General features: G+C 60.0%; 62 protein-coding genes and 1 pseudogene (2 of these 63 cut by a window edge). 46 read left to right on the top strand and 17 right to left on the bottom strand.

Annotated features, from left to right (window positions below):
• The 23 genes from rpsC to bfr all read left to right on the top strand — a co-directional run.
• Window positions 1–215: the 3' portion of a 30S ribosomal protein S3 gene (gene rpsC / locus ACXX83_RS21830; RefSeq protein WP_007970424.1), read on the top strand. Its footprint begins 472 nt before the window's first position; 215 of the gene's 687 nt are visible here — the last part of the coding sequence; its start codon lies beyond the left edge, outside the window; it ends in the stop codon at window positions 213–215.
• A 12-nt stretch (window positions 216–227) separates the two neighbouring features.
• Window positions 228–641, top strand: a complete 414-nt coding sequence (gene rplP, locus ACXX83_RS21825; RefSeq protein ID WP_003228729.1) for a 50S ribosomal protein L16 — start codon at window positions 228–230, stop codon at window positions 639–641.
• A complete protein-coding gene (gene rpmC / locus ACXX83_RS21820; protein WP_002555481.1) occupies window positions 641–832 on the top strand; it encodes a 50S ribosomal protein L29 in 192 nt (63 codons plus the stop codon). The genes rplP and rpmC overlap by 1 nt, the downstream gene beginning before the upstream one ends.
• Window positions 833–834: 2 nt before the next feature.
• Entirely contained in the window at window positions 835–1,101 is a 267-nt protein-coding gene (rpsQ, locus tag ACXX83_RS21815; protein WP_003176419.1) for a 30S ribosomal protein S17, read from the top strand.
• A 23-nt stretch (window positions 1,102–1,124) separates the two neighbouring features.
• The gene (gene rplN / locus ACXX83_RS21810) at window positions 1,125–1,493 is read left to right on the top strand and encodes a 50S ribosomal protein L14 (protein ID WP_002555479.1); all 369 of its coding nucleotides are present in this window, start codon (window positions 1,125–1,127) and stop codon (window positions 1,491–1,493) included.
• A gap of 11 nt (window positions 1,494–1,504) precedes the next feature.
• A complete protein-coding gene (gene rplX, locus ACXX83_RS21805) occupies window positions 1,505–1,819 on the top strand; it encodes a 50S ribosomal protein L24 (RefSeq protein ID WP_003186046.1) in 315 nt (104 codons plus the stop codon).
• Window positions 1,820–1,839: 20 nt separating this feature from the next.
• Entirely contained in the window at window positions 1,840–2,379 is a 540-nt protein-coding gene (rplE, locus tag ACXX83_RS21800; RefSeq protein WP_003210069.1) for a 50S ribosomal protein L5, read from the top strand.
• 13 nt (window positions 2,380–2,392) lie between these two features.
• Window positions 2,393–2,698 carry a 30S ribosomal protein S14 gene (gene rpsN, locus ACXX83_RS21795; protein ID WP_003176414.1) on the top strand — a complete coding sequence of 102 codons (306 nt, stop codon included), beginning with the start codon at window positions 2,393–2,395 and terminating at the stop codon, window positions 2,696–2,698.
• 209 nt (window positions 2,699–2,907) lie between these two features.
• On the top strand, window positions 2,908–3,300 hold the full coding sequence (gene rpsH / locus ACXX83_RS21790) for a 30S ribosomal protein S8 (RefSeq protein WP_003186040.1): 393 nt from the start codon (window positions 2,908–2,910) through the stop codon (window positions 3,298–3,300).
• Between the two features lie 12 nt (window positions 3,301–3,312).
• Window positions 3,313–3,846, top strand: a complete 534-nt coding sequence (rplF, locus tag ACXX83_RS21785) for a 50S ribosomal protein L6 (protein ID WP_003176412.1) — start codon at window positions 3,313–3,315, stop codon at window positions 3,844–3,846.
• Window positions 3,847–3,856: 10 nt separating this feature from the next.
• On the top strand, window positions 3,857–4,207 hold the full coding sequence (gene rplR, locus ACXX83_RS21780) for a 50S ribosomal protein L18 (RefSeq protein ID WP_003186037.1): 351 nt from the start codon (window positions 3,857–3,859) through the stop codon (window positions 4,205–4,207).
• Window positions 4,208–4,210: 3 nt separating this feature from the next.
• Window positions 4,211–4,711: a 30S ribosomal protein S5 gene (gene rpsE, locus ACXX83_RS21775; RefSeq protein WP_003186035.1), complete on the top strand. Its 501-nt coding sequence runs from the start codon at window positions 4,211–4,213 to the stop codon at window positions 4,709–4,711.
• A gap of 2 nt (window positions 4,712–4,713) precedes the next feature.
• Entirely contained in the window at window positions 4,714–4,890 is a 177-nt protein-coding gene (gene rpmD, locus ACXX83_RS21770; RefSeq protein ID WP_003176408.1) for a 50S ribosomal protein L30, read from the top strand.
• Between the two features lie 3 nt (window positions 4,891–4,893).
• Window positions 4,894–5,331: a 50S ribosomal protein L15 gene (gene rplO, locus ACXX83_RS21765; RefSeq protein WP_003228720.1), complete on the top strand. Its 438-nt coding sequence runs from the start codon at window positions 4,894–4,896 to the stop codon at window positions 5,329–5,331.
• Entirely contained in the window at window positions 5,332–6,660 is a 1,329-nt protein-coding gene (gene secY / locus ACXX83_RS21760) for a preprotein translocase subunit SecY (RefSeq protein WP_015097035.1), read from the top strand.
• A gap of 24 nt (window positions 6,661–6,684) precedes the next feature.
• Window positions 6,685–6,801 carry a 50S ribosomal protein L36 gene (gene rpmJ / locus ACXX83_RS21755; protein WP_002555468.1) on the top strand — a complete coding sequence of 39 codons (117 nt, stop codon included), beginning with the start codon at window positions 6,685–6,687 and terminating at the stop codon, window positions 6,799–6,801.
• Window positions 6,802–6,931: 130 nt separating this feature from the next.
• Window positions 6,932–7,288: a 30S ribosomal protein S13 gene (gene rpsM / locus ACXX83_RS21750; RefSeq protein WP_009045849.1), complete on the top strand. Its 357-nt coding sequence runs from the start codon at window positions 6,932–6,934 to the stop codon at window positions 7,286–7,288.
• Window positions 7,289–7,318: 30 nt separating this feature from the next.
• Complete coding sequence (gene rpsK, locus ACXX83_RS21745; RefSeq protein WP_002555466.1) at window positions 7,319–7,708, top strand: 30S ribosomal protein S11; 390 nt, start codon at window positions 7,319–7,321, stop codon at window positions 7,706–7,708.
• 18 nt (window positions 7,709–7,726) lie between these two features.
• On the top strand, window positions 7,727–8,347 hold the full coding sequence (gene rpsD / locus ACXX83_RS21740) for a 30S ribosomal protein S4 (RefSeq protein ID WP_003176404.1): 621 nt from the start codon (window positions 7,727–7,729) through the stop codon (window positions 8,345–8,347).
• Between the two features lie 22 nt (window positions 8,348–8,369).
• Complete coding sequence (locus tag ACXX83_RS21735) at window positions 8,370–9,371, top strand: DNA-directed RNA polymerase subunit alpha (RefSeq protein WP_007970428.1); 1,002 nt, start codon at window positions 8,370–8,372, stop codon at window positions 9,369–9,371.
• A gap of 42 nt (window positions 9,372–9,413) precedes the next feature.
• Window positions 9,414–9,800: a 50S ribosomal protein L17 gene (gene rplQ / locus ACXX83_RS21730; protein WP_007970429.1), complete on the top strand. Its 387-nt coding sequence runs from the start codon at window positions 9,414–9,416 to the stop codon at window positions 9,798–9,800.
• 239 nt (window positions 9,801–10,039) lie between these two features.
• Window positions 10,040–11,494: a catalase gene (locus tag ACXX83_RS21725; RefSeq protein ID WP_458549543.1), complete on the top strand. Its 1,455-nt coding sequence runs from the start codon at window positions 10,040–10,042 to the stop codon at window positions 11,492–11,494.
• Between the two features lie 148 nt (window positions 11,495–11,642).
• Complete coding sequence (bfr, locus tag ACXX83_RS21720) at window positions 11,643–12,107, top strand: bacterioferritin (protein WP_007970123.1); 465 nt, start codon at window positions 11,643–11,645, stop codon at window positions 12,105–12,107.
• Between the two features lie 64 nt (window positions 12,108–12,171).
• On the opposite strand, the gene uvrA is transcribed toward bfr, so the two are convergent.
• Complete coding sequence (uvrA, locus tag ACXX83_RS21715) at window positions 12,172–15,006, bottom strand: excinuclease ABC subunit UvrA (RefSeq protein WP_217836496.1); 2,835 nt, start codon at window positions 15,004–15,006, stop codon at window positions 12,172–12,174.
• Window positions 15,007–15,197: 191 nt separating this feature from the next.
• Between uvrA and ACXX83_RS21710 the strand changes: the two genes are divergently transcribed.
• From ACXX83_RS21710 to ACXX83_RS21695, 4 genes are all read left to right on the top strand, one after another.
• Window positions 15,198–16,595, top strand: a complete 1,398-nt coding sequence (locus ACXX83_RS21710) for an MFS transporter (RefSeq protein ID WP_217836495.1) — start codon at window positions 15,198–15,200, stop codon at window positions 16,593–16,595.
• Between the two features lie 9 nt (window positions 16,596–16,604).
• Window positions 16,605–17,117: a single-stranded DNA-binding protein gene (locus ACXX83_RS21705; RefSeq protein WP_095965774.1), complete on the top strand. Its 513-nt coding sequence runs from the start codon at window positions 16,605–16,607 to the stop codon at window positions 17,115–17,117.
• A 119-nt stretch (window positions 17,118–17,236) separates the two neighbouring features.
• Window positions 17,237–18,154, top strand: coding sequence for a zeta toxin family protein (locus ACXX83_RS21700; RefSeq protein WP_458549542.1), 918 nt, complete (start codon window positions 17,237–17,239; stop codon window positions 18,152–18,154).
• Window positions 18,155–18,158: 4 nt separating this feature from the next.
• Window positions 18,159–18,422, top strand: a complete 264-nt coding sequence (locus ACXX83_RS21695; protein ID WP_458549541.1) for a hypothetical protein — start codon at window positions 18,159–18,161, stop codon at window positions 18,420–18,422.
• 78 nt (window positions 18,423–18,500) lie between these two features.
• Here ACXX83_RS21695 and ACXX83_RS21690 read toward each other — a convergent pair whose 3' ends face one another.
• Both ACXX83_RS21690 and ACXX83_RS21685 read right to left on the bottom strand, forming a co-directional pair.
• The gene (locus tag ACXX83_RS21690; protein WP_458549540.1) at window positions 18,501–18,683 is read right to left on the bottom strand and encodes an alpha/beta fold hydrolase; all 183 of its coding nucleotides are present in this window, start codon (window positions 18,681–18,683) and stop codon (window positions 18,501–18,503) included.
• 305 nt (window positions 18,684–18,988) lie between these two features.
• Window positions 18,989–19,537 carry a cysteine hydrolase family protein gene (locus tag ACXX83_RS21685; RefSeq protein WP_458549539.1) on the bottom strand — a complete coding sequence of 183 codons (549 nt, stop codon included), beginning with the start codon at window positions 19,535–19,537 and terminating at the stop codon, window positions 18,989–18,991.
• 101 nt (window positions 19,538–19,638) lie between these two features.
• Between ACXX83_RS21685 and ACXX83_RS21680 the strand changes: the two genes are divergently transcribed.
• The 3 genes from ACXX83_RS21680 to ACXX83_RS21670 all read left to right on the top strand — a co-directional run bounded on the left by ACXX83_RS21680 (window position 19,639) and on the right by ACXX83_RS21670 (window position 22,790).
• The gene (locus tag ACXX83_RS21680) at window positions 19,639–20,631 is read left to right on the top strand and encodes a GlxA family transcriptional regulator (protein ID WP_458549538.1); all 993 of its coding nucleotides are present in this window, start codon (window positions 19,639–19,641) and stop codon (window positions 20,629–20,631) included.
• Between the two features lie 301 nt (window positions 20,632–20,932).
• On the top strand, window positions 20,933–22,042 hold the full coding sequence (locus ACXX83_RS21675; RefSeq protein ID WP_458549537.1) for a DUF3182 family protein: 1,110 nt from the start codon (window positions 20,933–20,935) through the stop codon (window positions 22,040–22,042).
• Window positions 22,032–22,790 (top strand): alpha/beta hydrolase family protein, encoded by a 759-nt coding sequence (locus ACXX83_RS21670; protein ID WP_007970134.1) that lies wholly within the window; start codon window positions 22,032–22,034, stop codon window positions 22,788–22,790. Before ACXX83_RS21675 ends, ACXX83_RS21670 begins: the two co-directional genes overlap by 11 nt.
• Before the next feature lie 138 nt (window positions 22,791–22,928).
• Here ACXX83_RS21670 and ACXX83_RS21665 read toward each other — a convergent pair whose 3' ends face one another.
• The 4 genes from ACXX83_RS21665 to ACXX83_RS21650 all read right to left on the bottom strand — a co-directional run bounded on the left by ACXX83_RS21665 (window position 22,929) and on the right by ACXX83_RS21650 (window position 27,431).
• A complete protein-coding gene (locus tag ACXX83_RS21665) occupies window positions 22,929–23,915 on the bottom strand; it encodes a lysylphosphatidylglycerol synthase domain-containing protein (protein WP_458549536.1) in 987 nt (328 codons plus the stop codon).
• Window positions 23,902–25,194: a cardiolipin synthase ClsB gene (clsB, locus tag ACXX83_RS21660; protein ID WP_217836491.1), complete on the bottom strand. Its 1,293-nt coding sequence runs from the start codon at window positions 25,192–25,194 to the stop codon at window positions 23,902–23,904. The genes ACXX83_RS21665 and clsB overlap by 14 nt, the downstream gene beginning before the upstream one ends.
• Window positions 25,191–25,955: an endonuclease/exonuclease/phosphatase family protein gene (locus ACXX83_RS21655; RefSeq protein WP_225923777.1), complete on the bottom strand. Its 765-nt coding sequence runs from the start codon at window positions 25,953–25,955 to the stop codon at window positions 25,191–25,193. Before ACXX83_RS21655 ends, clsB begins: the two co-directional genes overlap by 4 nt.
• Window positions 25,956–26,219: 264 nt before the next feature.
• Complete coding sequence (locus ACXX83_RS21650; protein WP_458549535.1) at window positions 26,220–27,431, bottom strand: MFS transporter; 1,212 nt, start codon at window positions 27,429–27,431, stop codon at window positions 26,220–26,222.
• 230 nt (window positions 27,432–27,661) lie between these two features.
• On the opposite strand from ACXX83_RS21650, the gene ACXX83_RS21645 reads away from it, so the two are divergent.
• Complete coding sequence (locus tag ACXX83_RS21645; protein WP_458549534.1) at window positions 27,662–29,785, top strand: mechanosensitive ion channel family protein; 2,124 nt, start codon at window positions 27,662–27,664, stop codon at window positions 29,783–29,785.
• Window positions 29,786–29,965: 180 nt separating this feature from the next.
• Here ACXX83_RS21645 and ACXX83_RS21640 read toward each other — a convergent pair whose 3' ends face one another.
• Window positions 29,966–34,282: an Lhr family helicase gene (locus tag ACXX83_RS21640; protein ID WP_458549533.1), complete on the bottom strand. Its 4,317-nt coding sequence runs from the start codon at window positions 34,280–34,282 to the stop codon at window positions 29,966–29,968.
• A gap of 325 nt (window positions 34,283–34,607) precedes the next feature.
• Here ACXX83_RS21640 and ACXX83_RS21635 point away from each other — a divergent pair, with 325 nt between their 5' ends.
• Window positions 34,608–35,492, top strand: coding sequence for a sugar nucleotide-binding protein (locus tag ACXX83_RS21635; protein ID WP_015097021.1), 885 nt, complete (start codon window positions 34,608–34,610; stop codon window positions 35,490–35,492).
• Window positions 35,485–36,414 carry a UDP-N-acetylglucosamine epimerase PgnE gene (pgnE, locus tag ACXX83_RS21630; RefSeq protein ID WP_458549532.1) on the top strand — a complete coding sequence of 310 codons (930 nt, stop codon included), beginning with the start codon at window positions 35,485–35,487 and terminating at the stop codon, window positions 36,412–36,414. Before ACXX83_RS21635 ends, pgnE begins: the two co-directional genes overlap by 8 nt.
• Window positions 36,415–36,628: 214 nt before the next feature.
• Here pgnE and ACXX83_RS21625 read toward each other — a convergent pair whose 3' ends face one another.
• The 5 genes from ACXX83_RS21625 to ACXX83_RS21605 form a co-directional block, all read right to left on the bottom strand.
• The gene (locus ACXX83_RS21625) at window positions 36,629–37,327 is read right to left on the bottom strand and encodes an OmpW/AlkL family protein (protein WP_217836486.1); all 699 of its coding nucleotides are present in this window, start codon (window positions 37,325–37,327) and stop codon (window positions 36,629–36,631) included.
• Window positions 37,328–37,575: 248 nt separating this feature from the next.
• Window positions 37,576–38,094 carry a DUF3299 domain-containing protein gene (locus ACXX83_RS21620; protein WP_015097018.1) on the bottom strand — a complete coding sequence of 173 codons (519 nt, stop codon included), beginning with the start codon at window positions 38,092–38,094 and terminating at the stop codon, window positions 37,576–37,578.
• A gap of 11 nt (window positions 38,095–38,105) precedes the next feature.
• A complete protein-coding gene (locus ACXX83_RS21615) occupies window positions 38,106–39,371 on the bottom strand; it encodes an ABC transporter permease (protein ID WP_015097017.1) in 1,266 nt (421 codons plus the stop codon).
• A gap of 1 nt (window position 39,372) precedes the next feature.
• Window positions 39,373–40,083: an ABC transporter ATP-binding protein gene (locus ACXX83_RS21610; RefSeq protein ID WP_217836485.1), complete on the bottom strand. Its 711-nt coding sequence runs from the start codon at window positions 40,081–40,083 to the stop codon at window positions 39,373–39,375.
• A 135-nt stretch (window positions 40,084–40,218) separates the two neighbouring features.
• Complete coding sequence (locus tag ACXX83_RS21605; protein ID WP_458549531.1) at window positions 40,219–40,797, bottom strand: DUF2796 domain-containing protein; 579 nt, start codon at window positions 40,795–40,797, stop codon at window positions 40,219–40,221.
• A 135-nt stretch (window positions 40,798–40,932) separates the two neighbouring features.
• Here ACXX83_RS21605 and ACXX83_RS21600 point away from each other — a divergent pair, with 135 nt between their 5' ends.
• Window positions 40,933–41,271: a hypothetical protein gene (locus tag ACXX83_RS21600; protein ID WP_217836483.1), complete on the top strand. Its 339-nt coding sequence runs from the start codon at window positions 40,933–40,935 to the stop codon at window positions 41,269–41,271.
• A gap of 103 nt (window positions 41,272–41,374) precedes the next feature.
• Here the strand turns inward: ACXX83_RS21600 and trxA are convergent, their stop codons facing one another.
• The 3 genes from trxA to ACXX83_RS21585 all read right to left on the bottom strand — a co-directional run bounded on the left by trxA (window position 41,375) and on the right by ACXX83_RS21585 (window position 43,559).
• Entirely contained in the window at window positions 41,375–42,247 is an 873-nt protein-coding gene (trxA, locus tag ACXX83_RS21595) for a thioredoxin (RefSeq protein WP_007970158.1), read from the bottom strand.
• Between the two features lie 197 nt (window positions 42,248–42,444).
• The gene (locus tag ACXX83_RS21590) at window positions 42,445–43,098 is read right to left on the bottom strand and encodes a class I SAM-dependent methyltransferase (RefSeq protein WP_458549530.1); all 654 of its coding nucleotides are present in this window, start codon (window positions 43,096–43,098) and stop codon (window positions 42,445–42,447) included.
• Window positions 43,095–43,559: a YbaY family lipoprotein gene (locus ACXX83_RS21585; protein ID WP_126047787.1), complete on the bottom strand. Its 465-nt coding sequence runs from the start codon at window positions 43,557–43,559 to the stop codon at window positions 43,095–43,097. The genes ACXX83_RS21590 and ACXX83_RS21585 overlap by 4 nt, the downstream gene beginning before the upstream one ends.
• A gap of 127 nt (window positions 43,560–43,686) precedes the next feature.
• Here ACXX83_RS21585 and nrdR point away from each other — a divergent pair, with 127 nt between their 5' ends.
• The 12 genes and pseudogenes from nrdR (at window position 43,687) to ACXX83_RS21525 (ending at window position 52,112) form a co-directional block, all read left to right on the top strand.
• The gene (nrdR, locus tag ACXX83_RS21580) at window positions 43,687–44,151 is read left to right on the top strand and encodes a transcriptional regulator NrdR (protein WP_003228656.1); all 465 of its coding nucleotides are present in this window, start codon (window positions 43,687–43,689) and stop codon (window positions 44,149–44,151) included.
• Window positions 44,148–45,281: a bifunctional diaminohydroxyphosphoribosylaminopyrimidine deaminase/5-amino-6-(5-phosphoribosylamino)uracil reductase RibD gene (gene ribD / locus ACXX83_RS21575; RefSeq protein ID WP_102673681.1), complete on the top strand. Its 1,134-nt coding sequence runs from the start codon at window positions 44,148–44,150 to the stop codon at window positions 45,279–45,281. The genes nrdR and ribD overlap by 4 nt, the downstream gene beginning before the upstream one ends.
• Window positions 45,282–45,328: 47 nt before the next feature.
• The gene (locus ACXX83_RS21570) at window positions 45,329–45,994 is read left to right on the top strand and encodes a riboflavin synthase (RefSeq protein WP_458549529.1); all 666 of its coding nucleotides are present in this window, start codon (window positions 45,329–45,331) and stop codon (window positions 45,992–45,994) included.
• Between the two features lie 16 nt (window positions 45,995–46,010).
• Window positions 46,011–47,102, top strand: a complete 1,092-nt coding sequence (gene ribBA / locus ACXX83_RS21565; protein ID WP_007970163.1) for a bifunctional 3,4-dihydroxy-2-butanone-4-phosphate synthase/GTP cyclohydrolase II — start codon at window positions 46,011–46,013, stop codon at window positions 47,100–47,102.
• 91 nt (window positions 47,103–47,193) lie between these two features.
• Window positions 47,194–47,670 carry a 6,7-dimethyl-8-ribityllumazine synthase gene (gene ribH, locus ACXX83_RS21560; RefSeq protein WP_003228649.1) on the top strand — a complete coding sequence of 159 codons (477 nt, stop codon included), beginning with the start codon at window positions 47,194–47,196 and terminating at the stop codon, window positions 47,668–47,670.
• Complete coding sequence (gene nusB / locus ACXX83_RS21555) at window positions 47,667–48,167, top strand: transcription antitermination factor NusB (RefSeq protein ID WP_007970164.1); 501 nt, start codon at window positions 47,667–47,669, stop codon at window positions 48,165–48,167. The genes ribH and nusB overlap by 4 nt, the downstream gene beginning before the upstream one ends.
• Before the next feature lie 28 nt (window positions 48,168–48,195).
• Entirely contained in the window at window positions 48,196–49,161 is a 966-nt protein-coding gene (thiL, locus tag ACXX83_RS21550; protein WP_458549528.1) for a thiamine-phosphate kinase, read from the top strand.
• Window positions 49,158–49,661 (top strand): phosphatidylglycerophosphatase A family protein, encoded by a 504-nt coding sequence (locus ACXX83_RS21545; protein WP_007970166.1) that lies wholly within the window; start codon window positions 49,158–49,160, stop codon window positions 49,659–49,661. The genes thiL and ACXX83_RS21545 overlap by 4 nt, the downstream gene beginning before the upstream one ends.
• Before the next feature lie 66 nt (window positions 49,662–49,727).
• Window positions 49,728–50,136, top strand: a pseudogene (locus tag ACXX83_RS21540) (hypothetical protein).
• Between the two features lie 142 nt (window positions 50,137–50,278).
• The gene (gene ribA, locus ACXX83_RS21535) at window positions 50,279–50,896 is read left to right on the top strand and encodes a GTP cyclohydrolase II (protein WP_007970170.1); all 618 of its coding nucleotides are present in this window, start codon (window positions 50,279–50,281) and stop codon (window positions 50,894–50,896) included.
• Complete coding sequence (locus ACXX83_RS21530; RefSeq protein ID WP_015097009.1) at window positions 50,893–51,312, top strand: hypothetical protein; 420 nt, start codon at window positions 50,893–50,895, stop codon at window positions 51,310–51,312. Before ribA ends, ACXX83_RS21530 begins: the two co-directional genes overlap by 4 nt.
• Entirely contained in the window at window positions 51,312–52,112 is an 801-nt protein-coding gene (locus ACXX83_RS21525) for a cobalamin-binding protein (RefSeq protein ID WP_458549527.1), read from the top strand. Before ACXX83_RS21530 ends, ACXX83_RS21525 begins: the two co-directional genes overlap by 1 nt.
• Before the next feature lie 152 nt (window positions 52,113–52,264).
• Here the strand turns inward: ACXX83_RS21525 and ACXX83_RS21520 are convergent, their stop codons facing one another.
• A protein-coding gene (locus ACXX83_RS21520; RefSeq protein WP_458549526.1) for a TonB-dependent receptor domain-containing protein crosses the window boundary here: on the bottom strand, window positions 52,265–53,490 show its 3' portion. 658 nt of this gene lie beyond the right edge of the window; 1,226 of the gene's 1,884 nt are visible here — the last part of the coding sequence; its start codon lies beyond the right edge, outside the window — the gene reads right to left on this strand; it ends in the stop codon at window positions 52,265–52,267.

The following is a 53,490-nucleotide window of genomic DNA, read 5'->3' as shown; positions in this document are numbered from 1 at the left end:
GCGGTGCTGAAATCGCACGTACTGAATGGTATCGCGAAGGTCGTGTGCCACTGCACACCCTGCGTGCCGACATCGACTATGCCAACTACGAAGCTCACACCACTTACGGTGTGATCGGTGTAAAGGTTTGGATCTTCAAAGGCGAAGTAATTGGTGGTCGCCAAGAAGAACTGAAACCACAAGCACCAGCGCCTCGTAAAAAAGCTGCTAAGTAAGGGGTACGCCAAATGTTGCAACCAAAGCGTACGAAGTTCCGCAAGCAAATGACTGGTCACAACCGTGGCTTGGCATTGCGCGGTAGCAAAGTCAGCTTCGGCGAGTTCGCGCTGAAGTCTGTTGCTCGTGGTCGTCTCACCGCTCGTCAGATCGAGTCAGCGCGTCGTGCTCTGACCCGTCACGTAAAACGTGGCGGCAAGATCTGGATCCGTGTATTCCCGGACAAGCCGATCTCCAAAAAACCTCTCGAGGTTCGGATGGGTAAAGGTAAGGGTAACGTGGAATACTGGGTTGCCCAGATTCAGCCAGGCAAAGTCCTGTATGAAATCGAGGGTGTTTCTGAAGAGCTGGCGCGTGAGGCTTTCGCCCTGGCTGCTGCAAAGCTGCCGCTCGCCACCTCCTTTGTTAAACGGACGGTGATGTGATGAAAGCGAATGAACTTCGTGAAAAATCCGCACAGCAGCTGAACGAGCAACTGCTCGGCCTGCTGCGCGACCAGTTCAATCTGCGTATGCAGAAAGCAACTGGCCAGTTGGGGCAGTCTCATCTGCTCTCGCAAGTTAAGCGTGACATCGCTCGCGTGAAGACTGTGCTCAACCAGCAGGCAGGTAAGTAATCATGGCTGAAGCCGAAAAAACTGTCCGTACGCTGACTGGCCGTGTTGTCAGCGACAAGATGGACAAAACCATCACCGTTCTGATCGAGCGTCGCGTTAAGCACCCGATCTACGGTAAATACGTTAAGCGTTCGACTAAGCTGCACGCGCACGACGAAACCAATCAGTGCCACATCGGCGACAAAGTCACTATTCGTGAAACTCGTCCTTTGGCCAAGACCAAGTCTTGGGCGCTGGTTGATGTTCTCGAACGCGCTGTGGAAGTCTAAGGACTAGGGGTCGGAGAAATTATATGATTCAGACTCAATCCATGCTCGATGTGGCCGATAACAGCGGCGCTCGCCGCGTTATGTGCATCAAGGTGCTGGGTGGCTCCCATCGTCGTTACGCTGGTATCGGTGACATCATCAAAGTTACCGTCAAGGAAGCAATTCCTCGCGGTAAAGTGAAAAAAGGCCAAGTGATGACTGCTGTTGTAGTCCGCACTCGTCACGGCGTACGTCGTGCTGATGGCTCCATTATCCGCTTTGATGGCAACGCTGCTGTTCTGTTGAACAACAAGCAAGAGCCGATCGGCACCCGTATCTTTGGGCCAGTGACCCGTGAACTTCGTACTGAGAAGTTCATGAAGATCGTCTCGCTCGCCCCAGAAGTGCTGTAAGGAGATCCGACATGCAAAAGATTCGTCGTGACGACGAGATCATCGTGATCGCCGGCAAAGACAAAGGTAAGCGCGGTAAGGTGCTGAAGGTTCTTGCTGACAACCGTCTGGTTGTTGGTGGTCTGAACCTGGTCAAGCGTCATACCAAGCCTAACCCGATGTCGGGCGTACAGGGCGGTATCGTCGAGAAAGAAGCGCCACTGCACGCTTCCAACGTCGCCATCTTCAACGGCGAAACCAACAAGGCTGACCGCGTTGGTTTCAAAGTAGAAGACGGTAAGAAAATTCGTGTCTTCAAGTCGACCCAAAAAGCGGTTGATGCTTGAACACTGCTAGGTAGAAGACCATGGCACGACTAAAAGAGATTTACCGGAAGGAAATCGCTCCGAAACTTAAGGAAGAACTTAAGCTTTCGAACGTGATGGAAGTTCCGCGCGTTACCAAAATCACCCTGAACATGGGTCTGGGCGAAGCGATCGGCGACAAAAAAGTCATCGAACACGCTGTTGCTGACCTGGAAAAGATCACCGGCCAGAAAGTCGTTGTGACCTACGCTCGCAAATCCATCGCTGGCTTTAAAGTCCGTGAAGGTTGGCCGATCGGCGTCAAAGTGACCCTGCGCCGTGAGCGTATGTACGAGTTCCTGGATCGTCTGCTGTCGATCTCCCTGCCTCGGGTTCGCGACTTCCGCGGCCTGAATGCCAAGTCCTTCGATGGTCGTGGCAACTACAGCATGGGCGTGAAAGAGCAGATCATCTTCCCGGAAATCGACTACGACAAGATCGATGCTCTCCGCGGTCTGGACATCACCCTGACCACCACTGCCAAGAACGATGATGAAGGCCGCGCTCTGCTGCGTGCGTTCAAATTCCCGTTCCGCAACTGATTGGAGTAGGACCATGGCCAAGATGAGCATGAAAAACCGCGAGCTGAAGCGTCAGCTCACGGTTGCCAAGTACGCCAAGAAGCGTGCAGCACTGAAAGCTATCATCGTTGATCTGAACGCAAGTCCAGAAGCGCGTTGGGAAGCTACAGTAGCCCTGCAGAAGCAGCCACGTGACGCAAGCGCTTCGCGCATGCGTAACCGCTGCCGCCTGACCGGTCGTCCACACGGCGTTTACCGCAAGTTCGGCCTCGGCCGTAACAAGCTGCGTGAAGCTGCCATGCGTGGTGACGTACCGGGTCTGGTTAAAGCCAGCTGGTAAGTACTGTCAAAGTCTCGGTGTCCAGGATCGCAAGATCCTGACCACCGGTGGCCTTGAATCTGGATCAAGCCCCTTTTGGGGCTTGATTCATTTCTGGGGTGTGTCTAGAATACCCGGCTCGCCTGAGCCCGTGTTTTTCATGCCCGGAGATTCTCGGCGACACGTAATAGCCGCAAGGCTAATTTTTTTGTATTAGGAGCGTCTAGCCCATGAGTATGCAGGACCCGTTAGCGGACATGCTAACTCGTATCCGTAATGCCCAGATGGCTGAAAAGTCCGTCGTAAGCATGCCATCTTCCACGTTGAAGGTAGCTGTTGCCAAAGTCCTGAAGGACGAAGGTTACATTGCGGGTTATCAGATCAGCAGCGAAATCAAACCACTGCTGTCCATCGAGCTGAAGTACTTCGAAGGCCGTCCGGTTATCGAAGAAGTGAAGCGCGTTAGCCGTCCAGGCCTGCGTCAGTACAAGTCCGTCGATGATCTGCCAAAAGTTCGTGGCGGTCTCGGTGTGTCTATCGTCTCCACCAACAAGGGTGTGATGACTGATCGTGCTGCGCGCGCTGCCGGTGTCGGCGGCGAAGTTCTTTGCACTGTGTTCTAAGGGGGGATAAGCATGTCTCGCGTCGCTAAGAACCCCGTTAAGCTGCCAGCCGGTGTCGAAGTAAAATTCGCAGGCCAACAGCTTTCGGTGAAGGGTGCCAAGGGCACTCTCGAACTGAACATCCATTCGTCCGTTGAGATCGTTGAAGAAGCTGGTGAGCTGCGTTTCGCTGCTCGCAATGGCGATCAACAGACTCGCGCAATGGCTGGTACCACTCGTGCGTTGGTAAACAACATGGTCCAAGGCGTAAGCCAAGGCTTCGAGCGCAAGCTCCAGCTGGTCGGTGTTGGTTACAAAGCGCAAGCAAAAGGCACAGTGCTGAACCTGGCTCTTGGCTTCTCGCACCCAGTGGATTACGAACTGCCGGAAGGCATCACCGCTGAGACTCCTAGCCAGACCGATATCCTGATCAAGGGCATCGACAAGCAGCTGGTAGGTCAAGTGGCCGCCGAGATCCGCGACTTCCGTCCACCAGAGCCGTACAAAGGCAAAGGTGTGCGCTACGCGGACGAAGTCGTCCGTCGTAAAGAAGCCAAGAAGAAGTAGGGCATAGCAAATGACCGACAAAAAAGTTACTCGACTGCGTCGCGCTCGCAAAGCACGCCTGAAAATGCACGAACTCGAAGTCGTGCGTCTCTGCGTGTTCCGCTCTTCGCAGCACATCTACGCCCAGGTCATTTCGGCCGACGGCAACAAAGTCCTGGCAAGCGCCTCGACTTTGGATAAAGAACTGCGTGATGGTGCCACCGGCAACATCGACGCGGCCACTAAGGTTGGCCAGCTGGTCGCTACGCGTGCTAAGGCCGCTGGCGTCTCGCAGGTGGCTTTCGACCGCTCTGGCTTCAAGTACCACGGCCGCGTTAAAGCGCTGGCTGATGCTGCTCGTGAAGCTGGGCTGGAGTTCTAAGTTATGTCAAATAACGACCAAAAGCGCGACGAAGGCTACATCGAGAAGCTGGTTCAAGTTAACCGCGTAGCCAAAACCGTTAAAGGCGGCCGTATCTTCACTTTCACCGCGTTGACCGTGGTTGGTGATGGTAAGGGCCGTGTTGGCTTCGGCCGTGGCAAGTCGCGTGAAGTGCCTGCTGCGATCCAGAAGGCAATGGAAGCTGCTCGCCGCAACATGATCCAGGTTGATCTGAACGGCACCACCCTGCAGTACGCAATGAAGTCCGCTCACGGCGCTTCGAAGGTGTACATGCAGCCTGCTTCTGAAGGTACCGGTATCATCGCTGGCGGCGCTATGCGTGCTGTCCTCGAAGTTGCTGGCGTTCAGAACGTTCTGGCCAAGTGCTACGGCTCGACTAACCCGGTAAACGTGGTTCACGCCACTTTCAAGGGTTTGAAAGCAATGCAGTCTCCTGAATCCATTGCCGCCAAGCGTGGCAAAAGCGTCAAGGAGATCTTCTGATCATGGCTACCGTTAAAGTTACGCTGATCAAAAGCATGACCGGCCGCATCCCTAACCACAAACTGTGCGTTAAGGGTCTGGGTCTGCGTCGCATCGGTCACACTGTAGAAGTCCAGGATACTCCCGAGAATCGCGGGATGATCAACAAGGCTTACTACATGCTGCGTGTCGAGGGTTAATCGATGAAACTCAATGATCTGAGTCCAGCGCCGGGTTCCCGTCGCGAAAAGCATCGTCCGGGCCGTGGTATCGGTAGCGGTTTGGGTAAGACTGGTGGCCGTGGTCACAAAGGTCAGACCTCTCGCTCCGGTGGCACCATTGCTCCAGGCTTTGAAGGCGGTCAACAGCCGCTGCATCGTCGCCTGCCGAAGTTCGGTTTCGTTTCCCTGAAGGCCATGGATCGCGCAGAAGTGCGTCTGTCCGAACTGGCTAAAGTGGAAGGCGACATCGTCACCGTGCAGTCCCTGAAAGATGCCAACGTGATCAACGTCAACGTACAGCGTGTGAAAATCATGCTGTCCGGTGAAGTGACTCGCGCTGTCACTATCGGCAAGGGAATCGGCGCCACCAAAGGTGCGCGTGCGGCTATCGAAGCAGCTGGCGGCAAGTTCGAGGAATAAATGGCTAAGCAAGGTGCTCTCTCTGCGCTCGGCAAAGGCGGTATGTCTGAACTCTGGGCTCGTCTGCGTTTTCTGTTCCTGGCGATTATCGTCTACCGAATAGGCGCACACATCCCGGTTCCAGGTATCAACCCGGACCGACTCGCGGACCTGTTTCGACAGAATGAGGGGACCATTCTTAGCTTGTTCAACATGTTTTCCGGCGGCGCGCTGGAGCGGATGAGCATCTTTGCACTGGGGATCATGCCGTACATCTCGGCATCGATCATCATGCAACTGATGACCGCCGTCAGCCCGCAGCTGGAGCAGTTGAAGAAGGAAGGTGAAGCTGGCCGTCGAAAGATAAGCCAGTACACCCGCTACGGCACTGTCGTCCTCGCTCTCGTCCAGGCCATTGGCATGTCCATTGGTCTGGCGGGGCAGGGCGTTTCGTTCACTGCTGACTTCAGCTTTCATTTCGTTGCGGTAACCACATTTGTGGCAGGCGCGATGTTCATGATGTGGCTGGGTGAGCAGATCACTGAGCGTGGTGTAGGCAACGGTATCTCGATGTTGATCTTCGCAGGTATCGTCGCCGGTCTTCCGAGAGCGATCGGGCAGTCTTTCGAGTCTGCACGTCAGGGTGATATCAACATCTTCGCCCTGGTTGCCATCGGTTTGCTGGCAGTAGCGATTATCGGTTTCGTGGTGTTCATTGAGCGTGGTCAGCGTCGTATTGCTGTTCACTACGCCAAGCGTCAGCAGGGCCGCAAGGTCTTCGCTGCGCAGACCAGCCACTTGCCGCTGAAGGTGAACATGGCCGGTGTTATTCCGGCTATTTTCGCGAGCAGCATTTTGCTGTTCCCGGCTTCGTTGGGTGCCTGGTTCGGTCAGTCTGAAGGTATGGGCTGGTTGCAGGACATCTCGCAGTCGATCGCTCCTGGTCAGCCGTTGAATATTCTGCTGTTTAGTGCAGGGATTATTTTCTTCTGCTTCTTCTATACGGCGTTGATGTTCAATCCGAAAGACGTAGCGGAAAACCTGAAGAAGTCCGGTGCCTTTATTCCGGGTATCCGTCCAGGTGAGCAGTCTGCGCGCTACATTGATGGCGTTCTGACTCGCTTGACCATGTTCGGTGCTCTTTACATGACGGCCGTCTGCCTGTTGCCCCAGTTCCTGGTGGTTGCAGCGAACGTACCGTTCTACCTTGGCGGGACCTCGTTGCTGATCGTCGTCGTGGTTGTGATGGACTTCATGTCCCAAGTACAATCGCACCTCGTTTCGCACCAGTACGAATCCCTGATGAAGAAAGCCAACCTGAAGGGTTACGGCAGCGGCATGCTGCGCTGACCCATAAGGTTCGAGGAGTTGGTGATGAAAGTTCGTGCATCGGTGAAAAAGCTGTGCCGTAACTGCAAGATTATTCGCCGCGAAGGTGTTGTTCGAGTAATTTGCAGCGCGGAACCGCGTCACAAACAGCGCCAAGGCTGAGTGTGATTGTGCTTCAAGCCCGGCAGCTAGTGCGCTGCCGGGTTGATTATTTGTTATTACAGCGATATTATCTCGCGCCCTATTTCTTGGCTTCCGGGGCGTAGGTAGCTGTCAATTGGAGTCCCACTGAATGGCCCGTATTGCAGGCGTTAACATTCCAGATAACAAGCATACTGTTATCTCGCTGACCTACATCTATGGTGTTGGTCGCACTACTGCACAGAAAATTTGTGCAGAGACTGGGGTAAACCCAGCAGCAAAGATCAAAGATCTGAGCGACGAGCAGATTGAACAGCTGCGTGGCGAAGTGGCGAAGTTCACCACTGAAGGTGACCTGCGTCGCGAAATCAACATGAAAATCAAGCGCTTGATGGACCTCGGTTGCTATCGCGGTCTGCGTCATCGTCGCGGTCTTCCAGTGCGCGGTCAGCGTACCAAGACCAACGCGCGTACCCGTAAAGGTCCGCGTAAGCCGATCCGCAAGTAATCGCCCCAGCGAATCGACAGGAATTTAATCATGGCAAAACCTGCTGCTCGTCCTCGTAAAAAAGTTAAAAAGACAGTGGTTGATGGCATCGCCCACATCCATGCATCTTTTAACAACACCATCGTGACCATCACCGACCGTCAAGGTAACGCTCTTTCCTGGGCTACCTCCGGTGGTTCGGGTTTCCGCGGTTCCCGCAAGTCCACCCCGTTTGCTGCTCAGGTAGCTGCTGAACGTGCTGGTCAAGCTGCGCTGGAATACGGCCTGAAAAACCTCGACGTCAACGTCAAAGGTCCAGGTCCGGGTCGTGAATCCGCAGTCCGCGCTTTGAACGGCTGTGGCTACAAGATCGCCAGCATCACCGACGTGACGCCAATCCCGCACAACGGGTGCCGTCCGCCGAAGAAGCGCCGCGTGTAATCCAGGAGATTGTAAAGAATGGCTCGTTACATTGGTCCAAAATGCAAACTCGCTCGTCGCGAAGGCACCGATCTCTTCCTGAAGAGCGGCGTGCGCGCGATCGAATCGAAGTGCAACATTGAAGCAGCACCTGGTATCCACGGCCAACGCCGCGGTCGCCAGTCCGACTACGGCACCCAACTGCGTGAAAAGCAGAAGGTCCGTCGTATCTACGGCGTTCTCGAGCGTCAATTCAGCGGCTACTACAAAGAAGCTGCTGGCAAAAAAGGTGCAACCGGTGAGAACCTGCTGCAACTGCTCGAATGCCGTCTGGACAACGTTGTATACCGTATGGGCTTTGGTTCGACTCGTGCCGAATCCCGTCAGCTGGTATCGCACAAGTCGATCAGCGTAAACGGTCAGACCGTTAACGTACCGTCCTACCAGGTTCGTGCTGGTGACGTGGTTGCTGTTCGCGAGAAAGCAAAAAATCAACTTCGCATTGTCCAAGCTCTCGATCTGTGTGCCCAACGTGGCCGCGTAGAATGGGTAGAAGTAGACACTGAGAAGAAGTCGGGCGTTTTCAAGAACGTTCCAGCTCGCAGTGATCTGTCCGCCGACATCAACGAAAGCCTGATTGTCGAGCTCTACTCCAAGTAAGGGCTAGAAAATAGGTGCATCCATGCAGATTTCGGTAAATGAGTTCCTGACACCCCGCCACATTGATGTGCAGGTTGTCAGTCCAACCCGCGCCAAGATCACTCTCGAGCCTCTCGAGCGTGGTTTCGGCCATACCCTGGGCAACGCGCTGCGCCGCATCCTGTTGTCCTCAATGCCCGGCTGTGCAGTAGTCGAGGCCGAGATTGACGGTGTGCTCCACGAGTACAGCGCCATCGAAGGTGTACAGGAAGACGTCATTGAAATCCTGTTGAACCTTAAAGGTCTGGCTATCAAGCTGCACGGTCGTGACGAAGTTACGCTGACCTTGTCGAAGAAGGGTTCGGGGGTGGTTACCGCTGCCGATATTCAGCTGGATCATGATGTCGAGATCGTTAATCCCGATCACGTAATCGCTAACCTGGCGTCTAACGGCGCCCTGAACATGAAGCTCGTAGTAGCTCGTGGTCGTGGTTATGAACCGGCAGACTCGCGTCAGAGCGATGAAGACGAAAGCCGCAGCATCGGTCGCTTGCAGCTTGACTCTTCGTTCAGCCCGGTTCGCCGTATCGCATACGTGGTGGAAAACGCCCGTGTCGAGCAGCGTACTAACCTGGACAAGCTGGTTATTGATCTGGAAACCAACGGTACTCTGGATCCTGAAGAGGCTATTCGCCGCGCTGCAACCATCCTGCAACAGCAGTTGGCTGCGTTCGTCGACCTCAAAGGTGACAGTGAGCCAGTGGTTGTCGAGCAGGAAGACGAGATCGATCCGATCCTGCTTCGCCCGGTTGACGATCTGGAACTGACTGTACGTTCGGCTAACTGCCTTAAGGCGGAAAACATTTACTACATCGGTGACCTGATTCAGCGTACCGAAGTGGAACTGTTGAAGACTCCGAACCTGGGCAAGAAATCCTTGACTGAAATCAAGGACGTTCTGGCCTCCCGCGGTCTGTCCCTCGGCATGCGCCTCGACAACTGGCCGCCTGCAAGTCTTAAGAAGGACGACAAGGCGACTGCCTGATCGTCGTAATCACCGAACGTAGTGTTTGGTAAGGAATGAACCATGCGTCATCGTAAAAGTGGTCGTCACCTGAGCCGCACCAGCTCGCACCGCAAGGCCATGTTCCAAAACATGGCGGTGTCGCTGTTCGAGCACGAGCTGATCAAAACGACTCTGCCAAAAGCCAAAGAACTGCGCCGCGTTGCCGAGCCGCTGATCACTCTGGCCAAGACAGACAGCGTTGCTAACCGTCGTCTGGCTTTCGACCGTACTCGTTCGAAAGCTATCGTTGGTAAGCTCTTCAACGACCTGGGCAAGCGTTACGCTACCCGTGAGGGTGGCTACCTGCGCATCCTTAAGTGCGGTTTCCGCGCTGGCGACAACGCGCCTATGGCGTACGTCGAGTTGGTTGATCGTGCTACTGCTGGCGAAGCTGTATCCGCCGAGTAAGACGTCAGTCTGAAACAAGGAACCGGGCCTAGTGCCCGGTTTTTTGTGCCTGTAAGAAAAACGCGCCGTTTGTACAAGCGTCTCCTCCGTCCACATCGTCATTATGTGATGGGGATGATCATTAGTTTTTATCTATCGATGTCTGCAAGTTAATGAATTTGTAGCTGTCATATTGATGGTCAATACTCCTTCTCAGCCGATAGCCGGCAGTTCAAGACCGACAGAGGAAGGAAGATCGCATGAGCCAAAACAAAACGCTTACCACCGCCAGTGGCGCTCCTGTTGCCGATAACCAGAATTCCCGTTCCGCCGGCCCTCGTGGCCCGCTGCTGCTCGACGACTTTCATCTGATCGAGAAGCTCGCCCACTTCAATCGTGAAAACATCCCCGAGCGCCGTGTGCACGCCAAAGGCTCAGGTGCCTACGGTACGTTCACCGTGACGCGCGATATCACTCAATACACCAGTGCGAAGCTGTTTGAGGCAGTCGGCAAGCAGACCCCGACTTTCCTGCGGTTTTCCACCGTGGGCGGTGAGCGCGGTTCGGCCGATACCGAGCGTGATCCACGCGGGTTTGCCTTGAAGTTCTACACCGAGGAAGGCAACTGGGACATTGTCGGCAATAACACGCCGGTGTTCTTCATTCGTGATCCATTGAAGTTTCCGGACTTTATCCACACCCAGAAGCGTTTGCCGCAAAGCAACCTGAAAAGTGCCCAGGCGATGTGGGACTTCTGGTCGCATTCGCCCGAGGCGTTGCACCAGGTCACCATCCTGTTCTCCGGCCGGGGTATCCCTGACGGGTACCGCCACATGCACGGCTTTGGCAGCCACACGTACAGCCTCATCAACGCTCAAGGCGAGCGCCACTGGGTGAAGTGGCACTACAAGACCCGGCAGGGGATCAAGAACCTTGCTCCAGCGGAGGCTGCGCGCCTGGCGGGTACAGATCCGGATTACGCCCAGCGCGACTTGTTCAATGCCATCGAGCAGGGTGATTTCCCGAAATGGCGTGTGTGCATTCAGATCATGAGCGAGTCTCAGGCGGCAGCGCACTACGAGAACCCGTTTGATGTCACCAAAACCTGGTCGCAAAAATCGTTTCCACTGATTGAAGTCGGAGAGCTGGAGCTCAATCGCAATCCGCAGAACTACTTCGCGGAAGTCGAGCAGGCGGCGTTCGGTCCCAGCAACATGGTTCCAGGCGTTGGTTTGTCGCCGGATCGTATGCTGCAGGGGCGCGTGTTCGCCTACGCGGATGCTCACCGCTACCGCGTCGGCACCAACCACCAACAGTTGCCAGTCAACGCTCCGCGCAGTCCGGTCAACACCTATCAGCGCGATGGATCGATGGCCTTTGGCAGCAATGGCGGTGCGGCGCCGAACTACGAGCCAAACAGCTACGTAGAATCGCCGAAGCAGGCACCTCGTTACGCAGAGCCGGCATTGGCCCTCAGTGGTGCCGCCGATCGTTACGACCACCGCGAAGACACTGATTACTACAGTCACGCCGGCGCGTTGTTCCGCTTGATGTCTGAAGAGCAGAAATCACTGCTGGTCAGCAACATCGCCGGTGCGATGGCGGGGGTGACGAGTGATGTGGTTGATCGCCAGCTGCAACATTTCTACAAAGCTGACCCGGCGTATGGAGAAGCAATCGCAAAACTGCTCAACGTACAGCTTAACGAAGTCTAAATGAGAAGCAGAACCGCCCTTGTTTGGGCGGTTTTTGCGTTATTTCAGCTGGTTTTCTCAGAATATCTTCGCTTTTATTGCGTCTTGCGAGTGACGATAAGGGCATGTTGGTTCAAACTACAACTTTCAAGCAGGGAGATGTAGGGCGATGCAAGGCCACCCAGATGTGATCGATTACCTCAACACGTTGCTGACCGGCGAACTGGCCGCGCGTGATCAATATTTCGTCCATTCGCGGATGTATGAGGACTGGGGTTTCACCAAGCTCTACGAACGAATCAACCACGAGATGGAAGAGGAAGCAGGGCACGCTGATGCCTTGATGCGCCGGATCCTGATGCTCGAAGGTACTCCGCGCATGCGTCCGGACGATCTCGATGTCGGCACCACGGTGACCGAGATGCTCGAGGCGGATTTGCGCCTGGAATACAAGGTGCGGGCTGCGCTGTGCAAAGGCATCAAGCTCTGCGAGCAGCACAAGGACTACGTCAGCCGCGAAATGCTGCGGGTTCAATTGCATGACACCGAAGAAGATCACACTTACTGGCTCGAAAAGCAGCTGGGTCTGATCAAGTTGATCGGGCTTGAGAACTACCTGCAATCCCACGCCTGATTCAGCGAATACAAAAAAGCCCCTGCCACCGATGAAGTGACAGGGGCTTTTTCATGGCGCCCGGTTAAGCCCGGTCCCGCTCCAGCAGCGGCTTGAGGTAGTAGCCGGTATGGGATTGCTTCATCTCTGACACTTCCTCCGGTGTACCGACGGCGATGATCTGACCGCCCTTGGAACCACCTTCCGGACCGAGGTCCACCAGCCAGTCGGCGGTCTTGATCACGTCCAGGTTGTGCTCGATGACCACCACGGTGTTGCCGTGGTCGCGCAGGCGATGCAGCACGTCCAGCAGTTGCTGGATATCCGCGAAGTGCAGCCCGGTGGTCGGTTCATCGAGGATATACAGGGTCTTGCCGGTATCACGCTTGGACAATTCGCGAGACAGCTTCACCCGCTGGGCTTCACCTCCGGAGAGCGTGGTCGCCGATTGCCCCAGCTTGATGTACGAAAGGCCGACGTCCATCAACGTTTGCAGCTTGCGCGCCAGGGCCGGTACGGCATCGAAGAACACCCGCGCTTCCTCGATGGTCATCTCGAGGGTTTCGTGGATGCTCTTGCCCTTGTACTTGATCTCCAGGGTTTCACGGTTGTAGCGCTTGCTCTTGCACACGTCGCACGGCACGTAGATGTCCGGCAGGAAGTGCATCTCGACCTTGATCAGGCCGTCGCCCTGGCAGGCTTCGCAACGCCCGCCCTTGACGTTGAAGGAGAAGCGCCCCGGGCCGTAGCCCCGGGAGCGGGACTCCGGCACGCCGGCGAACAACTCGCGGATCGGCGTGAACAGTCCGGTATAGGTCGCCGGGTTGGAGCGCGGTGTGCGGCCGATCGGGCTCTGGTCGATGTCGACGACCTTGTCCAGGTGCTCCAGGCCCTTGATGCTGTCGTGGGCGGCCGCCTCAAGCGTCGTTGCGCCGTTCAGCGCGGTGGCGCTCAACGGGAACAGCGTGTTGTTGATCAGCGTCGATTTACCCGAGCCGGACACGCCGGTCACACAGGTCAGCAGGCCGATCGGGATCTCCAGGTCGACATTGCGCAGGTTGTTGCCGCGCGCGCCCTTGAGCGACAGCGTCAGCTTCTTGTTGCGCGGCGTACGTTTGGCCGGGACTTCGATCTTCACCCGGCCCGACAGGTATTTGCCCGTCAGCGAGTCCGGATGCGCCATGACCTCGGCCGGTGTGCCTTCGGCGACGATATGCCCGCCGTGCACGCCGGCGCCCGGGCCGATGTCGACCACGTAGTCGGCCAGGCGGATCGCGTCTTCGTCGTGCTCGACCACGATCACAGTGTTGCCGATATCGCGCAGATGCTTGAGGGTGCCCAGCAGCCGGTCGTTATCGCGCTGATGGAGGCCGATGGAAGGTTCGTCAAGGATGTACAGGACGCCCACCAGGCCGGCGCCAATCTGGCTGGCCAGGCGAATGCGCTGGGCCTCGCCACCGGACAAGGTGTCGGCACTGCGGTCCAGCGACAGATAGTCGAGGCCGACGTTGACCAGGAACTGCAGGCGTTCGCGGATTTCCTTGAGGATCTTGTCGGCAATTTCGCCACGCCGACCGGTGAGCTTGAGCCCGCCAAAATATTCGGACGCATCGCCGATCGGCAGGTTGGTCACCGCCGGCAGGGTTTTCTCGCCGACCCAGACGTGCCGCGCTTCACGCCGCAGACGGGTGCCACGGCAATCCGGGCACGACTGGGTGCTGAGGAATTTGGCCAGCTCCTCGCGCACCGATGCCGATTCGGTTTCGCGGTAACGGCGCTCCAGGTTCGGCACGATGCCTTCGAACGGGTGCGAGCGTTTGACGATGTCGCCGCGGTCGTTCAGGTATTTGAAATCGACGTTTTGCGAACCGCTGCCATGCAGGATGAATTTCTGCTGGTCGGCGGGCAGTTCGTTGAACGGTACTTCCAGGCTGAACTTGTAGTGCGCGGCCAGTGATCCGAGCATCTGGAAGTAATAGACGTTACGCCGGTCCCAGCCACGAATCGCCCCTTCGGCCAGGGTCAGTTCGCCGTTGACCAGGCGCTTGATGTCGAAGAACTGCTTTACCCCCAGACCATCACAGGTCGGGCAGGCGCCGGCCGGGTTGTTGAAGGAGAACAGCTTGGGTTCAAGCTCGCTGATGGCGTGACCGCAGATCGGGCAGGCGAAGCGTGCGGAGAAGATCATCTCTTCACCCGGTTCGTCGTCCATCGGCGCTACCAGGGCGATGCCGTCCGCCAGTTTCAGCGCGGTTTCGAAGGATTCGGCCAGGCGTTGTTGCAGGTCGGCGCGAACCTTGAAACGGTCCACCACGACATCGATGGTGTGTTTTTTCTGCTTGTCGAGCTTGGGGGCTTCGTCCAGCTCGTAAAGCTTGCCGTTGATTCGGGCGCGGACAAAACCCTGTGCGCGCAGTTCTTCGAAAACCGACAGGTGCTCGCCTTTGCGCTCGCGGATGACCGGGGCCAACAGCATCAGTTTGCTGCCCTCCGGTTCGGCGAGGACCAGGTCGACCATCTGGCTGACAGTCTGCGCTTCCAGCGGAATGTCGTGGTCCGGGCAACGGGGGATGCCCACGCGGGCATACAGCAGGCGCAGGTAATCGTAGATTTCGGTAATGGTGCCGACCGTCGAACGCGGGTTGTGCGAGGTGGACTTCTGTTCGATGGAGATCGCTGGCGACAGGCCTTCGATGGTGTCGACGTCGGGTTTTTCCATCATCGACAGGAACTGCCGGGCATAAGCCGACAGCGATTCGACGTAGCGGCGCTGGCCTTCGGCGTACAAGGTGTCGAAAGCCAGGGACGACTTGCCGGAGCCGGACAGGCCGGTGATGACGATCAGCTTGTCCCGTGGCAGGGTCAGGTCGATGTTCTTCAGGTTGTGGGTTCGAGCCCCACGAATCAGGATCTTGTCCAAGGTGGCCTCGCTCGGCGGGCGTCGAAAACGTAGGAGTATACGGCCAAACACTGGATGGATGCACACTATCAAACGAGAGGGTTACTGTCTTACATGAAGAGTGTGTCAGCAATGCGCGTCAAAGCGTCGCGATATACCCCGCCAATCGATCGGACTGGTAGAATCGCCGCCGGTTCACATGAGGTTTTTCCATGCACGATCCCCACAGCGAGCGCATGAGTGGTAGCGAGACCCGCGCGGCAAGCGGTCTGGCCCTGGTGTTCGCCTTCCGTATGCTTGGCATGTTCATGGTGTTGCCGGTACTGGCGACCTATGGGATGGATCTGGCCGGAGCCACGCCGGCCCTGATCGGTCTGGCGATTGGTGCTTATGGCCTGACCCAGGCAGTTTTCCAGATTCCTTTCGGGTTCATTTCCGACCGCATCGGCCGTCGCCCAGTGATTTACCTGGGCTTGATCGTCTTTGCCCTCGGCAGTCTGCTGGCCGCCAATGCCGATTCGATCTGGGGCGTGATCGCCGGGCGAATCCTGCAGGGTGCCGGGGCGATTTCCGCCGCGGTCATGGCCTTGCTGTCCGACCTGACCCGCGAGCAGCACCGGACCAAGGCCATGGCCATGATCGGCATGACCATCGGCCTGTCGTTTGCGGTGGCCATGGTGGCCGGCCCGCTGTTGACCCGCGCCTTCGGGTTGTCCGGGCTGTTCCTCGCCACGGGCGGCATGGCGCTGTTCGGCATCGTGATCGTGATGTTCATGGTGCCGCGCTCCACCGGCCCGTTGCAGCACCGTGAGTCCGGTGTCGCGCGCCAGGCGTTGATGCCGACCCTCAAGCATCCGGACCTGCTGCGCCTGGACCTGGGCATTTTTGTCTTGCACGCGATGTTGATGTCCAGCTTCGTCGCCTTGCCCCTGGCACTGGTCGAGAAAGCCGGGTTGCCCAAAGAGCAGCACTGGTGGGTGTACCTGACCGCGCTGCTGATTTCTTTCTTCGCCATGATTCCGTTCATTATCTACGGCGAGAAGAAACGCAAAATGAAACGAGTTTTACTCGGCGCCGTCGTGACGTTGATGCTCACTGAGCTATTCTTCTGGCAGTTCGGTGACAGCTTGCGGTCTCTGGTGATCGGTACGGTGGTGTTCTTCACCGCGTTCAATCTGCTGGAGGCTTCATTGCCGTCGCTGATCAGCAAGGTTTCACCGGCAGGTGGCAAGGGCACGGCGATGGGGGTTTATTCCACCAGCCAGTTCCTCGGCTCGGCACTGGGGGGAATCCTCGGTGGCTGGCTGTTCCAGCATGGCGGTCTGTCGGTTGTATTCCTCGGATGCGCCGGTCTGGCTGCCCTCTGGCTGGCCTTTGCTGTTACCATGCGCGAACCTCCCTACGTCACAAGCCTGCGCTTGCCGTTGTCGCCCGAGGCGATCCGCGAAGCGGGTCTGGTCGAGCGCCTGAAGGCGGTCGTAGGGGTAACAGATGCAGTCATCGTCGCGGAAGAGGCGGCGATTTACATCAAACTGGACACCGAACTATTGGATCGCACCACCCTTGAGCGCCTGGTGAACAACCCGGCCGGGGCAGCGTGCGCAGCCTAGGAGAACGTTATGGCCCGTGGGGTTAACAAAGTCATATTGGTCGGCACTTGCGGCCAGGATCCCGAAGTTCGCTACTTGCCTAACGGTAACGCCGTGACCAACCTGAGTCTGGCGACCAGCGAACAGTGGACCGACAAGCAAACCGGCCAGAAAGTCGAAAAGACCGAATGGCACCGTGTATCGATGTTCGGCAAAGTGGCAGAAATCGCCGGCGAATACCTGCGTAAAGGTTCGCAGGTTTACATCGAAGGCAAGCTGCAGACCCGCGAGTGGGAAAAAGACGGTATCAAGCGTTACACCACCGAAATCGTGGTCGACATGCAAGGCACCATGCAACTGCTGGGTGGCCGTCCACAGGGCGACCAGCAGGGCCAGGGCGGCGGCAACTACCAGCAATCCGCTCCGCGCCAGCAGGCTCAACGTCCTGCTCCGCAACAGCAGCCACAGCGTCCGGCCCCTCAACAGGCCGCACCGCAACCGGCTCCGGATTTCGACAGCTTTGATGACGATATTCCGTTCTGATTTAGCCTGTATCGAAAGGCCCGCAGCTTGACAGCGAAGGGCCTTTTTACTGTCGGAAGAATAAGTAATGGATCGAGCCGACCACTCAGACCATCGCAAGAATATCGGGGGAATAAGCGATGAGCAGTAGCTTTGCGAGGCCGTTGGACGACAATCAGGCTGCTGCAGTTTTTTTGACAAGAGCACTTGGTTTTAAACCATGTGACGATACGGGGGATCTAGCTGTTAAGGTCGCCAAGGCAGAAGTGCTTTTGTCAAAGATGGCCGCAGAAAACACACTGAAAAGACCGAATTTCAGACATCCTAGCTATAGTTCTGACGAAGCTCGTAAAGAGTTGCGCAGAAAAATATTCTCTGAATTAATTGGGATGAATAGGATTGCGAATGACGATGAAATTCGTCTAGGGGTTGGCGGAATTTCCCCTCCGGTTGGACAAGATATAAGTAATCAGCGGAAAGCTTTCATACTGATTGGGCTACCAGCTTCTGGAAAATCGACAATCTCAAACAAAATAGCTGATGCTTATGGCGCGTATATTGTCGATTCTGACTATGCTAAAAGGAAGTTTCCTGAGTATAAAGATGAGTATGGAGCGGCTCTGGTTCATGAAGAATCTACACTGGTCACTTTTGGGATGGATGGAAATGACTTTGCGGATGAGCTAAATGTTCTTGAGTATTGTATATCTCAAGAAGTAAATGTGGTAATTCCGAAGATAGGTTCAAAGGCGCAGGCTATTAGAGATTTAAGAGCGCTATTGATAGGTTTTGAGTATGAGGTTCATTTGGTTCTGGTGAAGGCCGATCGTGTTTGTGCTACCCAACGCGCCTTAACCCGCTTTCAGGCTACAAATCGATATGTCCCGATTTCCTTGATTTTTGACGGATATGGCAACGATCCAATTCTGAGCTATTATTACCTCTGCAAGGAGGTGGAGTGGCATTCAGTAGGAATCATTTCTACGGAAACTAATCCTCCTGAATACATTGAGTCGTCTAAAGGGAGTCCGATCGATATTTTTAGAGTGGAGGAATGATAAAGTGAGTCAAAGTCTCAGAGGAAAGATCAGTAAAAAAAGAGGGGCAGGTTTTCTTAAGGCAGCATCTGGAGTGTTTAAGGGGGGGGGCTTAGTTCGGCTTGAAAAAAGATTGTTGAGAAAAAAGATGGCTGGGCATGGCTCTTACTATATAAAAGTTGCGTCAGCTAGAGATGAAAAGGAAGTCGAAGGTGCAGTTGCTACTATAGGTGGGAAAAGTCTTGATGATCTCAAGGCCAAATACAGGGCTTTTTCAAGAGCAGGTTGATGGTTGTTGATATGTATTTGAAGAATTGCGAAAAAATGCCCGAAGCGAAAGCATCGGGCATTTTTTATGAGCCGTTAATTAGTTTTTGGCAAACGTCAGGAAATTCGCATTGACTTTGTCTTTGTGAGTATCTCTCAGCCCATGGGATGCGCCGGGGTAACCGATCAGTTCGGCATGCTTGATAAATCGATTACTTCCCAGTCCGGTCTCTTGAATCGGCACGATCTGGTCGTCATCGCTGTGGATGATGAGAGTCGGCACATTGAACCTCTTCAGGTCCTCGCAAATATGTGTTCGGAGAGTGCCCTGATGCTGTTTAGGGTGCTTTTGTGAACTTCCATCACGCCTTCATCCTGAACGAGTCGATCAGCCCTTGTGGCGCTTTCGCATTGGCGCGGATGCCATTGTTGGCGAAGTGGAGCATCTGCGATTCCCTGCTTTCGGCGCTCAGGGGCCAGCCGTGTCTGAACACCACCGGTTGTCCGCTTGTAATAGAGGGTTTCGCCTTCGCGAGTCGTCAGGGGAAGCATGTCGACCATCTCCAGTGAGTAGCGTGAGCGGGGCGCTCAACGGGCGAGGAACTCGTCGGTCGACACCACGCTGGCATAGGCAAACGCCAGGGCCGCCATGAACGCCGCATGAACCTGGGCCGCCGGAACCGACACGCCATTGAATTCCAGATCACGGGTGGCGCAGGCGTCGTGGATCACGGTCACCGTGTAGCCGAAGTCCGCCGCCGCACGGGTGATGCCATCGACGCACATATGGCTCATGCTGCCCACAACCACCAGTTCCTTGATGCCTTGCTCGTCGAGGATCGATTTCAGCTCGGTTTCGCGGAACGAGTTGACGAAGTGCTTGAGCACCACCGGTTCGTCAGCGCGGTTGATCACTTTGGGGTGCAGCTTCGCGCCTTCGGAGTTCGGGGTGAAGAACGGTGCCTCTGCGGAGGTGAATTCGTGGCGGATATGCACCACCGGATCACCGGCATCACGGAAGGCCTTGATCAGGCGGACGGCGTTGTCGGCGGCGGCGTCGGCGCCGACCAGTGGCCACTTGCCTTGGGGGAAGTAGTCGTTCTGGATATCGACTACGATGAGCGCTTGCTTGGCCATGACTGTTTCCTCGAAGTGTGTGTGGGTGTGGAATGAAGTATTGGCGCTGGCAGGCGGTCCGGGGATTGGCCGCACCGACAATAAGAGGGGGAAAACTGACAATGGACGCAGAAAGGGCAATCGCCGAGCTCGGTGTGCTGATCTATCCTGGCGCGCAGATGGCGGCGGTGCATGGCTTGACGGACCTGTTCGGGGTGGCGAACCGGATCGCCGCCGAGCATCAGGCTGCGCAGCTGCCCCTGCTGCGGGTCAGCCATTGGCAGGTCGAGGGTGATCAGCCGCCGGTCCGGGTCTTCGACAGCCATCCCGGCCCGGAGCGTGCCCTGGTGGCCGTGTTGATCCCGCCATCGATTGCCGGCTTTTCCGAGGGCCTGGCGCCACAGGGTTTGATCCGCTGGTTGCGCGAGCAACATGCCGGCGGCGCGACACTGGGCGGGGTTTGCGTGGGCTCGATCCTGTTGGCTGAAAGCGGCCTGCTCGATGGTCGTAGCGCTACCACCCACTGGACCTCGGCCAAGACCTTTGCCGAACGTTATCCGGCGATACGGCTCAAGGCCGATACGCCGATTGTCGATGACGGCGATCTGATCACCACCGCGGGACTGATGGCGTGGTCTGAACTGGGTTTGCGCCTGGTCAACCGTCTGCTGGGACCGAGCATTGCCAGCAATACCGCGCGTTTTCTAGTGGTGGAACACAGCGATAGCGCCAGCGAGTGCGGCAGCAATTTTGCGCCGATCCTCAGTCATGGCGATGCGGCGATCCTCAAGGTGCAGCACTGGTTGCAAAGCACCGGGGCGACCGATGTGTCGCTGGCGGCGATGGCCGAAAAGGCAGGGTTGGAAGAGCGCACCTTCCTGCGACGCTTCCGCACGGCCACCGGGCTCAAACCTACCGAATACTGTCAGCATCTGCGAGTCGGCAAGGCCCGGGAAATGCTTGAGTTCACCAACGGCACCATCGATCACATCGCCTGGACGGTGGGTTATCAGGACCCCGGCGCGTTTCGCGCGACGTTCAAGAAAATTACCGGGCTGGCGCCGAGTGATTATCGGATGCGGTTTGGGGTGAGCCCTGGATCGGTTGCACGGTAGTCGCATCACCCCCGATCTCCTGTGGGAGCGAGCTTGCTCGCGATGAGGGCATGACATTCAACATTGATGTGTCTGGAACACCGCTATCGCGAGCAAGCTCGCTCCCACAGGGTCGGGTGTGTGGGCTGGAGTCGTGCAAAATGCCGGAGTATCAAAGGGCGTCGTGCAGAATAAAACAGGCCCCATGCCATCACTTTGTACGCAACGGGCTGATTTAAAACCCCTCTTTGCGTAACGGGCCTTGGCCTGATCCCTGCACCCCTTCAACTACATTCATCAAGCGTCGATTGAAGGGGGATGCATGACCCCAACAAACCGCAAGAAACTGGTGGTTGCCCATTCGGTACTCGCCGACGCGCCGCTGCACGAAGTCGAGACCAACCGTGCGCTGGCGCGCTGGCTGGCGCAGATAATGGGACTCAAGTACGGCGGCAGTTACGATCCGCAATTGCACGACGGTCGGGATCTCTACCTGTTGCCGACCCAGACGCTGGTGGGCGCTGCGGCTGCCCGGCAACTGGGGGTCAAGGGACCACAGGATTTGTGGGGTGGTTATGTCGACCATGATTTCATCTGCACCAAAGCCATCAGTCATGGGCTGCTCAACCACCATGCCCATGCGCCGCCAGGCTGGGCTCCTTTGTTTTCCCAGCGGGTACGCAACGTCGTACTCGACGGTCTCAGCGTGTTCTGCCTGAAGGATGCTCGCCCGGCGGCGGAACATCTGTTGTACACCGGGCCGATCCGCTTGAAGCCGATACACGCTTGTGCCGGACGTGGTCAGGAAGTGATCCAGAGCCTCGACGAGTTCGATGAAATTCTGGCCAGGCCCGAGGCTGACGCGACCTTCACCGAAGGTGTGGTGCTGGAGCAGGATCTTGATCAGGTGATTACCCACAGCGTCGGCCAGAGCTTCATCGGCGACAAGGTGCTGAGTTACTGCGGTGATCAATACTTGACCAAAGACGCTGAGGGCGAGGAGGTGTATGGCGGCTCGAACCTGTTGGTGGTACAGGGCAGCTACGACGATTTGTTGAAGCTGGACCTTGCCGATGACGTGCGGGTGGCTATCAAGCAGGCGCAGGTGTTCGACAGCGCCGCGGATGAAGCCTATCCGCGTTTCTATGCGTCACGGCGCAACTACGACATCGCTCAGGGCATCGATAGCGACGGCAAACAGCGCAGCGGCGTGCTCGAACAATCCTGGCGCATGGGCGGTGCCAGCAGTGCCGAGGTGGCGGCCTTGCAGAGTTTCGTCAACGATCCGGGGATGCGCGCGATTCGTGTGTCTTCGGTGGAAACCTACATTGATCAGCCGCTGCCGAAAGATGCCATCGAGGTGTATCGCGGGCCGGCGCAAAGCAGTGAATTTCTCCTCAAGTACGTAACGGTTAAATCCTATGACGGCTAGAAGCGAATCCATTCAGATCGATATCGATAATGAACAGATGAGCGGGACTTTTCTGAGCCCCAAATCGAAAGTCCCCGGCGTACTTTTTGTGCACGGTTGGGGCGGCAGTCAGGAGCGGGACCTGGAACGCGCCAAAGGCATTGCCGGTTTGGGGTGTGTATGCCTGACCTTTGACCTGCGCGGGCACACCGGTGGCACCGGCATTCCATTGTCCCGGGTGACTCGCGAAGACAATCTGCGCGACCTGCTGGCAGCCTATGACCGCTTGCTCGCGCACCCGGCCCTCGATACCTCGGCGATTGCCGTGGTCGGCACCAGTTATGGCGGTTATCTGGCCTCGATTCTGACTTCGCTGCGGCCGGTGCGCTGGCTGGCGCTGCGGGTGCCGGCGCTGTACCGCGACGAGCAATGGCACACGCCGAAACGTGACCTGGACAAGCTGGATCTGCGTGATTACCGAGGCACTCTGGTGCGTGCCGACAGCAACCGGGCCTTGCATGCCTGCTCGCAATTTCGCGGGGATGTCCTGCTGGTGCAGTCCGAGACCGACGACTATGTGCCCCACGCGACGATCATGAGCTACCGGGCGGCCTGCCAGCAGACGCATTCAATGACCCACCGCATCATCGACGGTGCCGACCACGCCTTGAGCGACCCGGTTTCCCAGCAGGCCTATACCTCGATCCTTGTCGACTGGATTACCGAGATGGTGGTCGGGGAGCGGTTGAGCATTATTCAATCCCAGTGATTTGCGGTGTGCCTGCGCACGCCTTCGCGGGCAAGCCCGCTCCCACAATGTCTGCAGGTGTTCACAAAGAATGTGTTCATAACCGATCAACTGTGGGAGCGGGCTTGCTCGCGAAGGCGTGCGCAAGCACACCCCAAATCATTTTGGTTTCCTGGCAATCCGCAACGCCTTGGCCTTCGCCTCCACCAACAGGTACATCACCAGGGCAATCAACAACGGCAGGATGAAATAAATCGCCCGATAGGCCAGCAGCCCGGCCACCAGGCTGCCCCGCGACACCTCGTGTTGCAGCAATGCCACGAACACCGCCTCGAGCACGCCGAGCCCGGCCGGGATGTGAGTGATGACCCCGGCGATGGCGCTGATCAACAGCACGCCCAGTACCAGTGGATAGTCCAGTTTGCTCGGCAGCAAGGTGAAGATCACCGCCGCCATCAGCGACCAGTTCAGCGCACCGAGGGTCAGTTGCAGCACCGCCATGCGCAAGGACGGGAGGTCGATTTCGATACCGCGAATCACCCACTCACGACGTTTGGCAAACTGGCACGCTACCAGGTAGCCGGCGCTCAACAGCAACAACAAGACCCCCACGCCTTGCAGCGCGCTGCTGCTGAGCTTCCAGCCCGGCGGCATGCGCACCAGCCCGCTGCTGAACACGGCGCCGGCAATGACCATGTAGCCGAACCAGTTGGTCGCCAGGCTCAGGCCAAGGATCTTCGCGATGTTGCTCTTGCTGACCCCGAGCCGCGAATACAACCGGTAACGCATGGCGATGCCGCCGACCCAGGCGCTCAGGTTCAGGTTGAAGGCGTAGCTGATGATCCCCACGGGCAGTATCTGTTTCCACGTCAGGTTCTGGCGGATGTAGGTGCGGCCGATCAGGTCGAAGCAGGCGTACACCAGAAAACTCACCAGGGTCAGCCCCGACGCAATGATCAGCGTGCGCACCTTGAAATCGGCCAGGTTATCGAACACTTCGTTCCACTCAAGGCGCTGGGCGAGCATCGTGAACAACACGATCAGCATCAGGAAAAACAGCATCGTCAGCGGTCGTTTCCAGCGGCTCCAGTGCGACTTGCCCGGGCTTTTGGCGTCAGTTGCCATGTGAGGCTCAGCGCGGTTCATGGTCAGCGCTCCCGGTCGGAGGGGGGATGGGTTTCAGGCGAGGTTTATGCGCCGGCAACCAACCGGCCCAAGCCGGGAAATGCCGCAGGAAGTGAAACACCAGAAAACCTATGGTCATGTGCCAGACACGCCCGCGTGGCGTGATGGCGTGAGACATGGCCTTGCAATGGTTGTCGCTGAGGTCTTCCAGGCGATCGAACAGAACTCGATTGAAGCCACGGTCGCGGATCAGCACGTTGGCTTCCAGATTCATCGACAGGCTCAACGGGTCGAGGTTACTGGAGCCGACGGTGCTCCAGTCTTCATCCACCAATGCAACCTTGCCATGCAACGGGCGGTCGCAATATTCGTAGATCTTCACCCCGGACCTGAGCAGGTAATCGTAGGTCATGCGTGCGGCGAGTTTGGCCACCAGCATGTCCGGTTGCCCTTGCAGGATCAGCCGCACATCCACACCCCGGCGGGCCGCGTTGCGGATATCGCGCAGCAGGCGCAAGCCGGGAAAGAAGTAGGCATTGGCGATCACCACCCGGCGCTTGGCCTGGCGTAACACTTGGCGGTAAACCTCTTCAATGTCGGTCGGGTGTTCACCGTTGTCGCGGTACACCAGACGTACCTGGCCATCGTGATCGCTGAGGGCCAGCTCCGAACGCCGCTGCCGACGGCGTTGCCACCAGTATTTGGCGTGCGCCGGGCGACCGCATTGCAGCAGAGTGAAGTGATGAATGTCGGCCACCGCCGGGCCTTGCACCTCCACGGAATAGTCCTGCTTGGCCTCGGGACCGAAGTCGGCAAGGTGATCGGCAGAAAAGTTGATCCCGCCGATGAAGGCAATGCTGCCGTCCACTACCACTATCTTGCGGTGCAGGCGCCGGAACCAGTTGGTGCGGATGCCCAGGCGTTTTGGTGCCGGATCGAACATTTGCAGGTGCACGCCGGCGGCGGTCAGGGCGGTAAGGAACTCGGTACTCAATTCGCCGCAGCCAAAGCCGTCGAGGCTGACGGTGGTGCGTACACCGCGCTGGGCAGCTTCGATCAGGATCTGTTGCAGCTCATTGCCAACCTTGTCCTCGAACACAATGAAGGTTTCCAGCAGGATTTCACTTTGCGCCCGGCGAAGGGCGTCAAATACCCGGGGAAAATACGCTTCACCGTTTTCCAGCAACTCGACGCGATTGCTGCCTTGCCAGCCGTATTCGACGTCGACCGCTGTCGGCTCACGGATCGGCGGAGCGGGGATGTTATCCAGTGTGGTTTTTTCCATCGACTGGCTGCTCATAACTCGATCTCCACCGACAGCGGGACGTGGTCGGAAAGGTGCGACCAGGGGCGGGTGGTCAGCACTTGCGGATGGCTGGCCTTGAGGTTGCGCAGGTAGATGCGGTCCAGACGCAATGCCGGCAGGCGCGCGGGGAAACTGCGCGCCGGTTTGCCGTGGTGCGCGGCGAAGGCTTCGCGCAGTCCGCAGGGTTTGAGCAACGCATCGGCGCGCTGACGCCAGTCGTTGAAGTCCCCGGCGACGATCACCGGGGCATCGGCGGGCAGGGCGTCCAGACGCTGGGCGAGCAGCTTCAATTGCGCCGTGCGGTGACTTTCGCGCAGCCCCAGATGCACGCAAATGGCATGCACTTCCTGGGCGTCGCCTGGCAGGCGCAACACACAATGCAGGATCCCGCGGTTCTCGTGACCGCTGATGGACACGTCGAGATTGTCGTGGCGGATGATCTGGAATTTCGACAACAGCGCGTTGCCGTGATCACCCGCCGGGTACACCGCATTGCGGCCATAGGCGAACTGCGGCCACAGGGTGTCGGCGAGGAATTCGTATTGCGGCATCGCCGGCCAGTTGGTGTAGCGCTTGGGGTGGTGCTCGTGGGTGCCGTGGACTTCCTGCAAAAACACCACATCGGCAGACACGCTGCGCACCGCTTCACGCAGTTCCGGCAGGATGAAACGCCGGTTGAGCGCGGTGAAACCTTTATGGGTGTTGACCGTCAGCACCTTGAAGCGATAAGTCACGGACGGATCCTGTACCCGCATGTCGGTTGCATTTGAGTGTGCGGGAATATCGGTGTGATTCGCTGTCATGTCGCCTCCCGCCTGACGGCCCCTGTTTTTGAATGACTCTGGGGCGGCGGCGAAAGTTTCGATGGGGCTACGGACGGTACTCGACTTGAACTCACATCCATCCAATGTGGGAGCGGCGGTGCGGCGATCCGACTTGCTCGCGAAAGGGGGGTATCAGTCACATCAATGCAGGATGTGCCGCCGCCTTCGCGGGCAAGCCCGCTCCCACAGGGTTTATCAATGGCCGGCGATAATGCGGGCAGAACCGTCGGCCGGCTCGGCATAGGCCGGGCCAAGGCGATCAAGACGTCCGCTCCACGCAGTCAATGCCAGCGCCACCAGCACCACCAGGCCACCGATCCACGCGGTATGGATCAAACCCATGTGGGCGACGATCAGGCCACCGCCCCAGGCGCCACCGGCAATGCCGAGGTTGAACGCGGCGATGTTCAGGCCGGATGCCACGTCCACGGCATGGGGCGTGTGATGTTCGGCCTGGCGCACCACATACACCTGCAACCCCGGCACGTTGCCGAATGCCACGGCACCCCAGACCAGAACGGTAGCCAGTGCCAGCCAGGGATTGCCGGCCGTGAAGGTCAGCGCGAACAACACGGCGGCGAGCAGGGCAAAAATGATTTTCAGGGCGCTGATCGGACCGCGTTTGTCCGCCAGTTTGCCGCCCCAGATATTGCCGACGGCCACGGAGATGCCGTAGACCAGCAACACCAGGCTGACGGCGCTGGCGCTGAAGCCGGAGAGGTCCTGAAGTATTGGCGCGAGGAAGGTAAAGGCGGTGAACGTGCCGCCGTAGCCGACGGCCGTCATCGCATACACCAGCAACAGGCGAGGTTGCTTGAGCACCTGCAATTGCTGCAAGAACGACGCGGGTTTGCTGTGGGCGATATTTTTCGGCACGTAGATCAGGCTGCCGATGAAGGCGATGACGCCCAGTGTCGAAACGGCGAGGAAGGTTTCACGCCAGCCGAAATGCTGGCCGATGAATGTCCCCAGCGGCACGCCGGTGACCAGCGCCACGGTCAGGCCGGTGAACATGATGGCAATCGCGCTGGCGGCTTTTTCCTTCGGCACTAGACTGGTGGCGATGGTCGAACCGATCGAGAAAAACACCCCGTGGGCCAGGCCGGTGACGATCCGTGCGAGGATCAGCGACTCGTAGCCCGGTGCTTGCCAGGCCAGCAGGTTGCCGAGGGTAAACAGCACCATCAGCGACAACAGCAACAACTTGCGCGGAACCTTGCCGGTGAGGGCGGTGAGCACCGGGGCGCCGACGGCAACGCCAAGGGCATACAGGCTGACCAGCAGGCCGGCGGACGGCAGGCTGACGCCGAGGTCGGCGCCAATAGTGGGTAACAGGCCAACGATGACGAACTCTGTCGTCCCGATGGCAAAGGCGCTGAGGGTCAGCGCGAGCAAGGCAATGGGCATGGCTGCAACTCCGGAGGATGATTCGATGGAGCGCAGTGTCGGGGTTCGGGTTGTGCGGAAAAATACAGGGGCGGACATTTGATATTTGCCTTGAGCGCAAAGATCACGAGCACGAGTGTTAATCTGTGGCCCAGGAAGGCAGCGCTGTCCTGCTATCCACTAGCAATGCCCGAACTTGCCCGGCATTTTTCGATCAGTTCCTTACCGACACAGCCAAAGGAGCGGGTGTTTTGATCAGGCTCAAGACCGCGATACTGCTGGGGGCGTTGCTGTTTGTGGGCAGCGAGCAACTGGAAGCCGCCGCGATACCGGGGCTGCCGGCCACCGCGACCGCTGCGACGCCGCCGGCCCACCCCGAACCGCTGGTGCAAGGCGGATTACTGGGGGCCATCAGTTCAAGCATCGACGAGGTCCAGACCAGGCTTGATCTCAATCAAAACCTGCTCGACGCCTGGCGCCTGCGTGCCGACCGCGCGGCCGATGAAGTGGATCATTTGGTCAATCAGCCTTCGGCCCGCTCGCCCTTGAGCGTCGTTGTCGATTTCCTGATACTGACCTGCGTGTGGGCCGCCGTGTTTGCCTGCCTTTGGCTACTTGGGCGATTGTTGGCCAAACGCCTGTGCGCGCATCGCCTGCTGCTCAGTCGTGAACGGGGCCAGGCGTTGCTCGGTTACGTGCTGCCCTACACCTTTGCGGCGGTGATCAGCCTGCCGCTGACGATATATGCCAGCCAGTTCTTGCCGGTTTCGGCGGGCCGGGCGCTGGCGCTGTGCCTGGCTTATGCCACCAGCGCGGGGATCTTTGCCGCGTCATTGGTGATGTCGCTGATGGTGGTGTTCAGTGCCGGCCACAAGCGCCGGGCGGTGCAGATCATCCGCGAGAAGAGCCCCCGGCCGTTATTCGTTATCGGCTTTCTGGTGGCCTTGAGCGATGCCCTGACCAGCCAGCAGATCTCCCATCTATTGGGTAGCAATCTCACCAGCAGCATTGCGGTGTTCACCGGGATGGCGGCCTCGCTTTCCTTTGGCTTGCTGGTGATCCGCATGCGTCGCCCGGTCGCTCACGTGATCCGCATCCTGCCGCTGGCCCAGCGCCAAAGTCAGCCGGCATTGCGTGAAACCCTGCGGATTTTTTCCGGGCTCTGGTATTGGCCGATCCTGTTGATGGTGCTGGTCTCGATCATCAACCTGATCGGCGTTGGCGCGGACAACCAGATGGTACTGCGCAGCGCCTTGTTCACCACGGTATTGCTGATTGCCACGGTGTTTCTCAGCACCACGCTGCACCATCTGTTCAAGGCGCGCAGCGAAGCGGACCTGCGCCGCAGCAGCGCCTACAAGGAGCGTTTTCTCAATTTGTCCCACGCCTTGCTGCGCATCGGCATGGCCATCGTGTTCATCGATATCCTCGGGCGGATCTGGGGTGTGTCGCTGTTCGAATTCGCGGTGAGCAATGCCGTGGGCCGGGCGATCAGTGATTCCCTGAGCCACATCGGTTTGATCCTCCTGGTGACCTGGATGGTCTGGGTGGTGCTCGACACGGCGATCCAGGAGGCCCTGAAACCGCCGACCAACAAGCGCTCGGCACGCCAACCGAGTACGCGGGTGAAAACCATCCTGCCGCTGCTGCGCAATGCGATCAAAATCATCCTGGTGGTGATCTGCGCGATCACCACCATGGCCAACCTGGGGATCAACGTCGCGCCATTCCTGGCCGGTGCCGGGGTCATCGGCCTGGCAATCGGTTTCGGTTCCCAGCAACTGGTGCAGGATGTGATTACCGGGCTGTTCATCATCATCGAGGACACCCTGTCCATCGGTGATTGGGTGGTGCTTGATTCCGGGCATGCCGGCACGGTCGAAGGCCTGACCATCCGCACCTTGCGCCTGCGCGACGGCAAGGGCTTCGTGCACTCGGTACCGTTCGGGCAGATCAAGGCCGTGACCAACCAGTCGCGGCAATTCGCCTATGCGTTTTTCTCGGTGCAATTCACCTACGACACCGACGTCGACAAGGCCATCGAACTGATCCGCGAGGCCGGGCATTCCATCAGCAACGACCCGTTCCTGCGCTACAACCTGCAAGGGCCGCTGGATGTGTTTGGCGTCGACAGGATGGACCTCAATGGTGTGGTGCTGACCGCGCAATTTCGTACGGTGTCCGGTGGACAATATGCGGTGAGCCGGGCCTTTAACCAGCGATTGAAAAAGCTTGTGGATAACTGCCCGTGGGTGAACTTCGCGCAAACTTATCCACAGCAGGCGCTGGTGCCGCGGCATTCGGTCGAAGCGCCACCGGAGGCTGAGCCGGAACATGCTGCGGTGTTGATGCCGGATCGGCCGCGGTCTCAATAGCCGGTTTTGTACTTGAGGCTTTCAGTGGCTGGTCTGGCCCCATCGTCGGAACGCCGCCCGGAGCAAGCTCGCTCCCACAGTGATCTCTGTTGTGCCAAAAATTTGTATTCACAGAAAATCCCCTGTGGGAGCGAGCTTGCTCCGGGCGGCGTTCCGACGATGGGGCCGGTCCAGACGACATTAATGCCGGATCAGCTTGCTGCGCACCTCGGCACTCGCCTGCTGATCCAACTCCCCCCAAAACTGTTGCTTGCCGGCAATCTCGGCAGCAACCGGTAAACCATCGCGATACACCAGCCGATTGCTCGCTAGCGCCGGGACTTTCGCACCAGGTAATAGCGTGCCGGCGAGGTTCAGCGGATCGACCCCGCACACCGCGACCAAACTCCCGTCATGAGGCCGACGTCGCACCTCCCGCAGCAATGGAATCGCCTCGGGCAGGGCGAATTGCTCGCCCGCCAGGCCGCTGACAAACCGCCCCCCGCGAATCTCGCCGCGTGCTTCCAGGCGATGGAAGGTGCGCAGCAGTTCGCGCCAGCTCGGCAGCCAGTCCGCCTCACGTTCCAGCAAGCGCCAGAACACCACGCCGTAACGACGCAGCAAGGTCATGGCGATGTGCTCCAGGGTATCGCCCGGCGTCGATGCGGGACGCTGGTTTCCCGCCACAGGAGCAGTTGGCGCGCGTCGCAACAAGGCCCAGCGCCCGGCGTCGTCCATGCCGCCGATGAATGCGCCGCGTCCACGCCGACTGTTGCGCGACTGGCGCTTGCTCGCCGGGGTGATCAGCGCGCGTAAACCGGCAAAGCTGTCGGCGTTCACCAGCCCCGCGCCTACCAGTTCCTGCAGGGCGATTTCCAGCTCCGAACGCAGCAGGTGCGCCTCATGGATCAGCTCGTCGAAAAACAGCGCGCCATGTTGGCTGAGGGCGGCGTGGACCTTTTGCGTTTTCGGCGACAGTTCACTCACCGGTGTCTGTTCGGTCAAGCCGCTCCAGAGGCCGACCCGGTTGCGCGGCAGCAACACAATCGGTGTGCTGCGCAGCGCGGTGCCGGTGCTTTTGTTGTGCGCCGAAAGGCGCGTCCACACCAGTCTGCCGCTGCGGCACAGTTCATCCAGCCAGGTCGCCGAGTAGTCCTTGATCCGTGCGGGCAGAATGTCGCTGTCCCAGGCGGAAGCGGCGGCGGGGTAGCCTTCGAATTGCCCGACGATGGCTGGCAACACCGCCGCGCCCTGGCCCTGGCTGGCGCTCGACACATGCTGCCAGTCGAACAGGAATCGCATGAAATCCTGCAACGCCACCGGTTCGATTTCCCGGCGCAGGCGCTTGACCGTATAGCGGTGAATCCGCGCCAGCAAATGCCGCTCGCACCATTCTTCTTCAGCGATGCCCGGGGTGAAGCGACCGCGCAACACGTAGCCTTCGTGTTCCAGTTGCGCCAGGGTCTGGGTCACTTGTGCGGAGGGCAAGGCGAGTGGTTCGGCGATGCGCTCGAGGGCAAGCGGGCCGAAGGCGCTGAGCCGTGCGCGGATCAGTTCGAGGACGGCTTCGTCGGGTGTCCAGGTTTCATCGAAGTCCGGCAGCGCTTGCAGCGGTGGCGTTAATTCGGCCTGTGGATAAATGGCCCGCAGGCAGGTCAGGCGCTCCAGCGCCAGCCACAGCGATTGCCCGGCATTGATCTGTAAACGGCTCGCGCGTCCGCTGTCGGCCAGGGTCTTGAGCCAGTCGAGCCATTGCGGATTGGCGCTGGCCTCGACATCGGTGATGCACGCCAGGCTCATCAAGGCCTCGTGCATTTCATCGACACTGCAAGGCACCGGCCAGGCTTCGTCGCGCACGGCGGCAATTGCATCGGCGTCCAGTGCACCGAGGTCGTCGGTGGATTGCGGATCGCTCCAGCGCCGATTGAGTACCGCTTGGGTGCGGCGCTCTTCAAGCGGTGCATCGTCGAGAAAGGTGTAGGGGCGGGCGCTGAGAATCTCCGCCGCAAGCGGCGAGGGCGCTGGCAAGTCGCGGCTGATCAGGCGAATGTCACCGCGTTCCATGCGCCGCAACAAGGCCAGCCAGCCTTCAGTGTCCATGGCTTCGTGCAGGCAATCGTCGAGGGTCTGTTCCACCAGCGGATGCTCGGGAATCTCGCGTTCGCCGGCGAGGTTTTCCACACAGGCAATCTGATCGGGAAACACGCTGGCGATCAGGTCTTCGCTTTTCATCCGCTGGATCTGCGGCGGGACTTTGCGCCCGCCGCTGTAGCGTGGAAGGGCAAGGGCCACGCCGGCATTCCAGCGCCAGCGCACGCCGAACAGCGGCGCGTCGAGCACGGCCTGGATCAGGATGTGCTCGGCGTTGTTGCTGTGCAGGTAGCGCCAGACATCCTCCAGTTCAAAACTGTGGCTGGTGGACAGCGACAGCACGATGGCGTCTTCGCTGGCGGCGGCTTGCAGTTCGAAGTTGAAGGTGCGACAGAAACGTTTGCGCAGGGCCAGGCCCCAGGCGCGGTTGATGCGGCTGCCGAACGGCGTATGAATGACCAGTTGGGTGCCGCCGGACTCGTCGAAAAAACGCTCCATCAGCAGCGTGTCTTGCGATGGCAGGGCACCGAGCGTCTGCCGTGCGCGGGCCAGGTAGTCCACCAGTTGTTCGGCGCTGGCGAGGTTCAGGCCCAGGGTCCCGGTCAGCCAGTCGAGCGCTGGCTGCAAGTTGCCAGGCTCGGTACCCAGCAGGTCGTCGAGTTTTGCCTGCAAGCGCGCCACCGCCGAGGACAATTCGGCACTGCGCCCCGGCGCTTCACCGAGCCAGAACGGGATGGTCGGCGGCTGGCCCTGGGCATCTTCGACACGCACCTTGCCGGTTTCCACGCGCAGGATTCGATAGGAGGTATTGCCCAACTGGAAGATATCCCCGGCGATGCTTTCCACCGCGAAGTCTTCGTTGATGGTGCCTATATTCAGCCCTTGAGGCTCCAGCAGCACGGCGTAGTCGGCGTTGTCCGGAATGGTCCCGCCACTGGTCACTGCGGTCAGTTTTGCGCCACGGCGCCCGCGCAGCGTGCGGCTTACGGCGTCGCGGTGCAGGTAGGCGCTGCGCAGACCCTGACGCCCGTTGTAGCCCTCGGCGAGCATGTGCAGCAGCGCCTGGTAGTGTTTTTCGTCGAGTCCGGAGTAGGGCGAGGCGCGGCGCAGCATCTCCAGCAGCGCTTGCTCGGGCCACTCCTGGCAACTGACTTCAGCGATGATCTGCTGCGCCAGCACATCCAGCGGCGCCTGCGGTATCAACAAGGTATCGAGTTCGCCCCGGCGCACGCAGTCGAGCAGCGCGGCGCATTCGATCAGGTCGTCGCGGGTGGTGGCGAACAAACGGCCCTTGGGCGTGCCGCCGACCTGGTGCCCGGAGCGGCCGACCCGTTGCAGAAACCCGGCAATCGAACGCGGTGAGGAGATCTGGCACACCAGGTCGACGTCGCCGATGTCGATCCCCAGTTCCAGCGACGCCGTGGCGATCAGCACTTGCAGGTCGCCGCGCTTGAGCCGCTGCTCGGCGTCCAGGCGAAATTCCTTGGCCAGGCTGCCGTGGTGGGCCGCTACGGCGTCCTTGCCCAGGCGTTCGCTCAGGTGACGGCTAAGGCGTTCGGCCAAACGGCGGGTGTTGACGAAAATCAGCGTGGTCCGGTGTTCCCGGGCGAGGGCGGCGAGGCGGTCGTAGACCAACTCCCAGACATCGTTGGCCATCACGGCCGACAGCGGCACGGGCGGCACTTCGATGTCCAGGTCGCGGGGGCGGGCGTGGCCGATGTCGACGATCTCGCACGGGCGGTCGCGACCGACCAGGAAACGCGATACTGCTTCGATGGGTTTTTGCGTGGCCGACAGACCGATGCGCAGCAGCGGTTCGGGGCAGAGGGCCTGCAGGCGTTCAAGGCTCAGGGCCAGATGGCTGCCGCGCTTGCTGGCGGCCATGGCATGGATTTCGTCGATGATCACCGTTTGTGTCGTACCGAGCATCTGCCGACCGGAGTCGGAGCCCAGCAGCACGTACAGGGATTCCGGTGTGGTCACCAGAATGTGCGGTGCCGTCTTGCGCATTGCCGAGCGGTCTTTTTGCGGTGTATCGCCGGTGCGCACGGCAGTGCTGATCTGCAGTTCGGGCAACCCCATCACACGCAATTGCTCGGTAATGCCGGCCAACGGGGTTTGCAGGTTGATCCGGATGTCGTTGGACAGCGCCTTGAGTGGCGAGACGTAGACCACCAGCGTGGCGTCGGGCAAGCCTTCGGGGCTTTCCAGGCCGCGGTGCACCAGGTCGTCGATGACCGCGAGAAACGCGGTGAGGGTTTTGCCGGAGCCGGTGGGCGCGGCGACCAGGGTCGAGCGCCGCTGGCGGATCAACGGCCACGCCCGGGCCTGGGCGGCGGTGACCGCTGCGAACGTGTGGCTGAACCAGGCACTGACGGCAGGGTGGAAGCCGCTCAGGGCACTGTCTGCGGGGATGGGCAGGTTCATGCAGCAAGTTATGCGGGTGGGGGGCGCAAGATGCAAGTACCACTTGGGGATCTCTATTGGCCTTCAGGGCCTCTTCGCGGGCAAGCCCGCTCCCACAGTGTCCGTGTCGTTCACAAATTACATATTCACAGAAATTCCCTGTGGGAGCGGGCTTGCCCGCGAAGGGGTCATCAAAGCTGACACTAATCCCGGACATCTACACTTTACGGATGACGGTTGCGCACTAAACCCGCAAAATGCAACGATTCCGGCAATTATCAACGACATCGCCTGGGGGTGATGTCGATATAGCCATCGTTCCAATCAGACTGGGCCTGCTGACTCTATGCGAATGCGCCTTATGTTACTGGGCGGCGGAAATGCCCTTGGGCAGGCGCTGATTCGCCTCGGTGCGGAGGAAGACATCGGTTTCCTCGCCCCCCGCCCACCGCAAGACGGCTGGGATGCCGCGAGCCTGACACAACTGCTCGACGACACCCGTCCCGATGCATTGATCAACCTTGCCTACTACTTCGACTGGTTTCAGGCTGAAGCGGTCAGCGAACAGCGTCTGGCCGGCCAGGAGCGCGCGATCGAGCGTCTGGCGGAGCTGTGCCAGCACCACAACATCGTCCTGCTGCAACCTTCCAGCTACCGCGTGTTCGACGGTTCCCGCGCAACGGCCTACAGCGAGAAAGACGAACCGGTGCCCTTGGGCTTGCGGGGGCAGGCGTTGTGGCGGATCGAGCAAAGCGTTCGCGCCACCTGCCCGCAACACGTGCTGCTGCGTTTCGGCTGGCTGCTGGACGACAGCCCGGATGGCGCCCTTGGCCGCTTCCTCGCCCGTGCCGAACAACCCGAGGAACTGCTGATGGCCGACGACCGGCGCGGCAATCCGACGCCGGTCGACGATGCCGCCCGCGTGATCATTTCAGTGCTCAAGCAACTCGATTGCGCAGCGCCACTGTGGGGCACCTACCACTACGCCGGGCATGAGGCGACCACACCGCTGGCGCTGGGACAGGCGATTCTGGCCGAAGCCCGCAGCCTGCATCCGCTGGCCATCGAAGCTCCGACCGCACAGGCTCACGCCGCGCGTCCGGATGCTGCGGAAGAGCCGCAACACGCGGTATTGGCCTGCAAAAAAATTCTGCACACCTTCGGGATCAAACCACGCGCCTGGCGTGCGGCGCTTCCCGGTCTACTGGACAGGTTCTATCGCCATGGCTGACGGCCCCGTTTTGATCACCGGTGGTGCCGGTTTCATTGGTTCACACCTGACTGACGCGCTGCTCGCCAAGGGCCATGCGGTGCGGATTCTCGATGACCTGTCCACCGGCAAGCGCAGCAATCTGCCACTGGATAATCCCAAGGTCGAACTGATCGTCGGCGACGTGGCCGATGCGGCTGTGGTCGCCCAGGCGATGGCTGGTTGCAGCGCCGTGGCGCACCTGGCCGCCGTGGCGTCGGTGCAGGCCTCGGTGGACGATCCGGTGCGCACGCACCAGAGCAACTTCATCGGCACACTGAACGTCTGCGAAGCCATGCGCCAGGCCGGTGTCAAGCGCGTGCTGTTCGCCTCCAGCGCGGCGGTGTATGGCAACAATGGCGAGGGCGAGTCGATCGACGAAGACACGCCAAAGGCGCCGCTGACGCCGTATGCGGTGGACAAACTGGCCAGCGAGCAGTATTTCGATTTCTACCGTCGCCAGCATGGGCTGGAGCCGGTGATTTTCCGCTTCTTCAACATCTTCGGCCCGCGTCAGGATCCGTCCTCGCCGTATTCCGGGGTGATCAGCATTTTCAGCGAGCGCGCACTGAAGGGCTTGCCTATCACGGTGTTCGGCGATGGTGAGCAGACCCGGGATTTTGTCTACGTCGAAGACCTGGTCGACTTGCTGGTGCAGGCCATCGAGAAGCCCGGGGCCGAAGTCGGTGCGGTCAACGTTGGCTGGAACCAGGCGACGACCCTCAAGCAAATGCTCGAAGCGCTTGAAGCCGTGGTCGGCCAGCTGCCGCCGGTAAGCTACGGCCCGGCGCGCTCCGGTGACATCCGTCATTCCCGGGCGAACAACCGGCGTCTGCTGGAGCGCTTCACTACCACGGAGCAGACGCCGATGCGCGTGGGGCTGGCGCGGTTGCTGGGGCGATAGATCGCTTACCCGCGGACATGAAAAAGGCGCCTTTTTACAGGCGCCTTTTTCACGGCCGGAATTTACGTTAAAGCGTGTGCAATTCCTGTGGCGCAATCCAGGCAATGCGGTTTGTCTAAGTCACCGCTTCTGCCGAATCTGGGGCTGCTTTGCAACCCAACGGGGGCAAGCCCCCTCGCCACACAAGCCTCATTCACCACCACGTGAACGTTCTTCAGAACTTGTAACCCAGGCCAACCATGTAGATGAACGGGTCTACATCGACGTCCACCCGTGCCCGGGTACCTGGGGCAATCGAGTTGTTCTCGACAGTGGCGCGGGTATCGATGTCGATGTAGCGCACCTGGGCGTTGATCATGATGTTGTCGGTCAGCATGTAGTCCGCACCGACCTGCCAGGCCAGGCCCCAGGAGTTTTCCGCCTTGAAGTTGCTGAAACCGGCGGACTGCGCTTGGCTGCCAACGTGTTCGTCGTAGATATAGGTGTAGTTGATGCCGCCGCCGACGTACGGCTGGAAGGCCGACTTCGGATCCAGCGGGTAGTACACCAGGCTCAAGGTCGGCGGCAGGTGCTTGAGGGTGCCGAGTTTGCCGTTGGCTGCGCTCAGGGCCGTGCCCTTGAGTTTCACGTCATGCTCGAACGGTGTGGCCGCCAGCAGCTCGATACCCAGGTGGTTGGTGAGCATGTAGGCGAAGTTCAAGCCCAGTTGCGTGTCGCTGCTCAGGGTCGCCTTGCCACCCAGGTCGGCACCTGCGAGCGGGCCTTGATCAACCTTGACGCTGGAGCTGTCAGCTTCCGGGTTGACGGTGATTGCGCCGGCGCGAATGAGGATGTCACCGGCTTCGAAAGCATTGGCGAGCGGGGCTGCGAGCGCGAGGGCAACCAGCGAAGCGCTGAGCAAGGACTTGTTCATGGGGGCTCCAGAGGACGTTAAAAATGTTCGATGTCCAATGGTAAGGCGCCTAACGATTCGGTCTTTTGATGCAGCTCAATGAAAGTGGGAAGGGCGTGATTTTTGTGGTGTTGCTGATGGCCTCATCGCGAGCAAGCTCGCTCCCACAAGGAGTTGCGCAATGCTGAAGATTTTTGTTTCAACATCGAACCTGTGGGAGCGGGCTTGCCCGCGATGGCGATTGTGTTGGCGACAAGGAAACTCCGGATTCACTCCGGCAATTCATACAGATAAATCTTGTCCGCCTCCATCTGATACCCGGCATCCGCCAGTTCGCTGGTGGACGCCTTGACCTGCAATGCGCCCTCGATCCAGTACGGCTGATACAACTCGTCGAGCTTCACGCCGACTTCGCTCTTGACGTGCACGATCTGGTTCGAAGGCGGTGGCGGTACGTGTATGCAAGCGCCGAAATAGGGCACCAGCAGAAACTCCGTGGTGCGTCCTTCCTCGCTCACTTCCAGCGGCACGATGTAGCCCGGCAGTCGAATGCTCTGGCCATCGAGTGTCTTGACCACCGGTGCGTTGGGCAAGTCTTGCCTGGCGGCGGGCGCCGACTCGGCCGACAGTGCATTGCTCATCTGCGACAGGTCATGCAGCGGCGTCATGTTCGGCACTTCTTTCGGCGCATCCGGCGGAATCATCTCCGACCAGGTCAGGTCTCGCGGCTGAGCTGCCCACAGGGGCAGGGCGACCAGCATCAACAGCGCAAGTACAGCGCGGGGCATTTTCAGCGTCCTCATAAACGGATCGACAGGCCATCGGCCAGGGATTGGCGATAGGCGCGCCAGGCCGGCACGCTGCCCATCAGCAACGCGGCGATCAGGATGCCACCGAGCAGCGTCCATTCATACTCGCTCGGCCAGGACAGCGGCAGATACAGGCCATAGTTGGCCTGCACATAACCCTGGGCCGCCGCGATGCACACATACAGCAACGCCACGCCGGCGATCACGCCCGACAGCGCCAGGGCGAAAGCTTCGAGCACCAGCAGCGTCGCGATGTGCCAGGGTCGTGCGCCCACCGAACGCAGAATCGCCATTTCCCGGCGGCGTTCGTTGAGACTGGTGAGAATGGCCGTGAGCATGCCGATCAACCCGGTCAGCACCACAAACAGCGAGACCACGAACAAGGCTTTTTCCGCGGTGCCCATCAGGCTCCACAGCTCCTGCAGCGCCACGCCCGGCAGGATCGCCAGCATTGGCTCACCACGGAATTCATTGATTTCCCGTTGCAGGGCAAAGGTCGAAATCTTGTTGTTCAGACCGAGCATGAACGCGGTAATCGCTTGCGGCGTGAGGTCCATGTTGCGCGCCTGATCGGCCGTGATTCGGCCCTCGCCCCGGGCCGGCACGCCGTTATGCCAGTCGATGTGAATTGCTTCCATACCGCCAAGGCTGATGTGCAGCGTGCGGTCCACCGGCGTGCCGGTGCGTTTGAGAATGCCGACCACGGTGAACGGCTTGTCGTCGTGCTTGACCAGGCTGATCGCCGCCACGCCGTGGGCCAGCACCAGTTTGTCACCGAGTTTGTAGTGCAGTGCCTCGGCCACTTCGGCACCGAGCACCACTTCGAACGGGTCGCTCGCAAACGCCCGGCCATCGGCCAGCTCCAGGTGTTGCTGGCGGCCGTACTGGTAATGCTCGAAGTAGGCTTCGGTGGTACCCATCACCCGATAGCCGCGATGGGAATCGCCGAGGGACATCGGGATAGCCCACTTCACTTTCGGGTTGTTGGCGAAGTGCTCGAAGCTGTCCCAGCGGATGTTGTTGGTGGCGTTGCCGATGCGAAATACCGAGTACAGCAACAGGTTCACCGAGCCGGAGCGGGCGCCGACGATCAGGTCGGTGCCGCTGATGGTGCTGGCGAAACTGGCCTTGGCTTCGGTGCGCACGCGCTCCACCGCCAGCAGCAGGCACACCGACAGGGCGATGGCGAACGCCGTGAGGATCGCGGTGAAGCGGCGGTTAGCCAGGCTGGCCATGGCTAGACGAAACAGATACATCTCAGACCTCGGACGGGGTGGCGGCGCGATTGAGTTCGGCCAGCGACAGGTTGTGGTCGAACAGCGGCGCCAGGCTCTGGTCGTGGCTGACGAACAACAGGCTCGAGCCGGCTTCGCGGCACTCGGCGAACAGCAGGCGAATGAAGTTCTCACGGGCGTCGTAATCGAGGGCCGAGGTCGGCTCGTCGGCGATCACCAGTTCCGGTTGACCGATCAGTGCGCGTGCGGCGGCGACCCGTTGCTGCTGGCCGATGGACAACGAATCGGCGCGGCGAGCGAGGATGTTTGCATCCTTCAGCCCCAGGTGGGCGAGCAGCGTCGCGGCCGCTTTGTCGACGCTGCCGTGACGCTGTTTCGCTCGTTCGGCACGCAGCTTCGAGAAGTGGCAGGGCAGCTCGACGTTTTCACGCACCGACAGAAACGGCAGCAGGTTGAACTGCTGGAAGATGTAGCCGGTGTGATCGACGCGGAAGTGGTCACGGGCGCCGGCCGACAGTTGCGTCAGCTCCTGGCCGAGTAGGCGAATGCTGCCGCGATCGGGCTTTTGCACGCCGCCGAGCAGGCCGAGCAGGGTGGTCTTGCCACTGCCGCTGGGACCTTTGAGAAACAGGGTTTCACCGCGCTCCAGGCGAAACGTCGGGATGTCCAGCAGCGGCGGGTGACCGGGCCAGCTGAAGCGCAGGTCGGACAGTTCGATGAGTGCTTGGGTCATGTGAAACCGGTCAGGTTGGTGGTGAACCCCTGTGGGAGCGGGCTTGCTCGCGAATGCGGTGTGTCAGAGACATTGATGCAAACTGATACGGCGCCTTCGCGAGCAAGCCCGCTCCCACATTTGATTTGCGGTGGATCAGAACTTCAGCGCGGCAGCCTTGGCCGTCACATCAACGCCTTGCTGCCCGCTCGGGCCGATCAGTTGTACCTGAATCGTCCGAGTGGCCGGGAACGAATTGAAAATGTTCGCCAGGTCCAGGGTCTTCAATGCGTCCGGTGTGGCGCAGGTGAACTGATAGTGAGCGTGGATTTCGCTGTGGTCGTGATGATGTTCGTCCTTGGCGTCTTTGTCATGGTCATCGTCGGCATCGGGTGTGTCTGCGAACAACGGGCTTTCCAGTTCCTGGTTTTCCACCACGCAGCCGGCGGCTTTCGGCAGGTTGAACAGGGCCAGCGGTTGCTCAAGCAGAGCGCGGGCGGCGGCGACTTTGGCTTTGTCGGCATCGCTGGTGGCGGCGTGTTCGAAACCCACCAGGTTCATGGCCGGGCTTTGCAGTTCCAGCGCCAGGGTCTTGCCGTCCAGCGCTGCGTCCAGGCGTCCAACGCCATGTTCGTGGGCGCCCAGGCTGCCATGCTCATGATCGTGTTCGTCGCCGGCATGGGCGACAGCCAGCGGCAAGATGGCAAACGGCAGAACGAGAAGCAGACGGCGCATGACGAGTCTCCGAAAAGTAAAATGAAAAAAATGTTATGTAATCTTATAACGTAATCGCGCAGAGTTTGACTGCCTGCTTGGCGTTGCACAAGTCCCATGGGAGCATGCTGGGAAGAAAAGTTCGGGAGCAGACTTATGTTGCGAATTCGCGGAAGCATTGGCGACTGGCCGGTGGATTTGACCCTGGAGATGGACGATGCGGACTGGGCGCGGCTAGGGGCGCAGTTGCAGGTGGAAAAATCCGAGGTCAGCGCGCCAGCGGCGAAACCGCTGAATCAGGATGATGCGCTGTGGCAGATCGCCCGGGATTTGCTGCGTAAGGCCGGACAGCTGAGTGGACCGGATTTGCTCGATCAATTGGAAGGCCTGACCGGCAGTGCGGCGGCGGGCAAGCGCCTGCTGGTGCGCTTGCGCCATTGTGCGGATGTGAAAGTGGAAAGCGGCGGCGATACACCGTTGTACCGCTGGTTGTAGGAGCGAGCTTGCTCGCGAAGAGCCTCAGGGCACCGCGGTCATACCGGTAGCCCTCATTATCGTTGACGCCCATCGCGAGCAAGCTCGATCCTACAAGGGCAATTCAATACAGCGCGGCAAACAATTTACGACGGTACGTGCTCACCAGCGGGTGATCGTTGCCCAGCAACTCGAACACCTGCAGCAAGGTCTTGTGCGGCAAGCCTTCGCTGTAGCTGCGGTTGCGGATGAACAACTTCAGCAAAGCATCCAGCGCAGCGTCGTACTGCTGACGGGCCAGTTGCTGGATTGCCAGTTGATAGACCGCCTCATCGTCCAGCGGGTCTTTCGCCAGCCGTGCCTTCAGGTCGGCGGCGTCCGGCAGGTCCTTGGCCAAACCGAGAAACTTGATCTGCGCCTTGGCGCCGGCCAGCGCGGCCTTGTGCTCGTCGCTCTTGACCGCATCCAGCACGGCTTGCGCCTCGCCCAGTTCACCGCGCTCGGTCAGGCAGCGGGCGTACAGGATCAGCGCCTTGGCGTTGGTATTGTCTTCACCCAGGATCACCTTGAGCAGTGCTTCGGCGTCGGCAAAGCGGCTGTCGTCGAACAACGCCTGGGCCTGCTCGAACGGATCGGCGGCGGCCGGTGGCGGCATCTGCACATGGGGTTCGAGCAGGGCGCGCACGGCGGATTCGGGCTGGGCACCGGCAAAGCCGTCGACAGGCTGGCCGTCCTTGAACAGCACCACGGTCGGCAGGCTGCGGATGCCGAAGCGGGCGACGATGTCTTGCTCGAGGTCGCAGTTGACCTTGGCCAGCAGCAACTCACCCTGATAGCTCTCGGCAATGCTCTGCAACATTGGCATCAGCACTTTGCAGGGCGCGCACCATTCGGCCCAGAAATCCACCAGCACCGGCTTGTGGAAAGAGTTCTCGATCACCGACTGGTCGAAATCGGCAGTCGTGGCGTCGAAGATGTACGGCGTTTCCTGACTCATGGGCAATCTCTTGGAAGCGTGAATGGGGCAACTATACGGCTTGGTGGGGGGCGGCCGGAAGCGGTTGGCCGTGAGAGGTGTGTTGCCTGACAGGGCGCCTTCGCGGGCAAGCCCGCTCCCACAGGGATTGAAGTCGCCACAAGATGTGTGGTTCACACCAACCATTGTGGGAGCGGGCTTGCCCGCGAAGCTTTTAACTAGCGCTGCGCGTGGTAGAGGCTCACATGCCGAAACTCGTGGGGCTCCGCCAGATCCGGAAGCGTCATGGCTTCGAGCATCTCGATGCGCCGGTACAACGGATGGCGAAAATCCCGTACCCGGGAATCCGCCACCAGAGCCTCTCGGCCGCGACTGAGGAACTGGTCGAGCAGCGGCAGGTTCGCTCGGTCGTACAGCACGTCCGCCACCAGGATCAGATCGAAGCGATCAGCCTCGGCGAAAAAATCCGTCGAGTAGTTGAGCTGCACGTCGTTGAGTTCGGCATTCGCCTGACACGCGGCAATCGCCAGTGGGTCGAGGTCGCAGGCCAGCACTTCCAGTGCGCCGGCCCTGGCGGCGGCAATCCCCGCCACCCCGGAACCCGCGCCGAAATCCAGGACCCGCTTGCCTTCGACCCAGTGCGGGTTGGCGGCCAGATAGCGGGCCACGGCCAGGCCGCTGGCCCAGCAGAAACTCCAGTACGGTGGTTCATGCAGGATACGCCGGGTTTCTTCGGGGCTGAAGGCGCGGTCCATGTTGTCGCCGTCGATCAGCCACAGCTTCAAATCGGTTTCCGGCAACGGGCAGGCCACCAGTTGTGCATCACCGAGCAATTCAGCCAGGGCCTGTTGCAGGTCGAGCGGTGCACTCATGGGGCTTTGACGAATTGCAATTGGCCCAGGGCCTGGGTGGTCGGCTGGGTAATCAGTTGCGATGGCAAGTGCAGGATCAACTGGCCGGACTGGCTGGCGCGGCCTCGCAGTTCCACACGGGCGCCGGTCGGGAAGGACTCCGGATTGAAGCGCAGGTGAAACGGCAATACCTGGTTGTTGCCGATCAGGCTGGAACTGGCGAGCAATTGTTGCGGGCGGTCTTTTTCGTCGATCACCAGCAATGCCAGCTCGACTTCAGCACCGGCCGGCACGCCTTGCAGGGTGCCGCTCAGCTCACGCTGATAGGCAGGCAAGGGGCCGAGGGCGGCGGCCTCCCGGGCTTTCTTCTGCGCTTGCTGCGGCGCCGGGCCAGGTGTTGGCGGCTGGGGTTTGGGGGCATCGCTGCTGCAAGCCACCAGCAGGCTGAAAACACTGAGCAAAATGAGCGGACGTAACGACATTGGTGGCTCCATAAAGCTGAATTCCATGGATCAAGTGATCATCCCGTCTGTATACCGCAAACCCTATGGCTTGTCTTGCCACCGGGATGCGCTACCATGGCCCTCCCTTTTTTTGTTGCCTGCCACCATGCACTGTCCCTTCTGCGGTGCCAACGACACCAAGGTCATCGACTCGCGTCTGGTCGCCGAGGGCGAACAGGTGCGCCGCCGGCGTGAATGCCTGGCCTGCGGCGAGCGTTTCACGACGTTCGAGACGGCTGAACTGGTGTTGCCGCGCCTGATAAAAACCGACGGCAGCCGCCAGCCGTTCGACGAAGAAAAACTCCGCGCCGGCATGCAGCGCGCGCTGGAAAAGCGCCCGGTTAGCGTCGAGCGCCTCGAATCGTCGCTGGTGCACATCAAACACAAACTGCGTGCCACGGGCGAACGCGAGGTCAAATCCCTCGTGGTCGGCGAACTGGTGATGGCCGAGCTGCAGAAGCTCGATGAAGTCGCCTACATCCGCTTTGCCTCGGTGTATCGTCGCTTCCAGGACCTCAATGAGTTCCGCGAAGAGATCGATCGCCTGGCCCGTGAACCGGTGAAAGAATGACCACGCCCGCAGAGCTTGCCATCCTCGACGCCCATTTCATGGCCCGTGCCCTGGAACTGGCGCGCAAGGGGCATTACACAACGCACCCCAACCCACGTGTAGGTTGCGTGATCGTGCAGGGTGGGCAGATTGTCGGCGAAGGCTGGCACGAGCGCGCCGGCGAGCCTCACGCCGAGGTCCACGCCTTGCGCGCGGCCGGTGAGCAGGCGCGTGGCGCTACCGCTTATGTGACGCTTGAACCGTGCAGCCACCACGGCCGCACGCCGCCCTGTGCCGATGCGCTGGTGAATGCCGGTGTGGCCCGCGTGGTCGCGGCGATGCAGGATCCGAACCCGGAAGTCGCCGGTCGCGGTTTGCAACGCCTGGCTCAGGCCGGTATCGCCACCGAAAGTGGTGTGCTGGAGGGCGAAGCGCGAAAGCTCAACCAAGGTTTCCTCAAGCGCATGGAGCACGGCTTGCCGTTCGTGCGGGTCAAGCTGGCCATGAGCCTCGACGGTCGCACGGCGATGGAAAGCGGCGAAAGCCAGTGGATTACCGGTCCGGCAGCACGCTCGGCGGTGCAACGCCTGCGCGCCCAGGCCAGCGTGGTGCTGACCGGCGCCGACACGGTGCTGGCGGACAACGCGCGGTTGACCGTGCGTGCCGATGAGCTCGGACTGGACGCCGAACAAACCGCACTGGCCATGAGCCGGCCGCCGCTGCGTGTGCTGGTCGATGGCCGCCTGCGCGTACCGCTGGATGCGCCGTTCTTCAAGGCCGGCCCGGCGCTGGTCGCCACCTGCGTGGCGGTGGAAGAGCAGTACGCCAACGGCCCGGAATGCCTGATCGTGCCCGGCTACGATGGCCAGGTCGACCTGCGTCAGCTGCTGGTCGAACTTGCCAACCGTGGCGTCAACGAGGTGCTGGTCGAGGCCGGTCCACGGCTGGCGGGTGCTTTCGCTCAGCTTGGGCTGGTGGACGAATTCCAGATATTTATCGCCGGCAAGTTCATGGGTTCTTCGGCGCGGCCGCTGCTGGACTGGCCGCTCGCGCAAATGAAGGATGCGCCGGCACTCAAAATCACCGAAATTCGTGCAGTTGGCGATGACTGGCGAGTCATCGCCATCCCAGTGCCAGCAGCGAGCGTATAATTTCCGGCCATCGCTATAGCGCTGGCTTTGTTCTCGAGGAGAACCTCATGTTTACCGGCATCATCGAATCCATCGGCAGTATTCGTGCATTGACCCCAAAGGGCGGTGATGTGCGGGTACACGTCGAAACCGGCAAGCTCGACCTGAGCGACGTCAAGCTGGGCGACAGCATCGCGGTCAACGGCGTGTGCCTGACTGCCGTTGAATTACCGGGCAATGGTTTTGCGGCGGACGTCAGTCGCGAAACCCTCGACTGCACCGCCATGAACGACCTGAAAAGCGGCAGCCCGGTCAACCTGGAAAAAGCCCTGACCCCGACCACTCGCCTCGGCGGGCATCTGGTCAGCGGTCACGTCGATGGCGTGGGCGAAGTGGTTGCCCGTACCGAAAACGCGCGCGCCGTGGAATTCCGCATTCGCGCGCCCAAGGACCTGACCAAGTACATCGCCCATAAGGGCTCGATCACCGTCGACGGCACCAGCCTGACCGTGAACGCAGTCGATGGCGCCGAGTTCCTGCTGACCATCATTCCGCACACCCTGAGCGAAACCATCATGGCGTCGTACCAGCCAGGGCGCCGGGTGAACCTGGAAGTCGACTTGCTGGCCCGTTACCTGGAGCGTCTGCTTTTGGGCGACAAGGCCGCAGAGCCGACTGCCGGCAGCACCATTACCGAAAGCTTTCTGGCCGCCAACGGCTACCTCAAATCCTGACCCAAGGGGGTGCCTTGTGGCGCTCAATAGCATCGAAGAACTGGTTGAAGACATCCGCCAAGGCAAGATGGTCATCCTCATGGATGACGAAGACCGCGAGAACGAAGGCGACCTGATCATGGCCGCCGAGTGCTGCAAGCCCGAGCACATCAACTTCATGGCCAAGCACGCCCGTGGCCTGATCTGCATGCCGATGAGCCGCGAGCGCTGCGAACTGCTCAAGCTGCCGTTGATGGCTCCGCGCAACGGTTCCGGTTTCGGTACCAAGTTCACCGTCTCCATCGAAGCCGCCACCGGCGTGACCACCGGCATCTCCGCCGCCGACCGCGCGCGTACCGTGCAAGCGGCTGCCGCCCGTGATGCCAAGGCTGAAGACATCGTCAGCCCGGGCCACATCTTCCCGCTGATGGCCCAGGCCGGCGGCACCCTGGCCCGTGCCGGCCACACCGAAGCGGCCTGCGACCTGGCGCGCATGGCCGGTTTCGAGCCGAGTGGCGTGATCTGCGAAGTGATGAACGACGACGGCACCATGTCCCGTCGCGCCGAGCTGGAAGCTTTTGCTGCCGAACACGACATCAAGATCGGCACCATCGCCGACCTGATTCACTACCGGATGATCCACGAACGTACCGTTCAGCGGATTGCCGAGCAGCCGCTGGACAGCGAACTGGGCCAATTCAACCTGGTGACCTATCGTGATTCGGTGGAAGGCGACGTGCACATGGCACTGACCCTGGGCAACGTGTGTGCCGAAGAACCGACCCTGGTTCGCGTGCACAACATGGACCCGCTGCGTGACCTGCTGATGGTCAAGCAACCAGGCCGCTGGAGCCTGCGCGCCGCCATGTCAGCGGTTGCCGAGGCCGGTAGCGGCGTGGTGCTGTTGCTCGGTCACCCGCTCGATGGCGACGTGTTGCTGGCGCATATCCGCGAAACCGCCGATCACGCCGCGGTGAAAAAACCGACCACCTATAGCACTGTCGGTGCCGGTTCGCAGATCCTGCGTGATCTGGGCGTACGCAAAATGCGCCTGATGTCGGCACCAATGAAATTTAATGCGATATCCGGTTTCGATCTGGAAGTTGTAGAATACGTGCCCTCCGAATAATGACCGGTTGTTCCCGGCCTTGAATTCGCGGTTCAAATATCACTGAGGGACGCGTACGAGACGCGTCCCGGCTCTTTAAGAGATCTAACGAATGACCCTGAAGACCATCGAAGGTACCTTCATCGCCCCTAAAGGCCGCTACGCTCTGGTAGTGGGCCGTTTCAACAGCTTCGTCGTTGAAAGCCTGGTCAGCGGTGCCGTTGATGCCCTGGTTCGCCACGGCGTGAGCGAAAGCGACATCACCATCATCCGCGCACCTGGCGCCTTCGAAATCCCGCTGGTTGCGCAGAAAGTCGCTCAAAAGGGCGAGTTCGCGGCAATCATCGCCCTGGGCGCAGTCATTCGTGGCGGCACTCCGCATTTCGAATATGTGGCTGGCGAATGCACCAAGGGCCTGGCCCAGGTGTCCATGGAGTTCGGCGTTCCGGTTGCATTCGGCGTGCTGACCGTTGACTCCATCGAGCAAGCCATCGAGCGTTCCGGCACCAAGGCCGGCAACAAAGGTGCTGAAGCTGCCCTGTCCGCTCTGGAAATGGTCAGCCTGCTGGCGCAGTTGGAGGCCAAGTGATTAGCGACGATAGCGATCGTTTCAACCCGCGCGATCCAAAGCCTGCGGATGCCGGCAAGCCATCGAAAAGCGCCAAGCGCCGCGAAGCCCGTCAGCTCGCGACTCAGGCGCTGTACCAATGGCACATGGCCAAGCAGTCGCTGAACGAGATCGAAGCGCAGTTCCGGGTCGATAACGATTTCAGCGATGTCGACGGCGCGTACTTCCGCGAAATCCTGCACGGGGTTCCGCAGTTCAAGACCGAAATCGACACCGCACTCAAGCCTTGTCTCGATCTGACCATCGAAGAGCTGGACCCGGTTGAACTGGCGGTTCTGCGCCTGTCCACCTGGGAACTGCTCAAGCGCGTCGACGTGCCGTACCGCGTTGTGATCAACGAAGGTATCGAACTGGCCAAGGTCTTCGGTTCCACCGACGGCCACAAGTTCGTCAACGGTGTGCTCGACAAGCTGGCCCCGCGTCTGCGTGAAGCTGAAGTGAAGGCGTTCAAGCGCTGATTGGCGCTTGGAATGTCGACACGAAGCCATGGGCGAGTTTGAGCTGATCCGCAATTTCTTCGCCGCCGCGCCTTGTGCGCAGGGCGGCGAAGGCGTTGCCCTCGGGATCGGCGATGACTGCGCCTTGCTGGCTGTTCCTCCTGGGGAGCAGTTGGCGATTTCTACCGATACGCTGGTGGCCGGCGTGCATTTCGCCGATCCCTGCGATCCCTTTCTGCTCGGTCAGCGCTCGCTGGCCGTAGCCGTCAGCGACCTGGCCGCCATGGGTGCCACACCAATCGCCTTTACCCTTGCCCTGACCTTGCCGACGGTGACCGCCGATTGGCTGCAAGCCTATGCCCGTGGGTTGAACGCCATGGCGCAAAGCTGCGGCGTGGCACTGGTGGGCGGTGACACCACCCGTGGGCCGCTCAGCCTGACCATGACCGTATTCGGTCGCGTGCCGAGTGGCCAGGCGCTGACCCGTAGTGGCGCGCAGCCGGGCGATCTGCTGTGTGTCGGCGGCGACCTGGGCAATGCCGCCGGTGCCTTGCCATTGGTGCTCGGCCAACGCACGGCCGACGCGAGCGTTGCCGAGCCGTTGCTGGCCCACTACTGGTCGCCGCAACCGCAGCTTGGCCTGGGGCAGGCGCTGCGGGGCAAGGCCACTTCGGCGATGGACATCTCCGACGGCCTGCTCGCTGATTGCGGGCATATCGCGCTGGCCTCGAAGGTCGGTATCGAAGTCGAGCGGGAGCGTTTACCCCTGTCGCAGAGCCTGGTCGACTTTCTCGGCCGATCGGACGCCCAGGTGGCGGCCCTGAGCGGTGGCGACGATTACGTGCTGGCGTTCACCCTACCGTCCGTCGAGTTGCCGCTATTGCTGGCCGACGGCTGGCCGATCCATGTGATTGGACGGGTGGTGACGGGGCAGGGCGTGACGCTGCTGGACGCCGATGGCCAGGACATCACCCCGCAAACCCGGGGTTATCAACATTTTCGGGAGTCACCGTGACAGATCATCCCAAGCAGGTCCCGGCGGAATTCGTACCGCCGTCGGTCTGGCGTAATCCATGGCATTTCCTGGCGTTCGGCTTCGGCTCGGGCACCTTGCCAAAGGCGCCCGGCACTTGGGGTTCGTTAGTTGCGCTCCCCTTTATTCCGTTGTGGCAGATGTTGCCCGACTGGGGTTACTGGCTGATGCTCGGCATCACCATGCTGTTCGGCTTCTGGCTGTGCGGCAAAGTGGCCGACGATTTGCGGGTACACGACCATGAAGGCATCGTCTGGGACGAAATGGTCGGGATGTGGATCACCCTGTGGCTGGTGCCGGAAGGTTGGCAGTGGTTGCTGGCAGGCTTCTTGATGTTCCGCTTCTTCGATATCCTCAAGCCATGGCCGATTCGCTGGATCGACCGGCACGTGCATGGCGGCGTTGGCATCATGCTCGATGATGTCCTGGCCGGGGTGTTCGCATGGTTGGCGATGCAGGGACTGGTGTGGTTTTTCGCCTGATCAAGGGGTGCCAGGCGTTAATCGGGGGAGCAGGGATGGTTCTACGCGGATTGATAGTGCTTCGCGATGTTTTGCTCTTTCGCCCCAGCGGGAGGAGGGGCTGCTACGCCGCTGTCGGTGATTCATCTGGCCAGCGAAGACTGGGAAGACTGGGAAGACTACACCGCCGCCGACGGTCATGGCCTGGGCTGGGACGTGCTGCGACAAGTGTTCGAGCCGGCAGGTGTCAAAGTGCACATCCGCACCGAGCCCTACCTGCGTTCGCTGGGCTTGGTCGAGCGTGGCCAAAGATCCCTCCCGGTTGCGCAATACCCATATCGCCGAGTTGCCGTTGTACCTTTGCTTTGCCAAGACCCCAAAGGCGCGTAGCCTGATGACCCTGTTCGATCACCGTATGGAGACGTTGGTAAAAAGCGGTGAGCTCAAACCGATCTTCGAGCACTGGAAACAGCCTTATCCGTTTGATTCGAACTGAAGGGCTGACACAGAGCCCTGTGGGGCGCATATCAAACTTTTTGATGGTTATCGCCGATAATTCAGCCTAAGCGTCGCTCGGAACCTGCTGTTACAATGCCGGCTCTGCGAATCTTCAGAACTTTTAGATCAGGAGCACACCGGTGCCTGTCGTTTTTGTCGCCGCTTCCAAGCTGCCAACGCCTTTTGCGCAATTCACCATGCACGGCTTTCTCGATGAAGGCACTGGCCGCGAGCACGTTGTGCTGAGCCTGGGTGAGTTCGACGACGGTGCCCCTGTACTCGGCCGCTTGCACTCCGAATGCCTGACTGGCGATGCGCTGTTCAGCCAGCGTTGCGACTGCGGCTCGCAACTGGAGGCTGCTTTGCAGGCCATCGCCCGCGAAGGTCGTGGCGTGTTGCTGTACTTGCGCCAGGAAGGTCGTGGCATTGGCCTGCTGAACAAGATCCGCGCCTATGAGCTGCAGGACGGTGGCGCCGATACCGTCGAAGCCAACGAGCGTCTGGGCTTTGCCGCCGACCAGCGTGACTACGCCATGTGCCTGCCGATGCTGGAGCACCTGGGCGTGAAGTCATTGCGCCTGATGACCAACAACCCGCGCAAGGTCAAGGCCTTGACCGACATGGGGATCGCGGTCGCCGAGCGCGTGCCGCTGCACACCGGCCACAACCCGCATAATCGACTCTACCTGGCGACCAAGGCCAGCAAGCTCGACCACATGATGGGCAATGAACATCAGGGCGAGGTAGACCGGGCGTGACCCGCGGTCAGGTTCGGCGGCGACTGTCCGTCAACTGGTGGCAATACCTGGCTCTGGCCCTGTTGCCGCTGTTTGTGATCAACGCGGTGTTCGGCCAGAGCGAAGCCATTCTGCCAATGCTGGCGATGCCGTTGTTCATCGCCGGTGTCGCCTCGATGTTTGTCAGCCTGAAGTTTTTCGGCGCCTACAAACACGCGCTGATCGCCACCCAGAAAGCCCTCGATACCCCTGAAGAACCTGGCGCGTGGATCAGTCTGGCGGCGAAGCGCCGTAAAGCGTTCCTTGCCGCCGGCCTGCCGGCGTGGATCGGTGCCCTGGCGGTGTTCGTCGGCCTCGAAGCGGTGCCGCTGATGCTGCTGGCGCTGTCGACCGCCGTGCTGTTCTACCTCTACCGTATTCCGCGTCAGCTCGGTTGATGCGCGCGCTCTGGCTGGCGGTTTTGCTGCTGGCCGCCAGCCGCTCGGCCATCGCGGTCGAGCGGGTCGTCAGTCTTGCACCGTCGCTCTCTGAAATCGTCGTTGAACTGGGTTCTGCCGACCTCCTGGTGGGTGTGCTGGACGCCGGTGAGCGACCTGCCGAACTCAAGAGCCTGCCCTCCGTTGGCCGCTATGGCCAGTTGGACATGGAGCGGCTGCTCAGCCTGAAGCCCGATCTGTTGCTGCTATGGCCCGGTAGCGTCGGCCCGGCCCAACGCGACCAGCTCAAGCGCCTGAACATTCCCACCTACGTCGCCGAACCCCACAGCCTGGACCAGCTCGCCGCGCAGATCGAGGCCATTGCCGCTCGGCTCGATCGGCCTGAACGCGGCGTTTCATTGGCCAGCGACTTGCGCCGACGACTGGGCGAACTGCGCCAACGCTATCGACGGGACAAGCCGCTACAGGTGTTCTATCAGGTCTGGGATCGGCCGCTGTATACGGTTGGTGGCGAGCAGATCATCAGCGATGCGCTGGCGGTCTGCGGAGCCCAAAACGTGTTCGCCGACCTGAAACTGCCGGCACCGCAAGTCAGCGTGGAAGCCGTGTTGCAACGTAATCCCGAGGTGATTCTGGCCAGCGATCAGGCGCAGCTTGATGCGTGGAAAGCCTGGCCGCAGGTGGCGGCGGTGGCGCAAGGACAGTTGCGATTGGTCACGGACAAGGGGCTGGAGCGGCCGAGTGGGCAGATGGTTGAGGCGACTGCCAAGCTGTGCCAATTGATCGCGCCCGACCGCTGACTCGTGGCGAGGGGGCTTGCCCCCGTTGGGCTGCGAAGCAGCCCAAAGTCCTGCAATGGTGTATCATCAGGCATGCCCCATCAACCTGATTGCGGTTGCTGCGCAACCGAACGGGGGCAAGCCCCCTCGCCACAAATGATCGAGTTGAGCTTTTAGATCTCCGGCTTCCACGTCACCCCGAACATCCACGCGCGACCTTCCTCGCGATACCCGTACTGGCTGCCCTGGTAGCTGTACAACGCCCGGCTGTAACCCTTGTTCAGCAGGTTGTCGACCTTCAGCTCCAGCCTGACTTCACGATTGAGCTCCCAACTGCTGCGCAGCCCCAGCAAGGCATAGCCGCCGAGGGGCTGTTGATTGTTCTGGTCGTCATAGCTGCTGCTGACCGCTTGCCAACTGGCGCCGAGGCCCAGGCGATCGAACTGACGGTCCAGATCCCAGCTCAAGGTACGCCGCGCGCGACGGGCCAGGGTGTGGCCCGTGTCACGGTCGCGCGGATCGATGATCGCCACGCCGAGATTGCTCTGCCAGTCGAACAGTTCCTGCTTCAGCGTTGCTTCGAAGCCGTTGATCCGCGCCGAGGCGACGTTCTCGGGGCGCGAGTTGCTGCCGAAGATGATCGCGTCCTCAAGGTCGGTGCGATACAGCGACGTTTCCAGTCGACTGCTCTCGGTCAATTGGCTGCGCCATTGCAGCTCATAGCTTTTCGAGGTTTCAGGCTTGAGGTCCGGGTTGCTGAAGTCGGGGTAGTACAGGTCGTTGAATGTCGGCGCGCGGAAGCCTTCGCTGTAGGTGAACAGCACTTCGTTGTCCGGGTTCAGCGGCAGGGTGAAGGTGCCGCTCCAGGTGTTCTGGCCGCCAAATTGCTGGTTGTCATCGTGACGCAAACCCAGCTCCGTGGAGAAACGGTCCGCCTGAAAGCGATGCTGGATAAACGCGGCGCGGTTCCAGCGGCTGTCCTCGTCGTACGCCGTGCTGCTGTTGATCCGGTCTTCATACCAGTCGCCACCCAGCAGCAGGCTGTTGCGCTCGTTGAGCGTCAGGTCGTTCTGCCAGGTCACCGAATCGCGGTAAGTATTGAAAACACTGCGCTCATCGCTGAGCTTGTCGAGGGTCTTCTCGCGGTTTTCACTGTGACCGAGTTCAACACGGGTTTTCCATGCTTCATTGATGCGCGCGTCGATGTAGCTGCTGACACTGCTCACATCGAATTCGTTGGCGGGCTGCTGTTGGACCGACTCGAACGTATTCATGTCGAAGCGCCCGAACGGGTTGTCGAATTCGCTTTTGCCGCGATTATCGAGCGCGTTGGCGCCGATCTCGATGTCATCGCTGAGTGCGTGGCTAAAGCTCAGGCTAAACGACTGGTTTCGGTACT

The organism is Pseudomonas sp. GNP012 (assembly GCF_054343835.1).
Note: the sequence above shows the minus strand (reverse complement) of the source record. Positions and strands in the feature narration are given on the sequence as shown.

What these genes read in the sequence shown, in the direction of transcription:
- ACXX83_RS21605 (WP_458549531.1), bottom strand. Translation starts at nt 40,797, where the DNA reads ATGCGCCGTCTGCTTCTCGTTCTGCCGTTTGCCATCTTGCCGCTGGCT.
- rplE (WP_003210069.1), top strand. Translation starts at nt 1,840, where the DNA reads ATGGCACGACTAAAAGAGATTTACCGGAAGGAAATCGCTCCGAAACTT.
- ACXX83_RS21725 (WP_458549543.1), top strand. Translation starts at nt 10,040, where the DNA reads ATGAGCCAAAACAAAACGCTTACCACCGCCAGTGGCGCTCCTGTTGCC.
- rpsK (WP_002555466.1), top strand. Translation starts at nt 7,319, where the DNA reads ATGGCAAAACCTGCTGCTCGTCCTCGTAAAAAAGTTAAAAAGACAGTG.
- rpsH (WP_003186040.1), top strand. Translation starts at nt 2,908, where the DNA reads ATGAGTATGCAGGACCCGTTAGCGGACATGCTAACTCGTATCCGTAAT.
- nrdR (WP_003228656.1), top strand. Translation starts at nt 43,687, where the DNA reads ATGCACTGTCCCTTCTGCGGTGCCAACGACACCAAGGTCATCGACTCG.
- ACXX83_RS21705 (WP_095965774.1), top strand. Translation starts at nt 16,605, where the DNA reads ATGGCCCGTGGGGTTAACAAAGTCATATTGGTCGGCACTTGCGGCCAG.
- ACXX83_RS21710 (WP_217836495.1), top strand. Translation starts at nt 15,198, where the DNA reads ATGCACGATCCCCACAGCGAGCGCATGAGTGGTAGCGAGACCCGCGCG.
- trxA (WP_007970158.1), bottom strand. Translation starts at nt 42,247, where the DNA reads ATGAGTCAGGAAACGCCGTACATCTTCGACGCCACGACTGCCGATTTC.
- ACXX83_RS21700 (WP_458549542.1), top strand. Translation starts at nt 17,237, where the DNA reads ATGAGCAGTAGCTTTGCGAGGCCGTTGGACGACAATCAGGCTGCTGCA.
- ACXX83_RS21640 (WP_458549533.1), bottom strand. Translation starts at nt 34,282, where the DNA reads ATGAACCTGCCCATCCCCGCAGACAGTGCCCTGAGCGGCTTCCACCCT.
- rplN (WP_002555479.1), top strand. Translation starts at nt 1,125, where the DNA reads ATGATTCAGACTCAATCCATGCTCGATGTGGCCGATAACAGCGGCGCT.
- ACXX83_RS21655 (WP_225923777.1), bottom strand. Translation starts at nt 25,955, where the DNA reads ATGCGGGTACAGGATCCGTCCGTGACTTATCGCTTCAAGGTGCTGACG.
- rpmD (WP_003176408.1), top strand. Translation starts at nt 4,714, where the DNA reads ATGGCTACCGTTAAAGTTACGCTGATCAAAAGCATGACCGGCCGCATC.
- bfr (WP_007970123.1), top strand. Translation starts at nt 11,643, where the DNA reads ATGCAAGGCCACCCAGATGTGATCGATTACCTCAACACGTTGCTGACC.
- rplR (WP_003186037.1), top strand. Translation starts at nt 3,857, where the DNA reads ATGACCGACAAAAAAGTTACTCGACTGCGTCGCGCTCGCAAAGCACGC.
- rplQ (WP_007970429.1), top strand. Translation starts at nt 9,414, where the DNA reads ATGCGTCATCGTAAAAGTGGTCGTCACCTGAGCCGCACCAGCTCGCAC.
- rpmJ (WP_002555468.1), top strand. Translation starts at nt 6,685, where the DNA reads ATGAAAGTTCGTGCATCGGTGAAAAAGCTGTGCCGTAACTGCAAGATT.
- ACXX83_RS21610 (WP_217836485.1), bottom strand. Translation starts at nt 40,083, where the DNA reads ATGACCCAAGCACTCATCGAACTGTCCGACCTGCGCTTCAGCTGGCCC.
- ribH (WP_003228649.1), top strand. Translation starts at nt 47,194, where the DNA reads ATGACCCTGAAGACCATCGAAGGTACCTTCATCGCCCCTAAAGGCCGC.
- ACXX83_RS21590 (WP_458549530.1), bottom strand. Translation starts at nt 43,098, where the DNA reads ATGAGTGCACCGCTCGACCTGCAACAGGCCCTGGCTGAATTGCTCGGT.
- rpsQ (WP_003176419.1), top strand. Translation starts at nt 835, where the DNA reads ATGGCTGAAGCCGAAAAAACTGTCCGTACGCTGACTGGCCGTGTTGTC.
- ACXX83_RS21620 (WP_015097018.1), bottom strand. Translation starts at nt 38,094, where the DNA reads ATGCCCCGCGCTGTACTTGCGCTGTTGATGCTGGTCGCCCTGCCCCTG.
- ACXX83_RS21600 (WP_217836483.1), top strand. Translation starts at nt 40,933, where the DNA reads ATGTTGCGAATTCGCGGAAGCATTGGCGACTGGCCGGTGGATTTGACC.
- ACXX83_RS21625 (WP_217836486.1), bottom strand. Translation starts at nt 37,327, where the DNA reads ATGAACAAGTCCTTGCTCAGCGCTTCGCTGGTTGCCCTCGCGCTCGCA.
- ACXX83_RS21615 (WP_015097017.1), bottom strand. Translation starts at nt 39,371, where the DNA reads ATGTATCTGTTTCGTCTAGCCATGGCCAGCCTGGCTAACCGCCGCTTC.
- ACXX83_RS21670 (WP_007970134.1), top strand. Translation starts at nt 22,032, where the DNA reads ATGACGGCTAGAAGCGAATCCATTCAGATCGATATCGATAATGAACAG.
- ribD (WP_102673681.1), top strand. Translation starts at nt 44,148, where the DNA reads ATGACCACGCCCGCAGAGCTTGCCATCCTCGACGCCCATTTCATGGCC.
- clsB (WP_217836491.1), bottom strand. Translation starts at nt 25,194, where the DNA reads ATGAGCAGCCAGTCGATGGAAAAAACCACACTGGATAACATCCCCGCT.
- ACXX83_RS21585 (WP_126047787.1), bottom strand. Translation starts at nt 43,559, where the DNA reads ATGTCGTTACGTCCGCTCATTTTGCTCAGTGTTTTCAGCCTGCTGGTG.
- rpsD (WP_003176404.1), top strand. Translation starts at nt 7,727, where the DNA reads ATGGCTCGTTACATTGGTCCAAAATGCAAACTCGCTCGTCGCGAAGGC.
- ACXX83_RS21735 (WP_007970428.1), top strand. Translation starts at nt 8,370, where the DNA reads ATGCAGATTTCGGTAAATGAGTTCCTGACACCCCGCCACATTGATGTG.
- rplP (WP_003228729.1), top strand. Translation starts at nt 228, where the DNA reads ATGTTGCAACCAAAGCGTACGAAGTTCCGCAAGCAAATGACTGGTCAC.
- rpsE (WP_003186035.1), top strand. Translation starts at nt 4,211, where the DNA reads ATGTCAAATAACGACCAAAAGCGCGACGAAGGCTACATCGAGAAGCTG.
- secY (WP_015097035.1), top strand. Translation starts at nt 5,332, where the DNA reads ATGGCTAAGCAAGGTGCTCTCTCTGCGCTCGGCAAAGGCGGTATGTCT.
- ACXX83_RS21635 (WP_015097021.1), top strand. Translation starts at nt 34,608, where the DNA reads ATGCGAATGCGCCTTATGTTACTGGGCGGCGGAAATGCCCTTGGGCAG.
- ACXX83_RS21650 (WP_458549535.1), bottom strand. Translation starts at nt 27,431, where the DNA reads ATGCCCATTGCCTTGCTCGCGCTGACCCTCAGCGCCTTTGCCATCGGG.
- ACXX83_RS21525 (WP_458549527.1), top strand. Translation starts at nt 51,312, where the DNA reads ATGCGCGCGCTCTGGCTGGCGGTTTTGCTGCTGGCCGCCAGCCGCTCG.
- ACXX83_RS21665 (WP_458549536.1), bottom strand. Translation starts at nt 23,915, where the DNA reads ATGAACCGCGCTGAGCCTCACATGGCAACTGACGCCAAAAGCCCGGGC.
- rpsN (WP_003176414.1), top strand. Translation starts at nt 2,393, where the DNA reads ATGGCCAAGATGAGCATGAAAAACCGCGAGCTGAAGCGTCAGCTCACG.
- rplF (WP_003176412.1), top strand. Translation starts at nt 3,313, where the DNA reads ATGTCTCGCGTCGCTAAGAACCCCGTTAAGCTGCCAGCCGGTGTCGAA.
- pgnE (WP_458549532.1), top strand. Translation starts at nt 35,485, where the DNA reads ATGGCTGACGGCCCCGTTTTGATCACCGGTGGTGCCGGTTTCATTGGT.
- rpmC (WP_002555481.1), top strand. Translation starts at nt 641, where the DNA reads ATGAAAGCGAATGAACTTCGTGAAAAATCCGCACAGCAGCTGAACGAG.
- rpsM (WP_009045849.1), top strand. Translation starts at nt 6,932, where the DNA reads ATGGCCCGTATTGCAGGCGTTAACATTCCAGATAACAAGCATACTGTT.
- ACXX83_RS21570 (WP_458549529.1), top strand. Translation starts at nt 45,329, where the DNA reads ATGTTTACCGGCATCATCGAATCCATCGGCAGTATTCGTGCATTGACC.
- ACXX83_RS21680 (WP_458549538.1), top strand. Translation starts at nt 19,639, where the DNA reads ATGGACGCAGAAAGGGCAATCGCCGAGCTCGGTGTGCTGATCTATCCT.
- rplX (WP_003186046.1), top strand. Translation starts at nt 1,505, where the DNA reads ATGCAAAAGATTCGTCGTGACGACGAGATCATCGTGATCGCCGGCAAA.
- ACXX83_RS21685 (WP_458549539.1), bottom strand. Translation starts at nt 19,537, where the DNA reads ATGGCCAAGCAAGCGCTCATCGTAGTCGATATCCAGAACGACTACTTC.
- rplO (WP_003228720.1), top strand. Translation starts at nt 4,894, where the DNA reads ATGAAACTCAATGATCTGAGTCCAGCGCCGGGTTCCCGTCGCGAAAAG.
- thiL (WP_458549528.1), top strand. Translation starts at nt 48,196, where the DNA reads ATGGGCGAGTTTGAGCTGATCCGCAATTTCTTCGCCGCCGCGCCTTGT.
- ACXX83_RS21675 (WP_458549537.1), top strand. Translation starts at nt 20,933, where the DNA reads ATGACCCCAACAAACCGCAAGAAACTGGTGGTTGCCCATTCGGTACTC.